This window comes from Rhodococcus kronopolitis (assembly GCF_042654025.1).
GTDB classification, from domain to species: domain Bacteria; phylum Actinomycetota; class Actinomycetes; order Mycobacteriales; family Mycobacteriaceae; genus Rhodococcus_G; species Rhodococcus_G kronopolitis.
Window position 1 is genome coordinate 111,676 of sequence record NZ_JBHSFO010000003.1, and the last position, 55,939, is coordinate 167,614.

General features: G+C 70.0%; 56 protein-coding genes, 2 pseudogenes and 1 riboswitch (2 of these 59 running past the window's edge). Of the genes and pseudogenes, 29 read left to right on the forward strand and 29 right to left on the reverse strand.

Annotated elements, in window-relative coordinates; translation table 11 throughout:
• A protein-coding gene (locus ACFO6S_RS07090; RefSeq protein ID WP_378415443.1) for an SDR family oxidoreductase crosses the window boundary here: on the reverse strand, positions 1 to 585 show its start. 897 nt of this gene lie to the left of the window's left edge; only the first 585 of its 1,482 coding nucleotides appear in the window; the start codon lies at positions 583 to 585; its stop codon lies off the left edge, out of view.
• Between the two features lie 20 nt (positions 586 to 605).
• Positions 606 to 1,943, reverse strand: a complete 1,338-nt coding sequence (locus ACFO6S_RS07095) for a cryptochrome/photolyase family protein (protein WP_378415445.1) — start codon at positions 1,941 to 1,943, stop codon at positions 606 to 608.
• Between the two features lie 46 nt (positions 1,944 to 1,989).
• Between ACFO6S_RS07095 and ACFO6S_RS07100 the strand changes: the two genes are divergently transcribed.
• A complete protein-coding gene (locus tag ACFO6S_RS07100; RefSeq protein WP_378415447.1) occupies positions 1,990 to 2,697 on the forward strand; it encodes a response regulator transcription factor in 708 nt (235 codons plus the stop codon).
• On the forward strand, positions 2,694 to 4,019 hold the full coding sequence (locus tag ACFO6S_RS07105; RefSeq protein WP_378415449.1) for a sensor histidine kinase: 1,326 nt from the start codon (positions 2,694 to 2,696) through the stop codon (positions 4,017 to 4,019). Before ACFO6S_RS07100 ends, ACFO6S_RS07105 begins: the two co-directional genes overlap by 4 nt.
• 70 nt (positions 4,020 to 4,089) lie before the next feature.
• Here ACFO6S_RS07105 and ACFO6S_RS07110 read toward each other — a convergent pair whose 3' ends face one another.
• From ACFO6S_RS07110 to pdxH, 6 genes and pseudogenes are all read right to left on the reverse strand, one after another.
• Positions 4,090 to 4,458, reverse strand: a complete 369-nt coding sequence (locus tag ACFO6S_RS07110; RefSeq protein ID WP_378416102.1) for an FKBP-type peptidyl-prolyl cis-trans isomerase — start codon at positions 4,456 to 4,458, stop codon at positions 4,090 to 4,092.
• Positions 4,459 to 4,464: 6 nt separating this feature from the next.
• Positions 4,465 to 4,815: pseudogene (locus ACFO6S_RS07115) on the reverse strand (FKBP-type peptidyl-prolyl cis-trans isomerase); the annotation flags it as partial.
• A gap of 5 nt (positions 4,816 to 4,820) precedes the next feature.
• Positions 4,821 to 6,119: a citrate synthase gene (locus ACFO6S_RS07120; protein ID WP_378415451.1), complete on the reverse strand. Its 1,299-nt coding sequence runs from the start codon at positions 6,117 to 6,119 to the stop codon at positions 4,821 to 4,823.
• 145 nt (positions 6,120 to 6,264) lie between these two features.
• Complete coding sequence (locus ACFO6S_RS07125; RefSeq protein ID WP_378415452.1) at positions 6,265 to 7,209, reverse strand: aldose 1-epimerase family protein; 945 nt, start codon at positions 7,207 to 7,209, stop codon at positions 6,265 to 6,267.
• Between the two features lie 23 nt (positions 7,210 to 7,232).
• A complete protein-coding gene (locus ACFO6S_RS07130; RefSeq protein ID WP_378415454.1) occupies positions 7,233 to 8,534 on the reverse strand; it encodes an MFS transporter in 1,302 nt (433 codons plus the stop codon).
• Between the two features lie 13 nt (positions 8,535 to 8,547).
• Positions 8,548 to 9,249 (reverse strand): pyridoxamine 5'-phosphate oxidase, encoded by a 702-nt coding sequence (gene pdxH, locus ACFO6S_RS07135; RefSeq protein ID WP_378415455.1) that lies wholly within the window; start codon positions 9,247 to 9,249, stop codon positions 8,548 to 8,550.
• A gap of 236 nt (positions 9,250 to 9,485) precedes the next feature.
• Here pdxH and ACFO6S_RS07140 point away from each other — a divergent pair, with 236 nt between their 5' ends.
• A complete protein-coding gene (locus ACFO6S_RS07140) occupies positions 9,486 to 10,613 on the forward strand; it encodes a citrate synthase 2 (protein WP_378415457.1) in 1,128 nt (375 codons plus the stop codon).
• Positions 10,614 to 10,743: 130 nt separating this feature from the next.
• Positions 10,744 to 11,871, forward strand: coding sequence for a phosphoserine transaminase (gene serC / locus ACFO6S_RS07145; RefSeq protein ID WP_378415459.1), 1,128 nt, complete (start codon positions 10,744 to 10,746; stop codon positions 11,869 to 11,871).
• A gap of 75 nt (positions 11,872 to 11,946) precedes the next feature.
• Here serC and ACFO6S_RS07150 read toward each other — a convergent pair whose 3' ends face one another.
• From ACFO6S_RS07150 to ACFO6S_RS07160, 3 genes are all read right to left on the reverse strand, one after another.
• Positions 11,947 to 12,471: a hypothetical protein gene (locus ACFO6S_RS07150; protein ID WP_378415461.1), complete on the reverse strand. Its 525-nt coding sequence runs from the start codon at positions 12,469 to 12,471 to the stop codon at positions 11,947 to 11,949.
• Positions 12,472 to 12,596: 125 nt separating this feature from the next.
• Positions 12,597 to 12,986 (reverse strand): RidA family protein, encoded by a 390-nt coding sequence (locus ACFO6S_RS07155; RefSeq protein ID WP_378415463.1) that lies wholly within the window; start codon positions 12,984 to 12,986, stop codon positions 12,597 to 12,599.
• Between the two features lie 12 nt (positions 12,987 to 12,998).
• Entirely contained in the window at positions 12,999 to 13,517 is a 519-nt protein-coding gene (locus tag ACFO6S_RS07160; protein ID WP_378415465.1) for a nucleoside deaminase, read from the reverse strand.
• Positions 13,518 to 13,787: 270 nt separating this feature from the next.
• Here ACFO6S_RS07160 and sepH point away from each other — a divergent pair, with 270 nt between their 5' ends.
• Both sepH and ACFO6S_RS07170 read left to right on the forward strand, forming a co-directional pair.
• Positions 13,788 to 14,684 carry a septation protein SepH gene (gene sepH, locus ACFO6S_RS07165; RefSeq protein ID WP_378415467.1) on the forward strand — a complete coding sequence of 299 codons (897 nt, stop codon included), beginning with the start codon at positions 13,788 to 13,790 and terminating at the stop codon, positions 14,682 to 14,684.
• A gap of 135 nt (positions 14,685 to 14,819) precedes the next feature.
• On the forward strand, positions 14,820 to 15,563 hold the full coding sequence (locus ACFO6S_RS07170; protein WP_378415469.1) for a DUF6928 family protein: 744 nt from the start codon (positions 14,820 to 14,822) through the stop codon (positions 15,561 to 15,563).
• Here the strand turns inward: ACFO6S_RS07170 and ACFO6S_RS07175 are convergent.
• The 4 genes from ACFO6S_RS07175 to ACFO6S_RS07190 are packed head-to-tail and all read right to left on the reverse strand — an operon-like array spanning position 15,543 to position 18,586.
• Positions 15,543 to 15,818 (reverse strand): DUF2537 domain-containing protein, encoded by a 276-nt coding sequence (locus ACFO6S_RS07175; protein WP_378415470.1) that lies wholly within the window; start codon positions 15,816 to 15,818, stop codon positions 15,543 to 15,545. The genes ACFO6S_RS07170 and ACFO6S_RS07175 overlap by 21 nt on opposite strands.
• Positions 15,815 to 16,621: a TrmH family RNA methyltransferase gene (locus ACFO6S_RS07180; protein WP_378415472.1), complete on the reverse strand. Its 807-nt coding sequence runs from the start codon at positions 16,619 to 16,621 to the stop codon at positions 15,815 to 15,817. The genes ACFO6S_RS07175 and ACFO6S_RS07180 overlap by 4 nt, the downstream gene beginning before the upstream one ends.
• A 46-nt stretch (positions 16,622 to 16,667) precedes the next feature.
• A complete protein-coding gene (locus tag ACFO6S_RS07185; RefSeq protein ID WP_378415474.1) occupies positions 16,668 to 17,099 on the reverse strand; it encodes a MarR family winged helix-turn-helix transcriptional regulator in 432 nt (143 codons plus the stop codon).
• Between the two features lie 32 nt (positions 17,100 to 17,131).
• Positions 17,132 to 18,586: an NCS2 family permease gene (locus ACFO6S_RS07190; RefSeq protein ID WP_378415476.1), complete on the reverse strand. Its 1,455-nt coding sequence runs from the start codon at positions 18,584 to 18,586 to the stop codon at positions 17,132 to 17,134.
• A gap of 85 nt (positions 18,587 to 18,671) precedes the next feature.
• Here ACFO6S_RS07190 and ACFO6S_RS07195 point away from each other — a divergent pair, with 85 nt between their 5' ends.
• Positions 18,672 to 18,920, forward strand: coding sequence for a DUF2530 domain-containing protein (locus tag ACFO6S_RS07195; RefSeq protein ID WP_378415477.1), 249 nt, complete (start codon positions 18,672 to 18,674; stop codon positions 18,918 to 18,920).
• A 31-nt stretch (positions 18,921 to 18,951) separates the two neighbouring features.
• Here ACFO6S_RS07195 and ACFO6S_RS07200 read toward each other — a convergent pair whose 3' ends face one another.
• The 4 genes from ACFO6S_RS07200 to ACFO6S_RS07215 form a co-directional block, all read right to left on the reverse strand.
• Positions 18,952 to 20,973 carry a YhgE/Pip domain-containing protein gene (locus ACFO6S_RS07200; RefSeq protein ID WP_378415479.1) on the reverse strand — a complete coding sequence of 674 codons (2,022 nt, stop codon included), beginning with the start codon at positions 20,971 to 20,973 and terminating at the stop codon, positions 18,952 to 18,954.
• Between the two features lie 46 nt (positions 20,974 to 21,019).
• Positions 21,020 to 21,583, reverse strand: a complete 564-nt coding sequence (locus ACFO6S_RS07205; protein WP_378415481.1) for a phosphatase PAP2 family protein — start codon at positions 21,581 to 21,583, stop codon at positions 21,020 to 21,022.
• A 99-nt stretch (positions 21,584 to 21,682) separates the two neighbouring features.
• The gene (locus tag ACFO6S_RS07210; RefSeq protein WP_378416104.1) at positions 21,683 to 24,433 is read right to left on the reverse strand and encodes a sacsin N-terminal ATP-binding-like domain-containing protein; all 2,751 of its coding nucleotides are present in this window, start codon (positions 24,431 to 24,433) and stop codon (positions 21,683 to 21,685) included.
• Positions 24,430 to 25,233 carry a DUF3027 domain-containing protein gene (locus ACFO6S_RS07215; protein WP_378415483.1) on the reverse strand — a complete coding sequence of 268 codons (804 nt, stop codon included), beginning with the start codon at positions 25,231 to 25,233 and terminating at the stop codon, positions 24,430 to 24,432. The genes ACFO6S_RS07210 and ACFO6S_RS07215 overlap by 4 nt, the downstream gene beginning before the upstream one ends.
• A 51-nt stretch (positions 25,234 to 25,284) precedes the next feature.
• On the opposite strand from ACFO6S_RS07215, the gene ACFO6S_RS07220 reads away from it, so the two are divergent.
• From ACFO6S_RS07220 to ACFO6S_RS07230, 3 genes are read left to right on the forward strand one after another with little or no spacing between them, the layout of a single operon-like run.
• Positions 25,285 to 26,073: a glutaminyl-peptide cyclotransferase gene (locus ACFO6S_RS07220; RefSeq protein ID WP_378415485.1), complete on the forward strand. Its 789-nt coding sequence runs from the start codon at positions 25,285 to 25,287 to the stop codon at positions 26,071 to 26,073.
• A gap of 57 nt (positions 26,074 to 26,130) precedes the next feature.
• Positions 26,131 to 27,786: an MFS transporter gene (locus tag ACFO6S_RS07225; protein ID WP_378415487.1), complete on the forward strand. Its 1,656-nt coding sequence runs from the start codon at positions 26,131 to 26,133 to the stop codon at positions 27,784 to 27,786.
• A gap of 23 nt (positions 27,787 to 27,809) precedes the next feature.
• Entirely contained in the window at positions 27,810 to 28,277 is a 468-nt protein-coding gene (locus tag ACFO6S_RS07230) for a DUF2771 family protein (protein WP_378415489.1), read from the forward strand.
• Here the strand turns inward: ACFO6S_RS07230 and ACFO6S_RS07235 are convergent.
• A complete protein-coding gene (locus ACFO6S_RS07235) occupies positions 28,274 to 28,687 on the reverse strand; it encodes a cold-shock protein (protein WP_378416106.1) in 414 nt (137 codons plus the stop codon). The two genes, ACFO6S_RS07230 and ACFO6S_RS07235, sit on opposite strands and share 4 nt — an antisense overlap.
• A 121-nt stretch (positions 28,688 to 28,808) precedes the next feature.
• Here ACFO6S_RS07235 and ACFO6S_RS07240 point away from each other — a divergent pair, with 121 nt between their 5' ends.
• From ACFO6S_RS07240 to ACFO6S_RS07255, 4 genes are all read left to right on the forward strand, one after another.
• Positions 28,809 to 29,030, forward strand: coding sequence for a hypothetical protein (locus tag ACFO6S_RS07240; RefSeq protein WP_378415491.1), 222 nt, complete (start codon positions 28,809 to 28,811; stop codon positions 29,028 to 29,030).
• A 2-nt stretch (positions 29,031 to 29,032) separates the two neighbouring features.
• Positions 29,033 to 29,440, forward strand: a complete 408-nt coding sequence (locus ACFO6S_RS07245; protein ID WP_378415493.1) for a YccF domain-containing protein — start codon at positions 29,033 to 29,035, stop codon at positions 29,438 to 29,440.
• On the forward strand, positions 29,437 to 30,711 hold the full coding sequence (locus ACFO6S_RS07250; protein WP_378415496.1) for a glycosyltransferase 87 family protein: 1,275 nt from the start codon (positions 29,437 to 29,439) through the stop codon (positions 30,709 to 30,711). Before ACFO6S_RS07245 ends, ACFO6S_RS07250 begins: the two co-directional genes overlap by 4 nt.
• A gap of 213 nt (positions 30,712 to 30,924) precedes the next feature.
• A riboswitch (cyclic di-AMP (ydaO/yuaA leader) is annotated at positions 30,925 to 31,104 on the forward strand.
• A 4-nt stretch (positions 31,105 to 31,108) separates the two neighbouring features.
• Entirely contained in the window at positions 31,109 to 31,762 is a 654-nt protein-coding gene (locus ACFO6S_RS07255; RefSeq protein ID WP_378415498.1) for a transglycosylase family protein, read from the forward strand.
• 72 nt (positions 31,763 to 31,834) lie between these two features.
• Here ACFO6S_RS07255 and ACFO6S_RS07260 read toward each other — a convergent pair whose 3' ends face one another.
• Positions 31,835 to 32,029, reverse strand: a complete 195-nt coding sequence (locus ACFO6S_RS07260) for a hypothetical protein (RefSeq protein ID WP_378415500.1) — start codon at positions 32,027 to 32,029, stop codon at positions 31,835 to 31,837.
• Between the two features lie 60 nt (positions 32,030 to 32,089).
• On the opposite strand from ACFO6S_RS07260, the gene ACFO6S_RS07265 reads away from it, so the two are divergent.
• From ACFO6S_RS07265 to ACFO6S_RS07285, 5 genes are all read left to right on the forward strand, one after another.
• Positions 32,090 to 34,348 (forward strand): helicase-associated domain-containing protein, encoded by a 2,259-nt coding sequence (locus ACFO6S_RS07265; RefSeq protein WP_378415501.1) that lies wholly within the window; start codon positions 32,090 to 32,092, stop codon positions 34,346 to 34,348.
• 83 nt (positions 34,349 to 34,431) lie between these two features.
• Entirely contained in the window at positions 34,432 to 34,563 is a 132-nt protein-coding gene (locus ACFO6S_RS07270; protein ID WP_378415503.1) for a hypothetical protein, read from the forward strand.
• A gap of 2 nt (positions 34,564 to 34,565) precedes the next feature.
• Complete coding sequence (locus ACFO6S_RS07275; RefSeq protein WP_378415505.1) at positions 34,566 to 34,871, forward strand: hypothetical protein; 306 nt, start codon at positions 34,566 to 34,568, stop codon at positions 34,869 to 34,871.
• Positions 34,872 to 35,097: 226 nt separating this feature from the next.
• A complete protein-coding gene (locus ACFO6S_RS07280) occupies positions 35,098 to 36,756 on the forward strand; it encodes a DNA repair helicase XPB (RefSeq protein ID WP_378415507.1) in 1,659 nt (552 codons plus the stop codon).
• A gap of 27 nt (positions 36,757 to 36,783) precedes the next feature.
• Complete coding sequence (locus ACFO6S_RS07285) at positions 36,784 to 37,458, forward strand: DUF3239 domain-containing protein (RefSeq protein ID WP_378415509.1); 675 nt, start codon at positions 36,784 to 36,786, stop codon at positions 37,456 to 37,458.
• 30 nt (positions 37,459 to 37,488) lie between these two features.
• Here the strand turns inward: ACFO6S_RS07285 and ACFO6S_RS07290 are convergent, their stop codons facing one another.
• Positions 37,489 to 38,475, reverse strand: a complete 987-nt coding sequence (locus ACFO6S_RS07290; RefSeq protein ID WP_378415511.1) for an LLM class F420-dependent oxidoreductase — start codon at positions 38,473 to 38,475, stop codon at positions 37,489 to 37,491.
• Positions 38,476 to 38,595: 120 nt separating this feature from the next.
• Here ACFO6S_RS07290 and ACFO6S_RS07295 point away from each other — a divergent pair, with 120 nt between their 5' ends.
• Positions 38,596 to 39,705 carry an alpha/beta hydrolase gene (locus ACFO6S_RS07295; RefSeq protein WP_378415513.1) on the forward strand — a complete coding sequence of 370 codons (1,110 nt, stop codon included), beginning with the start codon at positions 38,596 to 38,598 and terminating at the stop codon, positions 39,703 to 39,705.
• Positions 39,706 to 39,715: 10 nt separating this feature from the next.
• A complete protein-coding gene (locus tag ACFO6S_RS07300) occupies positions 39,716 to 40,693 on the forward strand; it encodes a sigma-70 family RNA polymerase sigma factor (RefSeq protein WP_378415515.1) in 978 nt (325 codons plus the stop codon).
• Here the strand turns inward: ACFO6S_RS07300 and ACFO6S_RS07305 are convergent.
• Positions 40,614 to 41,222 carry a carboxymuconolactone decarboxylase family protein gene (locus tag ACFO6S_RS07305; protein ID WP_378415517.1) on the reverse strand — a complete coding sequence of 203 codons (609 nt, stop codon included), beginning with the start codon at positions 41,220 to 41,222 and terminating at the stop codon, positions 40,614 to 40,616. The two genes, ACFO6S_RS07300 and ACFO6S_RS07305, sit on opposite strands and share 80 nt — an antisense overlap.
• 125 nt (positions 41,223 to 41,347) lie before the next feature.
• Between ACFO6S_RS07305 and ACFO6S_RS07310 the strand changes: the two genes are divergently transcribed.
• Together ACFO6S_RS07310 and ACFO6S_RS07315 are read left to right on the forward strand one after the other, a co-directional pair.
• Positions 41,348 to 42,532, forward strand: coding sequence for a pyridoxal phosphate-dependent aminotransferase (locus ACFO6S_RS07310; RefSeq protein WP_378415518.1), 1,185 nt, complete (start codon positions 41,348 to 41,350; stop codon positions 42,530 to 42,532).
• Between the two features lie 7 nt (positions 42,533 to 42,539).
• Positions 42,540 to 43,562, forward strand: coding sequence for an AraC family transcriptional regulator (locus ACFO6S_RS07315; protein ID WP_378415520.1), 1,023 nt, complete (start codon positions 42,540 to 42,542; stop codon positions 43,560 to 43,562).
• A gap of 6 nt (positions 43,563 to 43,568) precedes the next feature.
• Here the strand turns inward: ACFO6S_RS07315 and ACFO6S_RS07320 are convergent, their stop codons facing one another.
• Positions 43,569 to 43,994, reverse strand: coding sequence for a VOC family protein (locus tag ACFO6S_RS07320; protein ID WP_378415522.1), 426 nt, complete (start codon positions 43,992 to 43,994; stop codon positions 43,569 to 43,571).
• A 153-nt stretch (positions 43,995 to 44,147) separates the two neighbouring features.
• Between ACFO6S_RS07320 and ACFO6S_RS07325 the strand changes: the two genes are divergently transcribed.
• Together ACFO6S_RS07325 and ACFO6S_RS07330 are read left to right on the forward strand one after the other, a co-directional pair.
• Positions 44,148 to 45,602, forward strand: coding sequence for a glycoside hydrolase family 5 protein (locus tag ACFO6S_RS07325; RefSeq protein WP_378416108.1), 1,455 nt, complete (start codon positions 44,148 to 44,150; stop codon positions 45,600 to 45,602).
• A 46-nt stretch (positions 45,603 to 45,648) separates the two neighbouring features.
• Entirely contained in the window at positions 45,649 to 46,284 is a 636-nt protein-coding gene (locus ACFO6S_RS07330) for an alpha-ketoglutarate-dependent dioxygenase AlkB (protein ID WP_378415524.1), read from the forward strand.
• Here the strand turns inward: ACFO6S_RS07330 and ACFO6S_RS07335 are convergent.
• A complete protein-coding gene (locus tag ACFO6S_RS07335) occupies positions 46,250 to 47,347 on the reverse strand; it encodes a 3-deoxy-7-phosphoheptulonate synthase (RefSeq protein ID WP_378415526.1) in 1,098 nt (365 codons plus the stop codon). The two genes, ACFO6S_RS07330 and ACFO6S_RS07335, sit on opposite strands and share 35 nt — an antisense overlap.
• Before the next feature lie 422 nt (positions 47,348 to 47,769).
• Between ACFO6S_RS07335 and ACFO6S_RS07340 the strand changes: the two genes are divergently transcribed.
• Positions 47,770 to 47,949, forward strand: a complete 180-nt coding sequence (locus tag ACFO6S_RS07340) for a hypothetical protein (RefSeq protein ID WP_378415528.1) — start codon at positions 47,770 to 47,772, stop codon at positions 47,947 to 47,949.
• A gap of 190 nt (positions 47,950 to 48,139) precedes the next feature.
• Positions 48,140 to 48,352: a hypothetical protein gene (locus ACFO6S_RS07345; RefSeq protein WP_378415530.1), complete on the forward strand. Its 213-nt coding sequence runs from the start codon at positions 48,140 to 48,142 to the stop codon at positions 48,350 to 48,352.
• Between the two features lie 602 nt (positions 48,353 to 48,954).
• Here ACFO6S_RS07345 and ACFO6S_RS07350 read toward each other — a convergent pair.
• From ACFO6S_RS07350 to ACFO6S_RS07360, 3 genes and pseudogenes are all read right to left on the reverse strand, one after another.
• Positions 48,955 to 49,734: pseudogene (locus ACFO6S_RS07350) on the reverse strand (HNH endonuclease family protein).
• Positions 49,735 to 50,074: 340 nt separating this feature from the next.
• Entirely contained in the window at positions 50,075 to 51,136 is a 1,062-nt protein-coding gene (locus ACFO6S_RS07355) for a hypothetical protein (RefSeq protein ID WP_378415532.1), read from the reverse strand.
• The gene (locus ACFO6S_RS07360) at positions 51,133 to 51,675 is read right to left on the reverse strand and encodes an RNA polymerase sigma factor (protein ID WP_378415534.1); all 543 of its coding nucleotides are present in this window, start codon (positions 51,673 to 51,675) and stop codon (positions 51,133 to 51,135) included. The genes ACFO6S_RS07355 and ACFO6S_RS07360 overlap by 4 nt, the downstream gene beginning before the upstream one ends.
• 310 nt (positions 51,676 to 51,985) lie before the next feature.
• Here ACFO6S_RS07360 and ACFO6S_RS07365 point away from each other — a divergent pair, with 310 nt between their 5' ends.
• Entirely contained in the window at positions 51,986 to 53,653 is a 1,668-nt protein-coding gene (locus ACFO6S_RS07365) for an NACHT domain-containing protein (protein ID WP_378415536.1), read from the forward strand.
• Between the two features lie 215 nt (positions 53,654 to 53,868).
• Positions 53,869 to 54,990 (forward strand): hypothetical protein, encoded by a 1,122-nt coding sequence (locus ACFO6S_RS07370; protein WP_378415537.1) that lies wholly within the window; start codon positions 53,869 to 53,871, stop codon positions 54,988 to 54,990.
• A 909-nt stretch (positions 54,991 to 55,899) separates the two neighbouring features.
• On the opposite strand, the gene ACFO6S_RS07375 is transcribed toward ACFO6S_RS07370, so the two are convergent.
• Positions 55,900 to 55,939, reverse strand: partial view of a DUF6226 family protein gene (locus ACFO6S_RS07375; protein ID WP_378415539.1) — the end only. It continues 701 nt past the right edge of the window; the window shows 40 of its 741 coding nt (coding positions 702–741); the start codon falls outside the window, past its right edge; it ends in the stop codon at positions 55,900 to 55,902.

The following is a 55,939-nucleotide window of genomic DNA, read 5'->3' on the forward strand; positions in this document are numbered from 1 at the left end:
GGCGACCAGGTAGTGCAGGACGTCCCGCACCGCGATCGGTTGGATCCGGTTGTCCACCCAACGCGGCGTCGTCATCACCGGCAGCCGGTTGGTCAGGTGCCGGATCATCTCGAACGAGGCCGAACCGGATCCGATGACCACACCGGCCTGCAACGCCATCGTCGGGATTCCCGAGTCGATCAGGATCCGCCCGACCTGGGTGCGGGAACGCAGGTGCGCCGACAGTTCCACCCCCGCCGGGTGCAGCCCGCCGAGGTAGACGATGCGGGACACGCCCGCGGACCGCGCCGCGGCGACCACGTGCTGTGCGCCGCGTCGCTCGGCGTCGACGAACGCCTCGCCCCCGCCCATGGAGTGGACGAGGTAGTAGACGACGTCGATGTCCGTGAACGCCGCGGTCAGCGAGTCCGTGTCGTCCAGGTCGCCGCGGCAGATCTCGACGTCAGGCGCCCACGGCACGTCCCGGAGCTTGTCCGGGGACCGCACCAGCACCCGAACCGAGTGCCCGGCCGCGAGCAGTCGGGGTGTCACCCGGCCGCCGATGTAGCCGGTCGCACCCGTGACCAGCACGCGCAGGTCACCCATCACTCGACGATAGCCCTGCCTCAGCGCCCGAGTTCGCCGAGTCGCGCCAACGACTCGCGACGCTCGACGGCATGGTCGACGATGGGGTCCGGGTATCCGGACGGCCGGCCGGACTTCAGCGCGTGCACCGCGCCGCCCGGGACCCCGCGCAACTCCGGCACCCAGCGGCGCACGTACTCGCCGTCCGGGTCGAACTTCTCGCCCTGAGTCGTCGGGTTGAACACCCGGAAGTACGGCGCCGCATCGGTTCCGCAACCCGCGGTCCACTGCCAGCCGTGCTGGTTCGAGGCCAGGTCACCGTCGAGCAGGTGGGCCATGAAGTATCCGGCCCCACGCCACCAGGGCAGGTGCAGGTCCTTCACCAGGAAGGACGCGACGATCATCCGGACCCGGTTGTGCATCCAGCCCTCGGCGAGCAGCTGACGCATCCCGGCGTCGACGATCGGGTAACCGGTTCGTCCTTCACACCATGCGGCCCAGGATAATTCGGCATCCGGACCCGTGTCGTACCGGATTGCGTCGAAGCGGCTGTCGTAGTTGCGCCGGGCACTGTCCGGGCGGTGGTAGAGCACGTCGGCGTAGAAGTCGCGCCACGCCAGCTGGCGCCGGAAGGCCTCCGGGCCCGCGCCGCGCATGCGGGCGAGATCCGCGAGGACGGTGCGCGGGTGGACAGACCCGTACTTGAGGTCCACCGACAGTCGGCTGGTCGCATCGAGGTCGGGCCGGTCCCGAATCCGGTGGTAGTCGGCGAGGTCGCCGTCACGGAACCGCGCCCACCGTTCGAGCGCGGCCCGCTCGCCCGCCGGCGGCCCGCCCGACGCTGCGGGCCGCGGAACCGACACCCGCGCAGGCAGTTCCGGATCGAGCCAGGCCGCGGCGTCGGCCGAGCCCGCCGCGGGTCCGCGCCAACCGTGGTCGAGCCAGCGACCGAAGTACGGCGTGAACACACGGTAGGGGCCGCCGTCGGCCTTCGTCACCCGGCCCGGCGCGACGGCATAGGGCGAGCCCGTCCGCACCAGCTGCACCCGCTCGGCCACCGCGGCATCACGCCTGCGCCCATACGGCCCGTAGTCCGCGCTGACATGGACCTCGCTCGCGCCGACCGCCGCCGCGACCGAGGGCACCATCGACACGGGATCGCCGCGCACGACGCACAGGCGGCCGTCCAACTGCTCGTCGAGAGCCGACAGGCTGCGGAACAGGTGGTCACGCCGGACTTCACCGGACGGCCCGAGAATCGACTCGTCCAGGACGAAGAGCCCGAGCACCCCGTCGACTCCGGTCTCGGCCGCCGCGGACAGCGCCGGTAGGTCCCCGGTGCGCAGGTCACGTCGAAACCACATGACGGAGGCAGGCATGGATGTCTTTCTACACCTGCCCGGCGGGTGCGGGCAGAATGCAGGGGTGACCGAACCCGCCATCGCCACGGTCCTGGTCGTCGACGACGACCGGGACGTCCTGCTCTCGCTGCGGCGCGGCCTGAGCCTGTCCGGATTCGAGATCCTCACCGCGGCCAACGGCGCCGAGGCGCTGAGCGCGGTCGCCGACCGCTCCCCCGACGCCATCGTCCTCGACATGAACATGCCGGTGCTCGACGGCGCCAGCGTGGTGACCGCGTTGCGCGCGATGGGCAACGACATCCCGATCTGCGTGCTCAGCGCCCGATCCTCGGTGGACGACCGGATCGCCGGGCTCGAGGCCGGCGCCGACGACTACCTCGTCAAGCCCTTCGTGCTGGCCGAACTCGTGGCCCGCATCCGGGCGATGCTCCGCCGCCGCGCGACGCCGCCGCCGGCACCGGCACCGCAGGGCGCCCTGACGCTGGGCGCGCTGACCGTCGACCTGCTCGGCCGCCGCGCCATCGTCGACGGCCGCGAGATCGAGCTGACCAAGCGGGAGTTCGAACTGCTGGCCGCGCTCACCCGCAACAAGGGCGTGGTGCTCAGCCGCGAGCGACTGCTCGACCTGGTCTGGGGATACGACTTCGTGGCGGACACCAACGTCGTCGACGTCTTCGTCGGCTACCTGCGCCGCAAGCTCGAGGCCGACGGCCACCCGCGCATCCTGCAGACGGTGCGCGGGGTCGGGTTCGTGCTGCGGGACGCCCCGTGAGCTCCCGCCGGTCCTACTCGCTGCGCGCCCGCGTCGCCGCCGCCACCGCACTCGGCGCCACCGTCATCGTCGCCGCACTGGGAATTTTTGTCGCCCTTGCAATCTCGAGAAACAATATGAGCCAGCTCGATCGTCGCCTGGAGACCGCATCGAGCGTGCTGATCGCCAACGTCACCGCCGCCGCGTCGTTCCTCCCGAATCTCGGCGACGCCGGCGCCTTCGCCGTGACCATCCGCGCGGGGTCCGACGTCATCATCAGCACCCCCACCCGACTCCCCCCGCTCGAACCCGGCGCCGCGACCGTTGTCGTCGACGGCACCGCGTACCGCGCCAACACCAGCCCGGTCCCCGGCACCGACAGCCTGGTCTCGCTGGCCGTCCCCGCGTCCGAGGCCCGGGACATCACCGTCGACCAGCAGCAGTGGGTGGCGGTCTCCGGCGTCCTGGCCGTGGCCGCCGCGGCCGGCCTCGGCTGGATCTTCGGCGGCCTCGCGATCCGGCCGATTGCCGCACTCACCCAGTACATCGGCAACAGCACCCCGGAACCCGGGCCGCTGCCGAAGGTCTCCGGGGTCCGCGAGGCCGAGGAGCTGGCGGAGGCGCTCGAGCTGATGCTTGCGCGGATCGCCGAGGCCCAGGCCCAGTCCGCCGCGTCCCTCGAGACCGCACGGGACTTCGCGGCCGCCTCCGCACACGAACTGCGCACGCCGCTGACCGCGATGCGCACCGACATCGAGGTACTGACCACCCTGCGGCCTGACGGCGCCCAGCGCGCGGAGATCCTCGCCGACCTGGAGCGCACCCAGGGCCGCGTCGAGGCCACCCTGTCCGCGCTCGAACGGCTCGCGTCGGGCGAGCTGTCCAGCGAACGCGACCACGTGCCCACCGACCTGGTCGAGCTGTGTGACCTCGCCGCCCAGGACGCCGTGCGCCAACTGCCCGGCGTCGCGGTGCTGGTGGAGTCCGACCCGTCGCTGGTCATCAAGGGCCTGCCTGCCGGCCTGCGGCTCGCCCTGGACAACGCGATCGTCAACGCGGTCCGGCACGGCGGGGCGTCGACGGTGGTGCTGGCGGCCCGGCGCACCGGGCCGGGCACCGTGACCGTCACCGTCGACGACGACGGCACCGGCGTCCCGGTGCCCGAGCGCGAGGCGGTGTTCGAGCGCTTCGCCCGGGGCTCCGGGGCCGCGCGCGGCGGGTCGGGTCTGGGCCTGGCCCTGGTTGCGCAGCAGGCCCAATTGCACGGCGGCCGGGCCCGTTTCGAGGACAGCGGCCTCGGCGGTGCGCGGTTGGTGCTCGAGTTCGCGGCGCCGCAGGACTGACACCCACCCGCCGACGCGGCGAGGGCCCCGCATCGGTGTCGATGCGGGGCCCTCGTCCGTGCGGAGACTGCTAGTTCGTGCCGAGCAGGTCGATCACGAAGACCAGCGTCTTGCCGGAGAGCTGGTGCCCGCCACCGGCCGGGCCGTAGGCCAGCTCCGGCGGCACGGTGAGCTTGCGGCGTCCGCCGACCTTCATGCCGGGGATGCCCTTCTGCCAGCCCGGAATCAGCTGGGCGAGCGGGAACTTGACGGAGTCGCCACGCAGGAACGACGAGTCGAACACCTGGTTCGAGTCGTACTCGACACCGTGGTAGTGCACGTCCACGACCGCGCCGGGCTGGGCCTCCGCGCCGTCACCGACCTCGATGTCCTCGATCACGAGCTCGGCCGGGGCCGGACCGGTGGCCGGTTCGATCACCGGCGCCGCAGGCGGAACCACGACGTCGAGCAGGTCGATCACGAAGACGAGCGTCTTGCCGGAGAGCTGGTGGCCGCCCCCGGCCGGGCCGTAGGCCAGCTCCGGCGGGATGGTCAGCTGACGACGTCCGCCGACCTTCATGCCGGGGATGCCCTCCTGCCAACCGGCGATCAGGCCGGCGAGCGGGAACTTGATGGACTCGCCGCGGCTCCAGGAGGAGTCGAACTCCTCGCCGGACTCGAACTCGACGCCGAGGTAGTGCACCTCGACCTTCGCGCCGGGGGTCGCCTCGGCGCCGTCGCCGACGGTGATGTCCTTGATCACGAGCTCGGTGGGCGGGGGGCCCTCCTGAAACTCGATAACCGGTCCGTTGGTCATCAGGGTTACCTGCTTTCCAGGTCGGTGTAGTTGCGTTCGGTGTAGCCGGTGTAGATCTGACGCGGACGGCCGATCTTGGTGGCCGGGTCCTCGTGCATCTCACGCCAGTGCGCGATCCAGCCGGGCAGCCGGCCCATGGCGAACAGCACGGTGAACATCCGCGTCGGGAAGCCCATCGCGCGATAGATCAGGCCGGTGTAGAAGTCCACGTTCGGGTACAGCTTGCGCGAGATGAAGTACTCGTCGGTCAGGGCCGCTTCCTCGAGCGCCTTGGCGATCTGGAGCAGTTCGTCGTCGCCGCCGAGCTTGGCCAGGATGGTGTCCGCGGCCTTCTTGGCGATCGCCGCGCGCGGGTCGTAGTTGCGGTAGACGCGGTGCCCGAAGCCCATGAGCTTCACGCCGTCTTCCTTGTTCTTGACCTTGCGGACGAACTCCGTGACGTCGCCGCCGTTGGCCTTGATCTCGTCGAGCATCTCGAGGACGGCCTGGTTGGCGCCGCCGTGCAGCGGACCCCACAGCGCGTTGATGCCTGCCGAGACCGAGGTGAACAGGTTGGCGTCCGAGGACCCGACCATCCGCACCGTCGACGTGGAGCAGTTCTGCTCGTGGTCGGCGTGCAGGATCAGCAGCATGTCGAGCGCCTTGGCGACCTCGGGATCGACCGCGTACGGCTCGGCCGGGAACCCGAAGGTCATCCGGAGGAAGTTCTCCACCAGCGACAGCGAGTTGTCCGGGTACAGGAACGGCTGCCCGACGGACTTCTTGTACGCGTAGGCCGCGATGGTCGGCATCTTCGCGAGCAGGCGGGTGGTCGACAGCTCGACCTGCTCCGGGTCGTCGGGGTCCAGCGAGTCCTGGTAGTACGCGGACAGCGCGTTGACCGCCGACGAGAGCACCGGCATCGGGTGCGCGTTGCGCGGGAAGCCGTCGAAGAACCGCTTGAGATCCTCGTGCAGCAGCGTGTGCCGCTGGATGCGGGTGGTGAAGGCGGCCAGCTCGTCGACGGACGGCAGCTCGCCGTAGATCAGCAGGTAGCTGACCTCGAGGAAGGTGGAGCGCTCCGCCAACTCCTCGATCGGGTATCCGCGGTAACGCAGGATGCCCTCGTCGCCGTCGATGTAGGTGATCGCGGACTTGGTGGACGCGGTGTTGACGAATCCGGGATCGAGGGTGGTGTACCCCGTCGCGGACAGGAGCTTGCCAAGCTCGATTCCGTCATTGCCCTCGGTCGCCTCGGCGATGGTCATCGCGTGTGCGCCACCGGGGTAGCTGAGCGTGGGCTTGGTTTCATCGGCAGCGGGCACGGAGGATCCCTCTCAAACTCGAACCTTGCGAATAGCAGATATCAGTCGAGTAGAACCTAGTCTCTGTCCCGTTCGATTGCCCAGCGAGGGTCGCCGCGACGCGACGTGCGCCACAGCCGTCGCGGCTCGGCGGCACCCGGGTCGGTCAGAGCGCGCCGAGGCCCCAGCTTCCGCTCCAGGTCTGGTTCGGCTCGAGAACCAGCTGGTCGATGCCCGAGTTGAAGGCGTCCGGCGGGCAGGTCATCGGCTCGATCGCCAGCGCCCGACCGCGGCCCGGGTAGCCCTCGACCGCGGGGTCCGCGGTGTACACCTGGATCCAGCCGAACCGACGGTCCGTCCACAGCACCGTGCCGGTGCCGTCCGGTGCCCGCAGCACGTGCCGGGCGCGGCCGTCGGGGTCCGGCACGATCGAGCTGAACGGGTCGTCCAGCTGCACCCCGGCGAGGCTGCGCGGCGTGGTGAAGTCGAACTCCGTCCCGTACACCGACTGCGAGTTGCCTGCGGGCAGCAACCGGGCCGGGTCGAGCGGCAGCCGGGTGCCCGCGGTCAGCGTCAGCGTGCAGTCGTCGAGCGGAACGTCCCCGACCCGCAGGTACGCGTGCATGCCCAGGCCGAAGGGCGCGGGCATGGCACCGATGTTGGTCGCGGTGTGGGTGACCACCAGCCCGTCCGGCCCCAGCTCGTGGCGCACGCTCACCTGCAGCGGGTACGGCCAGCCCTTGTGCAGGCCCACCCGGATCGTCTGCTCGACCGCGCTGGCGGTGTGCTCGACGAGCTGCCACTCGTCCCGCCGGACCAGTCCGTGCAGGGCGTTGTGCCGCTCCGGTTCGGTGATGGCCAGGTGGTGCTCGACGCCGTCGAAGACGAAGTGCCCGTCCCGGATCCGGTTCGGCCACGGCGCCAGCACCAGTCCGGCCGAGAGCGGCGGCTGGTCCTGCGCGGGCCAGGTCTCGGTCAGCGCCACACCGTCACGTTCGAGCATCCGCAGCGCGGCACCGCGGGAGACCACCTCGGCCCGGTAGCCGCCGAACCGGATCGGGTAGGTGCGCACGTCGGTGGACGTGACGGTGGTGGACGAGAACTCAGGCATGCGCCCAGTGTCCACGATTCGTGTCAGGCGGACACTGAATCACCGGTACGGGCAGGCCCGACGCGGTAGCGGAGCAGCGCCGGGAACGCCAGGCACACCGCGACCACCCCGACCACCACCAGGATGCCCCCGCCCGCCGCCGCGGCCGCGGTGCCGACGGCGGCGGCCGTCGCGCCGTGCAGCACGTCGCCCATCCGCGGGCCGCCCGCGACCACCACGATGAACACGCCCTGCAGGCGGCCGCGCATCTCGTCCGTCGCCACCTGCTGGAGCATCGTGCTCCGGAACGCCGCGGAGATCATGTCGACCGCGCCGCCGAACGCCAGGAACGCCAGCGCCACCCACAGCAGCACCGGCCCGCTGTCCGGGCTCGCGAACCCGACCGCGACGCCGAAGCCCACCATCGCCAGGCCCCACAGCACGATGCACACCACCACGGCGCGGCCCTGGTACCGCACCCCCGGCAGCCAGCCGGAGAAGACGCCGCCGAGCACCGCCCCCGCCGACATCGCCGCGAACAACAGACCGAGCGCGATGCCGCCGGTGACCGGGTCGCCGAAGGTCTCGTTGGCGATCTGCGGGAACAGCGCCCGCGGCATCCCGAACACCATCGCGACGATGTCCACCACGAACGAGGCCAGCAGCACCTTCTGCGTCGACAGGTAGCGGAACCCGTCGAGCACCGCACCCAGCCCGGCCTTCTTCGTGTGTCCGGTCGGCGGCAGCGCGGGCAGCGCCAGCACCGCCCACAGCGTCGCCATCAGCAGCACCGTGTCGATCAGGTACAGGCTGGCCAGCCCGATCGTCGGGATCAGCACCCCGGCCAGCAGCGGACCGGCGATCGCACCGAACTGCACCACCGTCATGTTCAACGAGTTGGCCGCGGGCAGCTGCTCGCCCGGGATCAGCCGCGGGATGATCGCGGCGCGGGTCGGCTGGTTGACCGCGAAGAACGCCTGCTGCACCGCGAACAGCCCGAGCACCAGCCACACGTTGTCCATCCCGGCGGCGGCCTGGGCCCAGAACAGCAGCGAGGTGACCGAGAGGCCGATCGTGGTGATCGCCATCAGCCGACGCCGGTCCATCACGTCCGCCAGCGCCCCACCCCACAGCCCGAACACCACCAGCGGGACCAGGCCGAACACCCCGGTCAGTCCGACATAGCCGGAGCTGCGCGTGATCTCGTACACCTGTTGCGGCACCGCGACGACGCTGAGCTGGGCACCGACGACGGTGACGATCCCGGCCACCCACAGCCGGCGGAAGTGCGGTTCGCGGAGCGGGGTGGTGTCGGCGAGCAGCCGTCGCTTCCGGCCCCCGGTCACGGGTGCCGTCGGATCACGGCTGCAGCCGCTCGGCGGACCAGCCGTCGGCGACCCGGGTGACGAGCACCCGGTTGTGCATCCGGTTGGCCCGGCCCTGCCAGAACTCGACGGTCTCCGGGCGGATCAGGAACCCGCCCCACTCGGGTGGCGTCGGCACCTCGTCGACGCCGGCGAACCGCGCGGCCGTCTCCGCGAGGCGGTCGTCGAGCGCGGCCCGGCTGTCGATCGGCCGGGACTGCGCCGACGCCCAGGCCCCGAGCTGTGAGCCCCGCGGGCGGGTACGCCAGTACGCGTCGGTGACCTCCGGCGCGACGCGCTCGACCGGGCCGCGCACCGTGACCTGGTGCGCGAACGCGGTCCAGGCGAAGGTCGCCGAGGCGTAGGGCGCGGCCGCGAGCTGCCGGGCCTTGTTCGATCCGTAGTTGGTGTAGAACACCAGGCCGTCCTCGGACAGCCCCTTGCACAGCACCGTGCGCGACGCCGGCCGTCCGGCCTCGTCGACCGTCGCCAGCACCATCGCGTTCGGCTCCGCGACACCCGCGTTCCGGGCCTGGTCGAGCCACCGGCGCAGCAACGGCAGCCAGCCCCCGACCAGCGCCTCCGCGCTCAGATTCGATTCCGGTACAGGGGGATTCGACCCCTGCACCGCGTACCCCACCCGCATCGCGGCGAGGTCCGCTTCAACGCTGGGCTGGTTCTCTGAATCGGGCGACACAGGCCGACACGTTACTCCCGGGTATGCCCTACCCAGATGTGCCATGCAAGGGGATAGAGTTCGTCGCAGACCGGACCCCGCAATACGTGGATTGCTCCCGCGATTCGCACCTCCGGGGTTACCAGTTGCGCAGCGTTCTGTGCCTGCAAACCAAGCACGCGCTCGCACGGCGGTGAAACTTAGTCAGTGGTGCGGCCCCGACCGGCGGCACTGAAGATGAGGAGAGTCCACTAACAATGGCAGCGAGCGCGGTAGTACCCGAGGATTTTGTGAGTGGACTCGAGGGCGTCGTCGCCTTCACCACCGACATCGCCGAGCCGGACAAGGACGGCGGCGCGCTGCGCTACCGCGGCGTCGACATCGAGGACCTGGTCGGCAACGGCGTCACCTTCGGTGACGTGTGGGCCCTGCTGGTGGACGGCAAGTTCGGCCAGGGCCTGCCGCCCGCCGAGCCGTTCCCGCTGCCGATCCACACCGGCGACGTGCGCGTCGACGTGCAGGCAGGCCTGGCCATGCTCGCCCCGATCTGGGGCTACGAGCCGCTGCTCGACATCGACGACGACACCGCCCGCGACCAGCTCGCTCGCGCCTCGGTGATGGCCCTGTCCTACGTGGCGCAGTCGGCCCGCGGCATCTACCAGCCCGCGGTCCCGCAGAAGGTCATCGACGAGTGCTCCACCGTCACCGGCCGCTTCATGACCCGGTGGAAGGGCGACCCGGACCCGAAGCACACCGAGGCCATCGACGCCTACTGGGTCTCCGCCGCCGAGCACGGCATGAACGCCTCGACGTTCACCGCCCGCGTCATCGCCTCCACCGGCGCCGACGTCGCGGCCTCCCTGTCCGGAGCCATCGGCGCGATGTCCGGCCCGCTGCACGGCGGCGCCCCCGCCCGCGTGCTGCCGATGATCGAGGCGACCGAGAAGTCGGGCGACGCCCGCGCGCTGGTCAAGGGCATCCTCGACCGCAAGGAAAAGCTGATGGGCTTCGGGCACCGCGTCTACCGCGCCGAGGATCCCCGCGCCCGCGTGCTCCGCGCCACCGCCAAGCGTCTGGGCGCCGAGCGCTACGAGGCCGCGGCCGCGCTGGAGCAGGCCGCGCTCGCCGAGCTGCGCGAGCGTCGCCCGGACCGTGCCATCGAGACCAACGTCGAGTTCTGGGCCGCGGTGATCCTGGACTTCGCCGAGGTGCCCGCGCACATGATGCCCGCGATGTTCACCTGCGGCCGCACGGCCGGCTGGTGTGCGCACATCATGGAGCAGAAGCGCCTGGGCAAGCTGGTCCGCCCGGCCGCGATCTACACCGGCCCCGAGCCCCGCACCGCCGCCTCCGTCGAGGGCTGGGACCTGGTCGGCAAGGCCTGACCACAGCGTTTCGCAGCACTCGATCCAGCCCGACGGCCGGGCCGCTCACACCGAGCGGCCCGGCCGTCTCGCACGGCCGTCTAAACTACCCCTACATCAGGGCCCCTCAACGCTTAGGACACATTGACCAATGGCTGACGCAACTGCACCGATCATCCCCGCGGACCTCAAGCCCGCCGACGGCCGTTTCGGCTGCGGGCCCTCGAAGGTGCGCCCCGAGCAGCTGCAGTCCCTGGTCGACGTCGGGGCCTCGGTGTTCGGCACGAGCCACCGCCAGAAGCCGGTCAAGAACGTCGTCGGCCGCGTCCGGTCCGGCCTGGCCGACCTGTTCTCGCTGCCCGAGGGCTACGAGGTGGTCCTCGGCAACGGCGGCACCACCGCGTTCTGGGACGCCGCCGCGTTCGGCCTGATCCGCGAGAAGTCGCTGCACCTGACCAACGGCGAGTTCAGCTCCAAGTTCGCCTCGGTCGCCAAGGGCAACCCGTTCATCGGTGACCCGATCGTCGTCTCGTCCGAGCCGGGCAGCGCCCCCGTGCCGGTCTCCGACCCGTCCGTCGACCTCATCGGGTGGGCGCACAACGAGACCTCCACCGGTGTCGCGATCCCCGTCTCCCGCCCGGCGGGCTCGGAGAACGCCCTCATCGCCATCGACGCCACCTCCGGCGCCGGCGGCCTGCCCGTCGACATGGCCGACGCGGACGTCTACTACTTCGCCCCGCAGAAGTGCTTCGCGGCCGACGGCGGCCTGTGGGTGGCGCTGATGAGCCCGGCCGCGCTCGAGCGCGTCGCCGAGATCAAGGCGTCGAACCGCTGGACCCCCGAGTTCCTCTCGCTGCCCATCGCGGTGGACAACAGCTCCAAGGACCAGACCTACAACACCCCGGCCCTGGCCACCCTGCTGATGTTCGCCGACCAGATCGAGTGGATGAACGGCAACGGCGGCCTGGACTGGACCACCAAGCGCACCGCCGACTCCTCCTCGCGCCTGTACAACTGGGCCGAGGCCAGCGAGTACGCGACCCCGTTCGTCGCCGATCCGGCGCACCGCTCGCAGGTCGTCGGCACCATCGACTTCGACGACAAGGTGGACGCCGCCGAGGTCGCGAAGATCCTGCGCGCCAACGGGATCGTCGACACCGAGCCGTACCGCAAGCTGGGCCGCAACCAGCTGCGCGTGGGCATGTTCCCGGCCATCGACCCCGAGGACATCACCCAGCTGACCAAGAGCATCGACTGGGTCGTCTCGCAGCTGGGCTGAGCTCACCCGCCCGAGCACTGACGACTGCAGCCCCCGACCTCGAAAGGTCGGGGGCTGCAGTCGTATCCGTGGGTACTAGCTGCCGAAGCTTCCCAGCACGCCTGCGAGCAGGCCCTGGACGAAGCCCAGCGGGTTGTCTGCGGAACCGCCGGCGGACGCGTCCTTGCCGCCGGTCACGGTGACCTTGACCGCCGCGATCGGGTCCTGGTAGTCGGTGTCGCCCTCTTCCTTGCACTTGGTGCGGACCTGGTACTCGCCGTCCGCGAAGGTCTTCGAGGTGCCGGTTCCCGACGCGTCGACCAGGATCTGGCCGGCAACCATCTTCGCGCCCTCGACGAGGAAGCTCTCGCCGACCTTCGTGGTCTTGTCGAGGACGGTGGCGTCGCCCGCGTAGACGGTGCCCTCGCACTTGACGAATGCCTTGGTGGTGTTCAGGCCGGTCATCGCGATGGAGATGGTGCCCTCGCCCGCGTTCGCGGTGACGGTCGCGGCGCTGGTGACGGCGGCGGAACCGACCGCCGGGGTGGCGATCATGCCGAGAACGGAGAGTCCGCCGACGGCGCCGACGGCGGCCAGGTGCCGCTTCATTGAGGTAGCCACGAGGCAGTTGTCCCTTTCGATCGGTGCGGCATCCAAAGAGTGCCCACACACATGTTTAGCCCGCCCTAAATTAGGACAGGCTAAACATATGCATGCGTACCGCCGGAGTCAACGGCTACGTCGGGCTACCCGGCGATGATCGCGTCGGCCTCGATCTCGATGAGCAGGTCGGGGGCGATGAGTGCACTGACCTCGAGGATCGTGGTCGCGGGGCGGATCTCCCCGAAGACCTCACCGTGCGCGAGGCCGGCCTCCTCCCAGCGGCTCATGTCGGTCAGGTACATGCGGGTACGGATGACGTCCGACGCGCCTGCGCCGGCCTCCTCGAGCGCGGCCACGATGCGGCGCAGGGCCTCCCGGGTCTGCTCCGCGAGGCTGTCGCCGCCGACTGCGCCGTCAGGGCCGGAGGCGGTGGTACCGGACACGGACACCTGCTGGCCGATCCGCACGGCGCGTGAGTAACCGATCTTCGACTCCCAGTCGGAGCCGGACGAGATGTTGTTTCGATTCGACATCCCGTGATTGTGTCAGGGCAGTCCGGACGCAGCGAAGCGCAGGAAGGGAACCAGCGCCTCGTCGCTCAGGTGCGGTCCGCTGACACCGGTGCCGTCGTGCGCCGATCCGACCACGTCCGCACAGCTCAACGCGAAATGCGGTCCGCCGCCGAGCAGCCCGGCGTACTGCGCCGCCGCCGCGCCGAAGACCACCCGACTGACCCCGGCCCACACCATCGCCGCGCTGCACATCGGGCAGGGCTCGCCGCTCGCGTAGACGGTCGCCCCGTCCAGTCGACTGCCGTTGCCCTCGGCGCACGCGGTGGTGATGGCGTCGAGTTCGGCGTGCTCGGTGACGTCGCCGGAGGTGGCGACCGAGTTGGCGCCCTCGCTGATCACGGTGCCGTCCGCCCCGACCGCCACCGCACCGAACGGCCGGTTGCCTGCTTCACCGGTCTCGGCCGCCAGCGCGATCGCGCGACGCAGATGCGCCCGGTCGACGTCGTCTATCTCGTCAACGACTTCGGGCTCGACACCTTCTGTTCTCGGCATGCCAGACCTCCCTGGAGGACGCTTCGGCCGTCGGGACGGTCCGGCTGAGCACGAGGGTGTTGTCGTCGTGCCGAGATCGCACGGTGCGCCCGAAAGCCCTTCTCCGAGCATATTCCCGACGGCGGCGGACCGAGAGGGAACCGGTGAGAATAGCGCGCCGGTAACCAGGTCCCGACACCGGCTTATGGGCGTGTCCTGCGCGTCGCGAATCACGAGTCGATTACAGTCCCATCCGCGGAGTATCGCGAGCGGCGCGATGAGGAGGTCATGGTGCGAGAGCTTCGAGTGATCGGACTCGAGCCCGGAGGTACACATGTCGTGTGTGCCGACACCGAGAGCGGTGAACGCTTCCGACTCCCGGCCGACGACAAGCTGAGGGCGGCCGCGCGCGGCGACATCGCGCGGTTCGGCCAGATCGAGATCGAGACCGAAAGTCAGCTGCGCCCCCGGGACATCCAGGCCCGGATCCGCGCGGGCGCGACCATCGAACAGGTCGCCGCCGACGCCGGGGTCTCCCTCAAGAAGGTCGAACGCTTCGCCCATCCCGTGCTGCTCGAGCGCGCCCTGGCCGCACAGCGCGCGCAGCGCGGCCACCCGATCCGCGAGAACGGGCCGACCGTGCAGACGCTCGCCGAGATCGTCGCCCTGGCCTTCCGGGCCCGCGGGCACAACCTCGACGACGCGGACTGGGACGCCTGGCGCGGCGAGGACGGCCACTGGGTGGCACAGCTGCAGTGGCAGGCCGGGCGCACCCGCAACGCGGCGCACTGGCAGTTCCAGCTCGACGCGCACGGCGGCACCATCGTTGCCCTGGACGTGGCGGCGACCGACCTGCTCGACCCCGACTTCGGGCGCCCGCTGCGCAGCCTGGCACCGGTGTACGAGGTCTCGTTCGAGGACACCGTCCCCGACGAGGAGCCGGAGACGGTCCCGGAGCCCGAGGTCGTGACCGAGTCGGGTTCGGACGCGGTCGAGTTCACCGCCGACGAGTACGACGAGGAGCCGGAGCCGGAGCCGGACGAGGCACCGACGTCGCCGTCGACCGCCGACGAGGCCCTGCCCAAGGTCGCCCCGCAACACCAGAGCGGACGGGACAAGAAGGGCAGGCCCTCGCTGCCGTCCTGGGACGACGTGCTGCTCGGCATCAGGAGCAGCGGCCGCGGCTGACGGCCCCACCGCGAGCCCGGGGAGGCCCGAGCGCCCGTGGGCCGACCCCGCCCGACGCCCCGGGTGCGGCACCCCGTTTTTCGGCACCGTCCGTCGTACGCTGCTAGCAACGGGACCGAAAGGCAGGTACGGGGCGTGCGGGGAAAAATATCAACGATCTGGTACGTCGACGCCCCAGACCCGGCGGCGGTGCTGCGCGCTCGACCCGAATCCGACGCCGACGCCGCCCAGGCACTGGTCGGCGCCCTCTACCCCCGGACGAACGTCGCCCCGCTGCGGTCCGGCACGCTGGCCGCCTCCACCGGCGTGGAGCCGGGCGAGGTGTTCGTCGGCAGCTTTCCCGACCTGACCGTGGTGTGCGGGTCGAACCTCGCGGTCCACAAGCCGTCGACCCTGGCCGAGTCCTGGACGCGGCCACTGGCTTCCGAGAAGACCTACCTCGTGTGCGCGGACCCCGAGCAGTCCTGGGCCTCGTTCGCGTACTGGGAGCGCGGCGAGCTGCGGCGCTCGTTCAGCGCCACGCCCGTCAACATCTACGAGAACCTCGGCCTGCCGCTGCTGTGGGAACGGTCGTACTGGGCGGGCGAGCACCCGCTGGCCTTCCCCGCCGGTGCGCTGCCCGATCCGCAGTCCCTGCCGTTCGACCCCTGCGAGTTCGCGGAGGCGGCGAACGCCGAGTGGCTGGGCTACCGCTACACCCCGCCGGTCCGTGACCGCGAGCTCGACCCGAGTGCGATCGGGCTGTGCGGGTTCGCCGTCTACCCCGAGGGCGAGGAACCGCCGTCCGGGCCGGCCCGTCCCCCGCTCGGCGCGGCCCGCCCCGGCGAGCGCGGGCTGCGCGGCTGGCTCCGGCGGCACTCAGCGAGCGCCGGCCACTAACCCCAGCCAGCCGACCGCGACGCCTGCCACCGCACCGACCACCAGCCAGCGCCAGACCGGCGCAGCGCGCCACTCCCACAGGGTCGGCGCCACCCCGGCCGCTACCACCAGGTTCACCACGACCGCCAGCAGCGGGTGCACCGCGATCATCGCGCCGCCGCAGGCGATCACCGCGACCGCGACGACGGCGGCCGCAAACCCCGCCACCACCAGCCCGGTGGCCCAGGGCGTGGTGTCCGCGGCGGGACCGCTCACCCGCCGGTCCTCACCCGTTCGTAGAACGCCATCGCGGCCGCCGTCGCCACGTTCAGAGAATCGGTCCCCGGCGCCATCGGGATCCGGGCCCGGACGTCGGTGTTCCGCATCGTGTACTCGGACAGCCCCGGCCCCTCGGCGCCGAGCAGCAGCGCCACCCGGTCCCCGGTCATCGCCTCCGCCAGGGTCACCGCGGACGGGTTCGGCGTCAACGAGATGATCTGAAAACCCTTGTCCCGCAGCACGTGCAGCCCACGGGGCCATTCCGGGACCCTGGCGAACGGCACCCGCAGCACGTGCCCCATCGACACCCGCACCGCGCGCCGGTACAGCGGGTCAGCACACCGGTCCCCGAACAGCACGGCATCCACCCCGAGGCCGGCCGCATTGCGGAACATCGACCCGATGTTCTCGTGGTCGTTGACGCCCTCGAGCACCGCGACGGTGCGGGCCCCCTCGAGCACCTCGTGCAGGTCCAGTTCCGGCGCCCGGTGCGCGGCGGCGAGCACCCCGCGGTTGAGGTGGAACCCGACCACCTCGGCCATCACCTCGGCCGTGGTCCGGTAGAACGGCACGTCCACGCCGTCGAGGTCCGCGGACAGCTCGGTGAGCCGCCGGTCCACGCCGAGCAGGCTGATCGGGGGGAAACGCGAGGAGAGCAGCCGCTGCGCGACCAGCACCCCCTCGGCGATCACCAGCCCCTTGCCCTCCGGCAGGTCCGGACGCCGGTCCGAGGAGTTGAGGTCGCGGAAGTCGTCCAGCCTGGGATCGGCCGGGTCGTCGATGTCGATAACGTGTACCACTCGCACCATCTTGCCGCACCACCGAACGCCGGCCGAGCGGCCTCCGCTACTCGATGGTGTTGACGATGGTGCCGATGATCGCCACCGACTGCCGCAGCAGGTCCCGCTGCTGCGGGTCCAGCTCCGTCAGCCGCGCCGTCATCCACTTCTCCCTGGCGCTGCTCTCGTCGGAGAGCAACGCGCATCCGGAGTCGGTGAGCGAGACGATGATCTGCCGACCGTCGGTCGGGTGCGGCGCCCGACTCACCAGGCCGGCGTCCGCGAGGGAGGCGATCACCCGGGTCATCGACGGCGGCTGGACCCGTTCCCGGGACGCCAGCCCGCCCGGCGTCATCGGCCCGTGCTCGGAGAGGCTGGACAGCGCAGAGAGCTGAGTCAACGAGACCTGGGAGTCGGCCCGTCGGCCCCGCAGATGGCGGGCAAGTCGCACAACTGCCAGGGACAAATCGCCGGCAAGGTCCCGTGTATCCATGGTCACCTCCGGAGAATACGGCACTCGTGACAGCTGTTTCAGGTAATTGCGTCGGTGATCGGGCCGACCGCAAAATAGGCCAGGAACAGGGCCGCGACCACCCACATCAACGGGTGCACCTGCTTGGCCTTGCCGCTCGCGGCGTGGATGACAACCCACGCGACGAAGCCGACGCCGATGCCGTTGGCGATCGAGTAGGTGAAGGGCATGACGACGATGGTGAGGAAGGCCGGCAACGCCACCGCGAACTTGCCGAAGTCGATGTCGCGGATCTGACCGATCATCATCGCGCCGACCACCACGAGCGCCGGTGCGGCCGCCTCGATGGGCACAACGGCGTACAGCGGCGTCAGGAACATCGCGCCAAGGAACAGCAGTCCGGTCACCACGTTCGCCAGTCCGGTCCGGGCGCCCTCGGCGATGCCCGACGCCGACTCGACGAACACCGTGTTCGACGACGCCGACGCACCACCGCCGACGATCGCGCCGGCACCTTCCACGACGAAGGCCTTGCTGATACCCGGCAGGTTGCCGTGCTCGTCGGCGAGGCTGGCCTCCTTGCCCAGGCCCGTCATGGTGCCCATGGCGTCGAAGAAGTTGGCCAGCACCAGGGTGAACACCAACAGGCTGGCGGCCAGGAATCCGATCCGAGTGAACGCGCCGACCAGGTTGACGTCGCCGACCAGGCTCAGGTCCGGCAGCTGCGCGAGGACGTCGGGCATGGCAGGCACGCTGAGGTTCCAGCCGCTGGGGTTCACGCCCTTGGACGGTCCGACGTTCGCGACCGCCTCGACGATCGCGGCCAGCACGGTGGTGACCACGATGCCGATGAGCAGGCCGCCGCGGACCTTGCGCGCCACCAGGACACCCATCAGCAGCACCCCGAACGCGAAGATCACCGTCGGCCAGGACGAGATCGAGCCGCCGATGCCCAGCCCGACCGGGACGGAGGTGCCCGCCTCGTCCGGGATCCGGCGCACGAAGCCGGCGTCGACGAATCCGATGAAGGCGATGAACATGCCGATGCCCGCGACGATGGCGGACTTGAGTTCGTCGGGCACGGCGTTGAACACCGCGGTCCGGAAGCCCGAGAGGGTGAGGACCACGATGATGATGCCGTCAATCACCACCAGGCCCATGGCCTCCGGCCAGGTGACCTGCGGCGCGATCGTAACGGCGAGCAGGGCGTTGATGCCCAGGCCCGCGGCGATGCCGAACGGGTAGTTGGCGATGATGCCGAACGCGATGCTCATCACGCCCGCCACCAGCGCCGTCACCGCGGCCACCTGGGTGATCGGGAGGATGTTGCCGAGCACGTCGGTCTTGGCGGCCGCGTCGTCGGCGGAGAAGCTGCCGAGGATCAGCGGGTTCAGGACCACGATGTACGCCATGGCCACGAAGGTGACGAGACCACCGCGAACCTCGGTGCCGATCGTGGAGCCGCGTTCCGTGATCTTGAAGTAGTTGTCGAGGAGCCTCGAGTTGCCTGCCATGGCCGTTCCTGTTCCAGTCGCCGAAGGTGCGCGTGCGCGTCGCACCAGGGAGGTTATTGCAACGTCGGCAGGTAGCGTGATTTCGGTGACCGAGACTCGCAACGATCCGCTCGTCCCGAAACGGCTCACCGACCCCCGTCCGGTGGTGGCGATCGGGGCGCTGGCGTGGCTCGTCGCTACGGCCACAGTGCTACTCGCCGGCGACCGGTGGAGCGAGGCCCTGCCGATCTGTTACGCGGGCCTCGCCGTCGGTGTGCTCGGTTTCACGCTCTTCCTGGCCCAGCGCCAGGCCGCGCGGCGCGGCAGCAAGGTCGCGCAGCGCGGCCTGGGCTAGTCGTAGGCCTCCCGGCCGGGACGGCCGGCGGTCAGCGCACCGGGACCGGGTAGATGACCTCGGTCTCGCCGTCCCGACCGCCCGACTCGCCGGGGTACACCTCGTCCTGGTTCGCGTACTCGTCGCTCGCCCCGCCGGGGGTGAAATCGCTCGGGGCGCCGTCGCCGGGTGCGACATCCTCCGAGCGCAGCCGCCGCCGCCACCAGATGGTGAACGCGACGGACGCCACGACGACACCCAGGAGCACCGCGACCGCCAGCCAGAACCGCGGTCCGTAGTACCCGGCCAGCACCATCCGCAGCGCGTTGCGGGCGTAGGTCAGCGGCATCAGGTCGTGCAGCAACCGAATCGGTGCCGGCATCTGCTCGATCGGGTACACACCGCCGAACGCGAAGATCTGGATCATCAGGGCACCCAGCGCGACGAACGTGCCGTTGACCGCCCCCAGGACCACCGTGAACACCCGGCCCAGCGCCACCGCGGCGGCACCGATCACGATCATCACCGCGACCAGCGCGAGCACGCTCGGCGGATCGGCCTTGGCGACCGTCAGCGAGACCACCGACAGCACCAGCGCGGCGACGAGGGTGACCGCGGCGGGCATCCGGTAGCGGCGCAGTCCCCCGCGCACGACGCTCTCGTCCTCGTCCTCCGCAGGCCGTCGACCGCCGCGCGGCCGGGCCACGAACCAGGTCAGGATGCCGACGAGGAACATCAGCACCGACATCACGACCGGCACCGCACCGGGCCCGAAGCCCGCCGCCACGAACAGGTTGTCCTCGGCGACCGCGACCGGCGCCGACATCAGTCCGGCCGTTTTCGCCCGCTCGTCCGGCGTGAAGTGCGGAACCTGCTTGGCGCCGTCGGCGAGACCGGCCGCCAGTTGGGCGCTGCCCGCGTCCAGCTGGCCGACGCCGTCCTTGAGCTGGCCGAGACCGGCGCTGAGCTCGGTGCCGCCCGCGTCGAGCTGGCCGAGACCGGAGTTCAGTTCCTGGGCACCGGCGTTGAGTTCGTTGGCGCCGGCGGCGAGTTCGCCGAGCCCGGTGTTCAGTTCCTTCGAGCCCGCCGCGGCGGACTCGAGGCCCCCGCGGTACTCGGCGTTGGGATCGGAGAGCTCGTGGGCGAGCTGCTTGGCCCCGTCGCGCAGCTGCTGCAGCTGACCGGCGATGTCCTCCTCGCCGGTCGGCAGGCCCGCCGCGAGCGCGGCGTCGAGCAACGGCGTGACGACGGTGTCGATCACCTCGCTGATCTGGGTCGCACCGGCGCCGAGCTGGTCCGTGCCTGCGACCAGCTGCGACATTCCGTCGGCGAGCTCGGCGGACCCCGCCGACGCCTCCCCGGCGCCTGCTGCCAGCTGACCGGTGCCGTCGGCCAGCTCACCGCTGCCCGCGTACGCCTCGTGCAGGCCGTTCGACAGCTCGACGCTGCCGTCGGAGAGCTGGGTGACGCCGTCCAGGGCCTCGCCCGTGCCGTCCGAGAGCTGACGGGCGCCGGCGGCGGCCTCGTCGAGGCCCTTGCCGACGTCGCCGAGCCCGACCAGCACCTGGTCGACGGACTGCTCACCGATGGACTCCGAGATGGCCGAGCGCACCTGCGCCATGACCGACTCGCCGACCGGGCCCGCCACCAGGCTGTTGTGGTCGTTGTAGACCACGTCGAGCGTCGCCTTGCTGCCGTTGCCGCTGGCCGCGCTGGCGATGTCCGCGCTGAAGTCCTCGGGGATCACCACCGAGAAGTAGTAGCGGCCGTCCTCGACGCCCGCCTTGGCCTCCTCGAGGCTGACGGCCTGCCAGTTGACGTCGCCGCCGTCGAGCAGCGCCGACTCGACCTCGGCGCCCGCGTCGAGGCGGGTACCGTCCAGGTCCGCGCCTGCGTCGGAGTTGACGATGGCGACCGGCAGACGGTTGACCGTGTCGCCCGGATCCCAGAGCGCCCACATGTAGAACCCCAGCAACGCCAGCGGCGCGATCACCAACGCGGCGAGAGCCAGTCGGGTCAGATGCATCCGTCGCGGCGCGGCGCCCGTCTCGACGGCGGCGGCTCCTGGCTCCATGTGGGGGCCCTTCCTGAGAAAAGTGCTGGACACACGTCCAAGACGGTCATGGTAGAGAACTCGGGGTGGCCCCGGACGGCTTTCGGTCGAATCGGACGAGCCCCCACGCCCACAGCGCCGCCCAGAGCGCACCGAGCGCCCACCCGGCGAGGACGTCGGTGAGCCAGTGCGCGGCCAGGTACACGCGGGAGAGTCCGATCGTCAGTGTCCACGCTGCCAGCAGCACGAACACCCAGGGGGTACGCCACCTGCGGTCGGCGACCCGCACGATCACCACCGCGACCACGCAGACCAGGATCGCCGACATCATGGCGTGCCCGGAGGGGAAGGAGTGCGTCGTCTCGTCCACCAATCGCTCGGGGAACGGCGGCCGCGCCCGGCCGACGACCAGTTTGAGTCCGGACATCGCCAGCAGGCCGGTGAGCATCGCGCCGGACACCATGACCGCCAGCGCCGGACGCCTGCGTACCAGCAGCGCGACGGTGACAGCCGCCGCGATCGCCCACGACGCCACGGTCCCGCCGAGATTCGTGACGACCAGGAAGACGTCGGTCAGCCAGGGCGTCCGCACGTCCAGCATCCAGCCGAGCACTCTCTCGTCGAGGTCCATCCGATGATCATGGCATCGCGGCCGGACACCACCCGACTCCCGAACCGCGCCGATTCGCCGCACGGTTCGGCAGGGAGAGGTGGCAGCTCCGACGAACGGCTAGCGACCGCCCGGCGTCACGCCGCGGGTGTTCCAGTGCGCCACCGCATCCCGGTCGACCCAACGGGGCACCTCGACGTCGGCCTGGACCGCGCCGCTCAACCGGACGGTGAGTCGCTCGTGCACCACCACCGAGCCCTCCGGCAGCGGCAGGCCGGTCGCGACGTGGGCGAGCACCGCGTCGGGCTCCCGGTCCCAGGTGCTGACGCGCCCCGCGCCGAGCACCTCCGCCTGCACGGCCTCCGACGCGAGCGGCAGGTCCAGCAACTCGGCCAGCGCCTCGGCATCGGCCAGGTCGCCGACCACCAGGCGGTCGAGCGGGATCGCGGCCGCGAACCACTCCCGGTCCAGCACCACCGCGTCCGCAGGATCGGCCACCGCCCCCGACATCGCGCGCACCCCGGTCGGCGGCGAGAGGGCGTCCAGGTCGAGGGCTCCCGACGCCGTCGCCGACGCCAGCAACCGGTGCACGCGGATCACCACGGCCGGGCCGGGGGCCCGCTCCGGATCGGCCAGCCGGTCGAGCAGCAGGGCCGCCGTCGCCACCGAGTCCACCCGGTCCGCCGCCAACGCCCCGCTCAGCGCGGCGGCATCCGGGTGGTCGAGCACGTCCAGCAGTCCCTCGTAGGTGCGGTCGTCGGGCGAGCGCAGCGCGCCGAGCGGGACGCCATCGACCCGCGCGTGCCGCCGCAGCCACCAGGCCGTGTAGCCGTCCCGGTCCGCGAGCAGTGCCCGGGTGGCGGGCTCGGCGGCCAGCAGGCTCAGCGCCGCCGGCCACGCCGCCTCGGCGACCAGGTCCAGGTCGCGGACCGCGAGCAGCTCCTCCGGGTCGTCGGTGAGCGTCGCCCACCAGGCGGCCTCGTCGTCGAGGTCCTGGTCGGGACCGGTCGGCAGCTCCGCGCGCAGCACCGTGAATCCCCAACCCACGCCGATCGCCGTCAACGCGGGCGCGCCGTGCCGCTCGACCAGATCCGCCGCGACCGTGGCGAACGGAGCGTCGTCGGCCAGCACCGCGGCCAGCGGAGCGCCGGGCAGCAGCAGTTCGTCCGCGCCGTGCAGCGCGCCGTCCGAGTCGGGCAGCAGCAGTTCGCCAAGCCAGCCCGGCAGCGTCCCCTGACCGGCGGCGGTCGCCGCGAGTGAGAGCACCGCATCCGCGAGTTCCGTTGCGGCGAAGGCGTCCTCGTAGTCGGTGTCCTCGATGGCCGCGCGCAGCGCCGGGTCGGTGAGGACCTCCAGCGCGCCCGCGGCGCTCGCCCCGAGCCGGGCCAGCAGCGGATCGGCGGCGGCGGGGTGCACCAGCCGGACCCAGTCGACGCCGCGCACGTCCAGGCCGAGGTCGTGGCCGAGCACCACCGTGCGCGGACCGGTCACCGTCCGGCCGTCGGCCAGCGGCACCGGGATCGCGGCCAGTTCCTCCACCGCGACCGAGTCCACCACGAGCGGGTCCAGCGCGGCGTACAGCCGGCCCCACCAGTCCGGCTCCCGGTGGATCCCGGACAGCTGCTCGGCCAGGCGGGCCAGGCCGATCCGGTGCACGCCCGCCGCGGACAGCGCCTGCGCACCGCGCGGGCCGGACAGCTCGGCGACCAGCAATCCGGGCACCACCTCGCCCAGCAGCTCGGCCAGCTCCTCGGACAGCCCCGGCAGCACGGACGCGGACGTCGGTGCCAGCAGCTCGCCCGTGACGCCGGCCAGCCACCGATGGGTGGTGAGCTCGCGCAGCAGCGACTCGCGCAACACCGCGTCCACCTCGCCACGGGCGAACCCGGGCACCGGCACCATCGCCAACCGCTGCGAAACCGGCAGCGCGGCAACGAAGTCTGCATATCCCTCGACGAGGTGGGCGACGGTCACACCGGGCAGCAGGCGGCGCCGGTCCGGCTGCAGTGTGGTCTGCGCGATCAGGATCGCGGGCAGCGACAGCTCCTCGTCGGAGCGGGTGGGTGCGCGCAACACGTCGGCGCCGACGGGCCGGACCCGGCCGCCCTCGACCGGGACCAGCCAGCGCGCGGCCGCGGTGGCGAACTGCCACCAGGTGCGTTCGCCCACCGTCACCTCGACGAGCCCGTCGCCCAGGTCCCGTTCGGACCGGGAGAACTCCCGGACGTCAACCCAGATCGTCTCCAGCGCAGGAAGTTCCAACAACAGGTCGGCGGCCTCGTCGGCCAGCCGGGCAACCAGGCCCGGACCGTCGACCTCCGGCCGCAGCGTCAGCACCACCTCGGTGTCGTACCCGGCGACGGGCTGCTCATCCGTGGGCCACGGCAACCGGAGTACCGGAACCCCGACGGCGGGCGCCGCGAGGCCGGCGGCGTCGAGCTCCGCCCGGGTGCGGGACGCGGAGAACAGCACCGATCCCGCGGTCGAACGCAGCTCGATCTCCTCGGCCACCGCCAGTACCGCGGTGAAGCCGACACCGAAGCGGCCGACACCGACGGCCGGATCGGTCTTGCCCGAGACTCGCAATGCCGAAAGTGCCTGCAGCCCGGTCGCGTCGAGCGCCGAACCGACGTTCGCCACCCGCAGCCGCGCACCGTCGAGCCAGACCCGCAGCCGACCGGGAACCCCGGCCCGCGCCGCGGCGTCCGCGGCATTCTGCGCGAGTTCGGTGAGCAGGCGGTCGCGATAGCCGGCGCTGACCAGGTCGGACTCGGTGGCCGCGTCCTCCCTGAGCCTGGTCGGCGAGGAGGTCCACGCCAGCAGTGCGGCCGCCCGCAGCGCGTCCGCGCCGAGGGGGTCGCCCGCCGTCAGTCCGTCGATGCCGGGTCTTCCTCGACGACGACCACGGGCGCCGGCAGGGCCACGACCTCCACCGCGCCGTCGTCGTAGGCCTCGAACTGCGCGCTACCGGCACCGGTCGGAAGTTCGGTGTCCGAGTGGGCGCCGCAGCCGTACTCGGCGTACACCACGTGTCCGTCCGCGGCCAGCTCGTTGCCGCACACCCCGAACGCCACCCGCAGCGAACCGGCCAGCGGCAGGTAGAACCCGCACATCTCACAGGTGGACGGCGCGGCCTTGGCCATCTCGGAGTCCGGGCCGTACTCACCGGTGCGCCACCGTTCGGCGGCCTCCAGACGGCCCTCCAGGCTCAGCACCTGCTTGCGGCCGAGCCCCACCTCGAGGGCCAGGTCGTCGACCACCGGATCACCGGTCGCCACGTAGCCCGGCACCAGCCGGACGTCGTCGACGCGCGGCGGCAGCAGGCCGCCGGGCGTGAGGTCACCGGCGCGGATCCGCTCGTCCCACGGCAGCCAGTCCGGCGCGATCAACGCGTCCGGCCCTGGGAGCAGGGCCAACTCGCTCACGGTGACGTGGTCGGAGTCCGGCACGGCGGCCAGCACCACCGCCCACTGCCAGCCGCGGTACCCCGGCAGCCGGGCGTCGAATCGGTGGGTCGCGGCGCTCTCGTCCTCGAACGTGACGCCGAGATGTGCCCCGACCTCACCCTCGCCGAGTTCGACCAGGGCCGCACGGGCCAGCTCGACGGCTTCGGCCAGAACGGGGCGCACGGGGGCAAGCTCGGGGGCAGGCTGGGGACTCACGGCGTCCATTTTGCCGTATCGCAGCAAATCAGGAGCAGGTCGGGCTGACATGCTGTCCCCATGACCCGGCACCGTCCCCTCTCCGCCGCCCTTGCGGCGGCCGTCCTGGCCCTGTCCGGCTGCGCCGCGGACCCCTCGCCGACGGCGACCGACGGCGTCGAACGGCTCCGGGTGGAGGTGCTGCGGACCCTGCCGCACGACCCCACCGCGTTCACCCAGGGGCTCGAGATCGCAGGCGACGAACTGCTCGAGGGCACCGGGCTGAGCGGCCGGTCGTACCTCAGCGCACGCGACCTCGACACCGGCGTCGAACGTGTCCGGGTGCCGCTGCCCGCGCCGCTGTTCGGCGAGGGCGTCACGGTCGCGGGCGACACCGTCTGGCAGCTCACCTGGCGGGACGGCATCGCCGTCGCGCACGAGAAGGACACCCTCGCCGAACGCCTGCGCGTGCGCTACGACGGCGAGGGCTGGGGACTGTGCGCGCAGCCCGACCGACTGGTGATGAGCGACGGCACCGACACCCTGACCTTCCGCGACCCGGTCAGCTTCGACGCCCGCGGGTCGGTGCCGGTCACCCGGGACGGCGCGCCGCAGTCGATGCTCAACGAGCTCGAATGTGCCAGCGACGGAAGCGTGTACGCCAACGTGTGGCAGACCGACGAGATCGTGCGGATCGACCCGGAGACCGGGCGTGTCACCGCCGTGATCGACGCCGCCGGCCTGCTCACCGAGGACGAACGCCGGTCCGCGGACGTGCTCAACGGCATCGCGCAGCTGCCCGGCACCGACCGGTTCCTGGTCACCGGCAAGTTCTTCCCGCACATGTTCGAGGTGCGGTTCGTGCCGTGACGCGCACACCCGCGGGGCGCGTGGCCCACCGGCGGTGTTCTAGGACAGAATTGAAACGTGACCGGACCTCGCCCGCCCCACAACCCCGACGGGGACCTGCCGACCGGCGAGCACGGCCGGCCGGAGGAGCACCCCGGGTTCGCCAACTACCCACCGACGGCACGGGTGTCCGGGCGCCGTAGGCCGCTGCCGCCGCTGCACCCGGTCGACCGGGACCGTGTCGAGCGGGGCCGAGCCGACGACAAGCCCACCGAGGCGGTCCGGAAGCCGGCGGCAGGCGCACCGAAGCCGCCGCCGATCCCGCGAAAGCTCACCATCACCCGGGTGGCCGCGATGCGCAGCCGGGAGCTGACGAACCGTGGCATCGCCACCTTCCATCGCGCCGCCAAGGCCGACGGCGCCGACAAGTCCGGGCTCACCGCCCTGACGTACGCGGTGATGGCGAACTTCGCCACCGATGCCACGGTCGCGGTCGCCCTGGCGAACACGCTGTTCTTCTCGGCGGCGACCGGCGAGGACAAGACCAAGGTCGCGTTGTACCTGCTGATCACGATCGCGCCGTTCGCGGTGGTCGCCCCACTGATCGGTCCGATGCTCGACCGCCTCCAGCACGGCCGGCGGGTGGCGTTGGCGGCCTCCTTCGCGCTGCGCACGGTGCTCGCGGTGCTGCTGGTCTTCAACTTCGACAGTTGGGCGCTGTACCCGGCCGCGCTGGGGATGCTGGTGCTCAGCAAGTCGTTCTCGGTGCTCAAGAGCGCGGTGACACCGCGGGTCCTGCCGCCGGAGATCGACCTGGTGCGGGTGAACTCCCGGCTGACAGTGTTCGGCCTGATCGGCGGCACCATCGGGGCCGGCGCGCTGGCCGGACTGATCGCCATCGCCACCGGCTCGACCGGGGTGCTGTGGTTCACCGCGATCATCACCGCGCTCGGCGCCTACCTGAGCATGCGCATCCCGGCCTGGGTGGAGGTCACCGAGGGCGAGGTGCCGGCCACCCTGACCTACCACGGGGACAACGCGGACACCGAGGTGATCGGGCCGGACCGCAAGACGACGGTCAAGGCCAGCAAGCGCCGACAACCGCTGGGCCGCACCGTCATCACCGGGCTCTGGGGCAACAGCACCATCCGCGTGATGACCGGCTTCCTCACCCTCTACATCGCGTTCGTCGCCAAGTCCCGGACCGGGCACGAACCGCTCGAGCAGGCCGCGATGCTCGGACTGGTCGGCGCCGCCGCCGGCATCGGCAACTTCGCCGGCAACGCGGCCGGTGCCCGGATCAAGCTCGGCCGACCCACCGTGGTGGTGCTGCGGTGCACCGCCGCGGTCACCGCCGTCGCGATCCTCGTCGCGCTCACCGACAGCCTGCTCACCGCCGCACTGGCCGCGCTGGTCGCGTCGGGCGCCAGTGCGCTGGCGAAGGTCTCGCTGGACGCGTCCCTGCAGGACGACCTGCCGGAGGAGTCGATCGCATCGGGCTTCGGCCGCTCGGAGACGGTGCTGCAGCTGAGCTGGGTGGTCGGCGGCGCGCTCGGGATCCTGCTGCCCACGCAGTTCTGGATCGGGTTCAGCGTGGTCTCGGTCGTGCTGGCCCTCGGCCTGGCCCAGACCGTCCTCAGCTACCGTGGTTCGTCGCTGTTCCCCGGGCTCGGCGGTAAACGCCCCGACGTGGCCAACCAGGAGATCGCCAAGCCGATCTCGACCACCGACTGACGACCAACCAGAAACGGAACCCAATGACTCTGCAAGCCCGGACGAAGAAGACCATTGCGGCACTCTCGGTGGCCGCACTGGTGGTCGCCGGCGGCCTCGCCGCCGTGGTCACCGTGCTGGTCAAGAACGCCCCGGAGACCCTGCCGACGGTCACCGCGTACGCGCACTACGAGACCGTCGAAGCCCAGGCAGGCGTGTGCGACGCCGACCTCGCGTGCGCGGGGCTCGAGGTCGCGACGCTGAGCGTGCCTGAGGGCCAGCCGCTGCAGCTGTCGCTGCCCAAGGACGTCTCGGGCTCCGACTGGCGACTGAACGTGCAGATCGGCAACCCCGAGACCGGCGAGGTGTTCAGCGGGTTCCGCGACTACACACCGGGCGAGGCGTCGGCCGTGACGGTGCCGTCCGGCGAGAACGAGCAGATCCTCGGCGTGATCATCCAGCTCCCGACCAACGGCGGCCTCGCCCCGGTGTGGGCGATCCAGACCTACTAGGCGTCGAGCTCTCGCGCGACGGCGCGCACGACCTCGGAGATCCGCTGCGCGGTCTTGCGGTCGGGGTACTTGCCCCGGCGCAGGTCCGGCTGCACCTTGGCCTCGAGCAGGGTGATCATGTCCTCGACCATCCCGTGCAGCTCGTCGGGGCTGTGCTTGCGGGCGGAATCGTCCCGGCGGGTACCGCCGCCCTGTCGCACGGTGGGCGCCGGGGCGAGCACGGTCACGCTCAGCGCCTGCGGCCCCCGGCGGCCGGAGGCCATCCCGAACTCCACCCGCTGACCCGGCTTCAGGGCCTCCACGCCCTCGGGCAGCGCGTCGGACCGGACGTAGACGTCCTCGCCCGAGTCCTGGGCGAGGAACCCGAAGCCCTTCTCCGCGTCGTACCACTTCACCTTGCCGGTAGGCACTGCGTTCACCTGCTCATCCACATATAAAGGAACGCGCCCCACGGATGCGGGACGCGACGCGCGCAGTCTACCCCGCGCGCCCGCGGGCAACTTTGCGGTTGACAGGCGATACCGTTGGACTGTGGCCAGTCAATCGTCCTCCCGCGACACCGCACTCCTGCGTGTCGCGCTCGTCCTCTTCTTCGTCGGAGTGATCGCGGTGATCGCGGCGTACGTCGTCTTCGCGCTCGGTCACGAGCCGCCGCTGTCGCTGTACCTCACCGCGATCGCCTGCCCGGTCGGGCTGGTGCTCGCCATCGTCTTCGCACTGCGGTCCGGGCGTCGCGTCCGAGAGGGAGAATGACCATGCGGATCCTTCTGAACATCATCTGGCTGCTCTTCGGCGGACTGTGGCTGGCCCTGGGGTACTTCGTGGCCGGGGTGATCTGCTGCATCCTCATCATCACCATCCCGTTCGGCATCGCGTCGTTCCGGATCGGGGTGTACGCGCTCTGGCCGTTCGGCAAGACGGTGGTCGCCAAGCCGACCTCCGGGCTGGGCTCGCTGATCGGCAACGTGATCTGGCTGCTGGTGGCCGGCATCTGGCTTGCCATCGGGCACATCGTCAGCGCGATCGCGATGGCCATCACGATCATCGGCATCCCGCTGGCCGTCGCCAACCTGAAGATGGTGCCGATCTCGCTGATGCCACTGGGCAAGGAGATCGTCGACGTGGGCGCGGTCGGCGTCCAGCAGGGCGGCGCCCCGGCATGACCGCTCCCGCACCCGCACCCAGTTTCACACCGGAGGCGGGGCGGACGCTCCCCCGCTCGCCGCTGTTCACCGGTGTCCTGGCCGCGCTCGCCTTGGCGGTCGTCGTTGCGCACGACCGCCTGGTCCCGCTCGGCTACCCCCTCTGGGGCCTGTTCAGCAACGGGCTGGACCTGCTGGTGTACCGCAGCGGCGGCGCCACCGTGCTCGGGCCGCAGGGCCTCTACGACCATGCGCTGCACGGCGGCATGTGGTTCACCTACCCGCCGTTCTCCGCGGTGCTGTTCGCGCCGCTCAGCGCCGCCAGTGCCAACCTGGCGAGCCTGCTCGGCTACCTCGCCAACTTCGTCGCCCTCTACCTGGTGGTGCTGCTGTGCTGGCGGCAACTCGGCTACCGGACGGGTCGGCACCTGTACGTGGTGAGCGCCCTGCTCACGGTGATCTTCAGCTGGCTCGAGCCGGTCCGCACCACCATCTGGCTCGGCCAGATCAATCTGCTGCTGATGCTGCTGGTCGTCTGGGACCTGGGCCGCCCGGAGGGCAGCCGGCTGCGGGGCTTCGGCGTCGGCATCGCCACCGGGATCAAGCTGACGCCGGGACTGTTCCTGGTACAGCTTGCGATCACCCGACAGTGGCGCGCGGCGACCGTCGCGGTCGGGACCCTGCTGGCGACGATCGCCGTCGGGTTCGTGGTGATCTTCTCCGACTCCTGGGACTACTGGACCGGCGTGATCGTGCACTCCACCCGGATCGGCGAGACGGCCTGGCCTGCCAACCAGTCCGCCGCCGGGGTGCTGGCACGCTGGCTGCACGTCGACGAGCCACCGCGCCTGCTGTGGCTGGCCCTGGCGGCGGCACTGACGGTGCTCGGCCTCGGGGCGTCCTACCTCGCCCACCGGCACGGGCAAGCCCTGCTCTCGATCACCCTGTGCGGCTTGACGAGCAGCGCGGTGTCCCCGTTCTCGTGGGGCCACCACTGGGTGTGGTTCGTGCCCCTGCTGGTCCTCGCCGTGGACCGGGCGGTGCGCCGTGGCCGGGCGGTCGACTGGCTGCTGCCGGTGCTGCTCGCGCTGCCGCTGCTGAGCTGGAATCACCGGTTCGACGACGGCGTGTACGCGGTGGGACTGTTCATGATTCCGACCTCCCCGGCGCTGGCACCGCTCTTCGCGGCGGTCTACCCGCTCACGTTCGTCGCGGTCGCCATCGCCGTGGTTGTCACGTTCCGGCGCGTCCCCGCCACAGAACCCGCAGGTCAGACCCGGGAAATTCTGTGATCTATCTCACATAACGACCAAATCACGGGAGGGTCTCGGAACCGCAGCGAGCCGATGACCTGCACGAACGGGCGAATTAATGGCCAAAACACCGAAGTCCCGCCGCGTTTCGTAACAGATGACGCACTGGCGTGATCCACGTACGGTCAGCAGCGGCCGGAAGTTCGGCCAGATCAGGTCCGCCGCGCCAAACCTCGTCCAGCGGACCAGATTCCAACGGAATTACCCAGGGACGAGGACGGGGGACCCAATGTCCCCAGCGGACACCGGAGGATGCGCAAGCGTCCTTCTTGGGGTGAAGCCAGACCCGCACCAATCCAGGAGCGGCGAGGCCGGGCGACCTCTCAGCCCGAACCCGACAGCTGACCTCGCAGGCGCGTGAGGAGAGGATGCTTTCATGACCGCTGGACGTCACCGCAAACAGACCAACACCCGTCGTACCGCCGCCAAGGTTGTCGTCACCGGCGCGGTCCTCGGAGCGGCCGGTGTGGCTTTCGCAGCCCCGGCCACCGCGGCACCCGACTCCGACTGGGACCGGCTCGCGCAGTGTGAGGCCGGCGGCAACTGGGGCATCAACACCGGCAACGGCTACCACGGCGGACTCCAGTTCTCCCCGAGCACCTGGAACGCCCACGGTGGCGGCCAGTACGCCGCGACCGCCAACCAGGCCAGCCGCGAACAGCAGATCGCGGTCGCCGAGAAGGTGCTCGCCAACCAGGGCTGGGGCGCATGGCCGTCCTGCTCCTCGAGCCTCGGCCTGAACAGCGGCGCCACCGTCCGCACCGCTCCGGCCGCCAAGACCGTCACCGTCAAGGCTGCCCCGGCGCCCGTCGCCGCCCCGGCCGCCGTCGTCACCCCGGCGCAGACCGACCCGGCCACCACCGCCGTGTTCGAGAGCCTCGACAGCATCCTGGCCACGGCCAAGGCGCACGGCATCGTGCTCGACCCGCAGGTCGAGGCCATCTTCAAGGATGCCAAGACCAAGGGCCTGACCGTCGACCCGCAGATCGCCCAGCTCGTCGCCGCCGGCGCGGACCTGCTGCCGAAGTAGCCACACCCCCTCACGCGAAGAAGGGCCCCGCACCTCACGGTGCGGGGCCCTTCTCGGTCTTCGGTGTCGCCGTCAGCGGTTCACGACGGTGTGCGGGTGGGTGTAGGGCAGTTCCGAGACCGGGAGCGGGAACTCGGTGTCCTCTCCGAACGGGGAGAGCCCCCCGGAACGGGTCGACGAGAGCTCCGTGACGGCATGGTCGCCGTCCTGGATCTCCGCCGCCGGCCAGCCTGGATCAACGTATCGCTTGCTCGAATTGTTAGCCACGAGGTCATTTTGACAGGAGGCCGCGTCCCCGTACAGCCCAGGTATCTAATCTGGTAGGCGATGACCGACACCCTGGCCTCCTGGCTGACCGCCCGCACCGACTCCGAGCTGGCCGATCTGCTGCGCCTGCGGCCCGACCTCGCGGTCCCGCCGCCGGCCAACCTGACGGTGCTCGCCGCCCGCACCGAGCAGCGGGCGTCGGTGCTGCGCGCGGCCGACGACCTGACCGTGCTCGAACTGACCGTCATCGGGTTCCTCTCGGACCTGGGCGGGCGCGAGCGCGGGGTGACCCGCGCGGCGCTCACCGAGGCCGTCGCGGGCCGTGCCCCGGTGCGCGCCGTCGACAAGGCCCTGAAGGTGCTGCGCGAGCGCGCCCTGGTGTGGGGCACGAAGACGCTGCGGGTCACCCCCGCCGCCCAGGACGCCGTCACCTGGCGGATCGACGCGCCGCGGGACGGGCTCACCGCCGCGCAGATCGAGACCGCACTGGCCGAGGTCACCGACGTCGAACGCCGGCTGTTGACCACGCTCGCCACCAGTTCGCCGATCGGCCGCACCCGCGACGCCGCGCCGGGCACCGACCCCGAACGGCCGGTCCAGCGGTTGCTCGCGCGGCGGCTGCTGAACTGGCTGGACGAGCAGACCGTGGAACTGCCGCACCAGGTGGGCCAGGCGCTGCGCGGGGAGACGGTCATCGACCCGACCGCACTGATCCCGCCGCCGATCCACACCACCGCGTTGAAGGTCGCCGACGTCAACGCCGCCGCAGGCGGCGAGGTGCTCGAACTGGTGCGGCACTGCGAGGACCTGATCGCCGCCCTCGGCGAACAGCCCGCCACGACGCTCAAGGCCGGCGGGCTCGGCGTCCGGGAGACGAAGCGGCTGGCGAAGGCCGTCGGCGTCGACGAGCCGCGGGTGACCCTGCTCCTCGAGATCCTGGCCGGGGCGGGGCTGATCGGCAGCGGGACACCGGAACCGCTCCCCGCCGCCGACACCGGGGACGACTACTGGGCCCCGACCGGCGCGGCGGACTCCTGGACCGGCACCGCCACCGCCCAGCGCTGGCACCTGCTCGCACAGACCTGGCTGGACCTGCCGCGACGGCCCTGGCTGATCGGCATGCGCGACGAGCACGACAAGCCCATCGCGGCGCTCTCGGAGGAGGTCCGCGCCACCAGCGCCCCGCGCGACCGCCGGTTCGTGCTCGGGCTGCTCGCCGAGCTGGGCTCCGGGCACGGTGCGAGCGCGACCGAGGTGGTGGCGACGGTGGCGTGGCGTCGGCCACGGTGGTCGGCACGGCTGCGCGCCGACGCGGTGCGCCACGTCCTCGCCGAGGCCGCGGCCGTGGGGCTGGTCGGCCGCGACGCGCTGAGCTCCGCCGGGCGCAGCCTGTTGCACGACGCCCCGGCCGAGTCCGCGATCGCGGAGATCACCGCGAGCCTGCCCGCGCCCATCGACTACGTGCTGGTCCAGGCGGACCTCACGGTGGTAGCGCCTGGACCGCTGACCCCGGAGCTGCGCGAGCAGGTCTCCCTCGTGGCGGACCTCGAGTCGGCGGGCACCGCCACCACGTACCGGATCAGCGAGGCCAGCGTCCGGCGTGCCCTCGACGCCGGGCTGGGCGCCTCGCAACTGCACACCCTCTTCGCGACCCGCTCCCGGACCGCGGTCCCGCAGTCGCTGACCTACCTGATCGACGACGTCGCCCGGCGGCACGGGCAGCTCCGCGCCGGGATGGCCTCGTCCTTCCTGCGGTGCGAGGACCCGGCGCTGCTCGCGGAGGTACTGGCCTCCCCCGTCGCCGAGTCGCTGGCGCTGCGCGCGTTGGCGCCGACCGTCGCCGTCTCCCAGGCGCCGCTGGCCGAGGTGCTCGACCAGCTGCGCGCCGCCGGCTTCGCCCCCGCCGGGGAGGACGCCGCGGGCGCGGTGGTGGACCTGCGGTCACGGGGGGCCCGGGTGCTGCGGCGACGGCCCCGTCCGGCACCGCGGATGCCCGCCGTGCCCACCCCCGAGCAGCTGGACACCCTGGTGCGCCAGCTCCGGGCCGGCGAACGGGCCGCGACGGCGCCCCGCGGCGACGCCGTCCTCGCGGACGGCAGCAGGGCGAGCAGCGCGGCCACGATGGCGCTGCTGCAGCTGGCCGTCCGGACCTCGCGGAGCGTGTCCATCGGGTACGTGGACGCGCAGGGCACCGCGTCCGAACGGATCGTGGAGCCGGTCAGCGTCGGCGGCGGCCAACTCGACGCCTTCGACTCGGCGGAGGGCGCGGTCCGACGGTTCACGCTGCACCGGATCACCTCGGTGAGCCTGTCCGGCTGACCATTTTCGGGCGACTGGCCTTTCCTGCGAAATGAAGTATGGTCTCGGGCAAGTGATTGCCACTTCGTATTTCAGGAGAGACAATGGCCGAACGCAACCCCGGCGGAAGAACGGCGAAGAAGAAACCCGCGCAGACCCTCAAGGAAAAGCGGGCGGAAAAACGCGAGAAGTCGATCGAGTCCACGGAATTCATCCGGAAACGGAAAAGCCGCTGACGATGACCTCGCACACCGGCGCCCTCGAGGCGCTGTACGACCGGTTCGCCGACGCCGGAAACCTCACCGCCAAGATCTACGTCCTGGACGAGCAGGCCAAGCAGTCGGGCTTCCCCGCACTCCACCCCCGAAGGACCGACACCGTGAAACGGACACTGCTCGCCCTGGACCAGATTCAGGGACGACTGGAGAACGAACTCGACACGATCACCGGGCACGATGAACGGCAATCCGGATATCGTGCCGGAATTTCCGAGGCACTGGTCCAGGTGATGGACACGAGGAAATCCCTCACCGCGCAGCGGTAGATTCGCAGAAAAGGGAGGATTTACCGCATCGGCGGCAAATCCTCCCTTTTCTGTGGCGAAATTCGCGGTCGGCGGCACCGGACGGACGACGCCACCGTGGCACCGATCCCGCAGGGCGTTGACCGTGCGTCGGGAGCCGACCTCCGCGGACGGATCCGGTTCGCGAAAGTGCGCCCTCGACCGAACGTGGACAATGGGGTGGTTACGACCGCACCAAGGAGGACGCGTGACCGACGGACCCCTGATCGTCCAGTCCGACAAGACCCTGCTCCTCGAGGTCGACCACGAGTTGGCCGGCCAGGCCAGGCAGGCCATCGCCCCGTTCGCCGAGCTCGAACGCGCGCCCGAGCACGTCCACACCTACCGGGTCACCCCGCTGGCGTTGTGGAACGCCAGGGCGGCCGGACACGACGCCGAGCAGGTGGTCGACGCGCTCGTCACGTACTCCCGGTTCGCGGTACCGCAGCCGCTGCTCGTCGACGTCGTCGACACCATGGCCCGGTACGGCCGGCTGCAGCTGGTCAAGAGCCCCGCCCACGGCCTGACGCTGGTCAGCCTGGACCGCGCCGTGCTCACCGAGGTGATGCGCCACAAGAAGATCGCGCCGATGCTCGGCGCGATGGTGGACCCGGACACCGTCGTCGTGCACCCGTCCGAGCGCGGGCACCTCAAGCAGATGCTGCTCAAGATCGGCTGGCCGGCCGAGGACCTGGCCGGGTACGTGGACGGCGAGGCGCACCCGATCGAGCTGGATTTCGAGGCGGGCCACTGGGAACTGCGCGACTACCAGCAGATGGCGACCGACTCGTTCTGGGCGGGCGGCTCGGGCGTGGTGGTGCTGCCCTGCGGCGCAGGCAAGACGATGGTCGGCGCGGCCGCGATGGCCAAGGCCAAGGCGACGACGCTGATCCTGGTCACCAACACCGTCGCCGGCCGGCAGTGGAAGCGGGAGCTGATCGCGCGCACCTCCCTCACCGAGGACGAGATCGGCGAGTACTCCGGCGAGCGCAAGGAGATCCGTCCGGTCACCATCGCCACCTACCAGGTGATCACCCGCCGCACCAAGGGTGAGTACAAGCACCTCGAGCTGTTCGACTCCCGGGACTGGGGCCTGGTGATCTACGACGAGGTGCACCTGCTGCCTGCACCGGTGTTCCGGATGACCGCGGACCTGCAGTCGCGACGCCGTCTCGGACTGACCGCGACGCTGGTGCGCGAGGACGGCCGCGAGGGCGACGTGTTCTCGCTGATCGGTCCCAAGCGGTACGACGCCCCGTGGAAGGACATCGAGGCCCAGGGCTGGATCGCGCCGGCCGAGTGCATCGAGGTCCGGGTGACGATGACCGACGCGGAGCGGATGGCCTACGCCGTGGCCGAACCGGAGGAGCGCTACAAGCTCTGCTCGACGGCACACACCAAGATCGCGGTGGTGAAGTCGATCCTGGCCAAGCACCCCGATTCCCCGACGCTGGTGATCGGCGCCTACCTGGACCAGCTCGACGAACTCGGCGAGGCCCTGAACGCGCCGGTCATCAAGGGCTCGACCAAGAACAAGGAACGCGAGATCCTCTTCGACCAGTTCCGCAACGGCGAGATCCCGACGCTGGTGGTGAGCAAGGTGGCGAACTTCTCGATCGACCTGCCCGAGGCCTCGGTCGCGGTGCAGGTGTCCGGGACGTTCGGCTCCCGGCAGGAGGAGGCCCAGCGCCTCGGCCGGCTGCTGCGTCCCAAGCACGACGGCGGCCAGGCGCACTTCTACTCGGTGGTCTCGCGGGACACCCTCGACGCCGAGTACGCCGCGCACCGGCAGCGTTTCCTCGCCGAGCAGGGCTACGCGTACCGGATCACCGACGCGGACGACCTGCTCGGACCGGCGATCGGGTAGGCCTTGTCATCGGGTAGAAATAGGACCGTGCGCAGCTTCGAGTTCCCTGTCGACAGGTCCCACGCCCACTCGGTGAACGAGACGTTCGCGGACGTCCGCCGCCTGCGCGCCGCATCGATCGTCACCGCGCTGCTGTTCGCGGGGCTGGCGGCATGGCTGTTCCTGCTGGCCCATCCGTGGTCGTACATCCTCGGCACGGTGATCGCGCTGGTCGCGGCGACCTCGCTCTGGATGGCGTTCTGGGCGCCGCGGAAGGTCGGGACCGTCGAGGACATGTACGCCAAGGGCGCGCTGGTGCCTGCGGTGGTGGCCGAGGTCCGGCCGCGCGGGGCCACCCTGCTCGCGCTCGTCGACGTCGCCAAGCCGTCCGCCGACCGCCCGCACTACGTGCTGGTCACCCGCAGCGTTCGCTCGCTGCCCGGCCACTCGATCGACCGCGTCGGCGAGCGGGTGCCATCGGTCGCGGTGCTCGCGGACCGCAACACCAGGTCGACGGCCGATACCTGGCAGATGGTCAGCCCGATGCCGATCGCGTGGGGCACCGCGGACGCGCGGGTGCTGCGGCGCGCGACCGACTCGATCGGCGGCGAGGAGTGGAACCTGCTCGCCAAGTCCATCCCGCTGGCCCCCAAGGTGCTGGCCGCGGAGAACCAGCAGCTGCCGGTGGCACCCGGCGACCTGCCCGGCTACCTGCTCGACTGAGCGGACTCACCACGGCCTCGACCGGCGCGTTCACCGCAGCGCGGGGATGACCTCGCGTTCGAACAGCTCGATGCCGGAGGTGTCGTATGCCGCCTCCGGGAAGTAGCAGATCGCGTAGTCGAGACCCTGCTCGCGCAGCGCGCCGAGGTTCTCGACGATCTGCTCGGGCGTGCCGACCGCGGGCATGCCGGTGAATGCGGCCATCGACGCCTCCGCCAGGTCCTCGCCCACGTAGCGGGCCATCCGGTCCTTCGTCTGCGCGAGCCGGGCGTCGACGTCGGCCTGCGTCGCCCCGATCGCGACGTTGTAGTTCGCCGAGCGCACGATGGCGTCGAAGTCGGTGCCGACGGCCGCGCAGTGCTCACGCAGCACCGCAGACTTGTGCGTGAAGCCCTCCGGGGTGCCGTCGAAGTTGGTGTACTGCGCGTACTTCGCCGCGATCTTCAGCGTGACCTTCTCCCCGCCGCCGGCGATCCACAGCGGCGGTCCGCCGTCCTGCAGCGGCAGCGGCCGGCAGATCGCGCCGTCCACCTGGTAGTGCCTGCCGTCGAGGGTCGCCGACCCGGTGCGCCACGCCTGCTGCAGGATCTGCACGCCCTCGTCCAGGCGGGCCAGCCGCTCGCCTGCCCGCGGGAAGCCGTAGCCGTAGGCGCGCCACTCGTGCTCGTACCAGCCGGCGCCGATGCCCATCTCGATGCGGCCACCGGAGATGAGGTCCGCGGTCGCGGCGATCTTCGCGAGGTAGGCCGGGTTGCGGTAGCTCATCGCCGTGCACATCTGCCCGAGCCGGATCTGCGAGGTCACCGCGGCCAGCGCCGACATCAGCGACCAGGCCTCGTGGGTGGCCTCCTGTGTGGGCGCGGGCACCGTGTGGAAGTGGTCGTACACCCACGCCGACTCCCACGGCCCCGCCTCCGCCCGCAGGGTCAGCCCCTTCATCACCTGCCAGTGGTCGGCGGGCTCGATGCCCACCAGGTCCAGCCGCCAGCCCTGAGGTACGAACATCCCGAATCGCATCGGTCGAGCCTACGACCGTCTGCCCCCGGCCGGGCGGACGAACTCGCCCCACCGACCCCGACCGTGATGCAGGATGCTCGGCAGGACGACGACTCGACCGAGCGGAAGAGGGCCCACACCATGCGGAGCACGCTGATCGACACCGCACTCGAGCGCGCCACTCGCGCCGCCGCCCGGACGGCCGGGGCACTGCCGCACCGGGTGCAACGACTGCTCGCCGGCCGGCCGATCCGGGTCGACGGCCACGAACTCGACGTCGAGATCCAGCTGATGCTGCGCATGCTGACGCTGCTCCCGCACTCCGACTACGCGTCGCAACCGGTCGCGACCTCCCGGGCCCAGATCGACGCGGAGGCCCGGTTGGTCGCCGCGCCGCCGATCCCGATGGAGTCGGTCCGGGACCTGACCGTGCCGGGACCGGCTGGCCCGATCCCGGCCCGGCTCTACCGGCCGAAGGGCCTGACTCCGCGGGCCCCGGCGGTTGTCTACTTCCACGGCGGCGGGTTCGCCCTGGGCGGCCTCGACAGCCACGACACCGTCTGCCGGTTCCTCGCCGCGCACGCCGAGGTGGCGGTGCTGGCCGTCGACTACCGGCTGGCACCGGAGCACCCGTACCCGGCTGCCGTCGAGGACGGTCTGGCCGCCTTCCGTCATGTCGCCATGAACGCGGCCGAACTGGGCATCGACCCCGACCGGATCGCCGTCGCCGGGGACAGCGCCGGCGGCAATCTCGCCGCGGTGCTCGCCCAGGTGACCGCGGCCGACGGCGGACCACGACCGGCGTTCCAGCTGCTGTTCTTCCCGTGGGTCGACATGTCCACCAAGCGCCGGTCCCACGAGTTGTTCTCGACCGGGTACTTCCTCACCGACGCGCAGATGGACTGGTACGTCGAGCAGTACCTGCCCGACCACGACGGACGCACCGACCCGATGGCCTCCCCGCTGCTGGCCGACGACCTGACCGGGCTGCCGCCGGCGTACATCGCGGTCGCGGGATTCGACGTGCTCCGCGACGAGGGACAGGCGTACGCGCAGCGGTTGCGGGAGGCCGGCGTCGCCGCGACGCTGCGCACCCATCACGGACTGGTGCACGCCTTCGTCAACATGACCGGCTACGGCAGCGCCGGCACGCACGCGCTGCGCGAGGCCGTCGGCGCGTTGCGGGTGGGGCTCTCCCGCGACACGGCACCGTCCGTGCGGGCCGGGGTCCCGCAGGCACCGGTCTCGTAGACTCGACCGCATGGCAGTTGCCGCGCTGGCCGAGACATTCGAGTCGCACCGCAGGCACCTGCTCGCCGTGGGCTACCGGATGACCGGCAGCGTCGCCGACGCCGAGGACGCCGTCCAGGAGGCCTGGCTGCGACTGAGCGAACGCGATGCCGACGACATCCGCGACCTGCGGGCATGGCTCACGACGGTGGTCGGGCGGATCTGCCTCGACCACCTGCGCAGCGCGGCCGTCCGACGGGAAAGCTATGTGGGGCAATGGCTCCCGGAGCCGATCGTGAGTCCGCTCGGGGGACACAGCCCGCCGGACCCCCTGGACGCTGTGGTCCTGGACGAGGACACCCGGCTCGCGGCGATGATCGTGCTCGACACCCTCGGCCCGGACCAGCGGACCGCCTTCGTCCTGCACGACGGGTTCGGGGTGCCGTTCGACGAGATCGCCGCCCTGCTGGACACCTCCGCCCCGGCGGCGCGTCAGCTCGCGTCCCGGGCACGGCGCGCGGTCGCCGACTCCGACGCGGGCGCGCAGTCGCCGACGCCGGACCCCCAGCACGCCGAGGCCGTGGGCACGCTGCTCGCCGCGATGGCCAGCGGCGACCTGCAGCGGGTGCTCGACGCCCTGCACCCGGACGCGCTGGTGATCGGGGACGCGGGCGGCACCACCCGCACCGCCGTCAACGTGTTGCACGGCGCCGACCACTTCGCCCGGTTCTTCCTCGGCCTGGCCACGCGCTACGGCCCGCAGGCCCTGCTGGCGATCGAACCGGCCCTGGTCAACGGCCAGCTCGGCTTCCTCTCGCACGGTTCGCCCGGCGACGAGACGCACCCGGCCTTCCCTGGTCGCGTCGGTGGGTTCACCGTGCGCGACGGGAAGGTCAGCGCGGCCTACGACATCGCGAACCCGGCCAAGCTCACCCGCGTCCGGATTCCCGGCTGGCACCGGCCTGATCCGCCGCCGCCCACGGAATCCGGCACGCGTCACCGGAGCTGAACCCCTGGTCCACGATCCCGAGCGCCGAGTACATCCGGGAGCGCTGGTTCTCCAGCGCGATCTGGTAGGTCAGTTCCACCGCACCGTCGCGGCCGAACCGGCGCTCGAGGTCCGCGACCTGCTCGTCGGTGACGGCGGTGGGGGTGGCGGTCATGGCGTCCGCGTACGCGATCGCGGCCCGCTCGTCGTCGCTGTAGCGCGTCGAGTTCTCGTAGTCGCCGATCTGCTGGAGGCGCTCGACGTCCAGGCCCTCCAGGCGCGTGAGCATGGTCCCGAAGTCCACGCACCAGGAGCAGCCGACGGTCCAGGCCACCCGGTAGACCGCGATCTCGCGGACGTTCGCGGGCAGCACGGTCGACGCCTTCTCCACGGCCATCTCGTGCCCGGCCGAGGCCAGGAACAGCTTGCTGTGGTTGGCGAGCACGGCGAAGGGCTCGGGCACCGCGCCGAACCGGCGTCCGGCGATCCGGTACGCGAGCTTGACCAGCGGGCCGGCTTCCTGGGGCGGAACCGGGGGAATTCGAGTCATGACTCTCTCCTGTTCGCGGTATCGACGGCCAGTGCGCGGCCGTCTACACACCTGGACGAGACGGCCCTGCCAAATGTGACACTAGGCGTTTCCCGGCGGGATGCACCCCCGCCTAAGCTGTGACAATGCCCGCAGCACGCCACTCGCAGACGGTCGCTCGCCTGCGGCCCTTCGCCTCGACGATCTTCGCGGAGATGACGGCGCTCGCCACCGCGACCGGCGCGATCAACCTCGGTCAGGGCTACCCCGACACCGACGGTCCGCGGGCCATGCTGGACGTCGCGCGCGAGGCCATCGCCGACGGGCTCAACCAGTATCCGCCCGGCCCGGGCATGCCGGTGCTGCGCGAGGCCATCGCCGCGGACCGGGCCGCCCGGTACGGGATGTCCTGCGACCCGGACACCGAGGTGCTGGTGACCGTCGGCGCCACCGAGGCCATCAGCGCCACCCTGCTCGGGCTGGTCGAGCCGGGCCAGGAGGTGGTGCTGATCGAGCCGTACTACGACTCCTATGCCGCCGCCGTCGCGATGGCAGGCGGGGTGCGCCGGACGGTGCCGCTGGTTCCGGACGGCGCGGGCTTCGCGCTGGACCTCGACGCGCTGCGGGCGGCGGTCGGGCCGAACACCGCGATGCTGGTGGTCAACACCCCGCACAACCCGACGGGAACCGTGCTCGGCGGCGCGGACCTGGCCGCGATCGCCGCGCTCGCCGTTGAGCAGGACCTGCTGGTGCTCAGCGACGAGGTCTACGAACACCTGGTGTTCGACGGCGCAGTCCACACCCCGCTGGCCTCGCTGCCGGGGATGGCCGAACGCACCGTCACCGTCTCCAGCGCCGCGAAGACCTTCGCGGTGACGGGCTGGAAGACGGGCTGGGTGTGCGGGCCCGCCGAGCTGGTGGACGCGGTCCGCACCGCCAAGCAGTTCCTCACCTTCGTCGCAGGCGGCCCTTTCCAGCCGGCCGTCGCGTATGCCCTGCGGCACGAGCAGGGGTGGGTCGCAGAGCAGCGAGATGCCTTGCAGCGCAAGCGGGACATCCTCAGCGACGCGTTGCGCACGGCGGGCTTCGGGGTGCACGCCAGCGGCGGCACCTACTTCGTGTGCGCGGACATCACGCCCTTCGGCACCACCGACGGCGGCGCCTTCTGCCGGGCGCTGCCGGAGCGGATCGGGGTGGCCGCGGTCCCGGTGAGCGCGTTCGCCGACGACAAGTCGGCGTGGGATCACGTGGTGCGCTTCGCGTTCTGCAAACGCGACGAGGTGCTGACAGACGCCGCCGAGCGGCTCGCCTCGCTGGCGGGGCGGTGGTGACCGCACGATGAGTGCCCCCCGCACGGTGCCCGCCGACTTCGTCCGCCGGGCCGCCGAGATCGCGGCCGGCGGCGGCTTCGACCTGGGCTTCCCGCTGGACGCGGCGGGGGTGTCCGCGGCGGTGCTGCGCGACGCCACTGCCCGCATCACCCCGGACCAGTTGTCGCGGTTCACCCAGGCGGCCTGGCAACTGACCGACGACGAGCTGTTCGGCCTGGGCGCGGCGCCGGTGCCGCGGGGCACCTTCAAGCTGGTCAGCCTGGCCCTGATCCACACCCCCGACCTCGGCAGCGCGCTCGAGCGGATCACCGACGTGACCCGCGCCCTGCCCGGCATGCCGGCGATGCGGCTGGAGGCAGGCGACGCCACCACCCGACTGCTGGTGCGGGTGCCCGACCGCGCGCAGGCACTGCCGCCGGCCTCCGCGCTGGCCGCCGACCGGCTGCTCATCGACTTCGTGATGATGGTGCTGCACCGGTTCGCGGCCTGGCTGGTGGGCAGGCGGATGAGGCTTGTCGCCTTGGAACTCCCCTATCCCACACCCGATCCGGCGCTCGCGAAGAACTACGACGCCATCTTCGGGGTGCCCGTCGGGTTCGGCGCCGAGGTCGCGGCGCTGGAGTTCGACAGCGCGCTGCTGCGGGCCCCCATCGTCCAGACCGAGGAGACGCTGCTCGCCTACCTCCGCGAGTCCCCGAACCTGATCTTCTCCGAACGTGACTACGACAGCTCGGCGGCGACGCAGGTGCGCAAGGTGCTCGAGGCCGGGGTGCGGGGCCGCACCTCGACCGCCGACGACATCGCGGAGATGCTCTCGATCAGCGCCCCGCACCTGCGCCGGCTACTCCGACAGGAGGGGACCTCGCTCAACCAGCTGCGCGAGGAGGTGCTGCGCGACGCGGCCGTCTCCGGACTCGGTCGCGGTGAGTCCGTCGACGAGCTGTCCGCCCGGCTCGGGTTCTCCGAGCCCAGCGCGTTCCGCCGGGCCTTCAAGCGCTGGACCGGCGAGACCCCCGGCGCCTACCGGTAAATCCGCTCAGCACACGCAGAACTCGTTGCCCTCCGGATCCGTCATCGTGATCCACCAGTACGGGCCCTGCTCCCCCCGGTGCAGCTCGGTCGCACCGGCCGCGGCAAGCCGGTCCGCGACAGCCTGCTTGTCGTCACCGACCCGAAGGTCCAGGTGCATCCGGTTCTTCACCGTCTTCGGCTCGGGAACCGACTGGAACAGCACCCGGGGCCGCTCCGGATGCTCGGGGTCCGAGATCGCGGCCCCGGCCCTCCACACCAGCACCCCCTCGAACTCGGTGGTGTCCTCCTCGCGGGCGTGCCCGGCGGCGACGAGCCCGCGGATGAAGTCCTCGTCGCTCGGTTCGACCTCCCAGCCGAGCGCCGCGGCCCACCACTTGGCCAGCGTGTGCGGATCGTTCGAATCAACAGTCACCTGAAATTCGTATCCCATGTCCGGACGGTACAACCGGCCACCGACAGGCGCGGGCCGCTCGGCCGTGAGCAGATCCGTCGAACGCCACACGGATCCCGCCGCACACGGCATCCTGGACAAACGTTCAAATGAGAGGTCGATGTCTTGCGCAAGCTCCTTCTACTGATCCCGATGGTCGCCCTGGCCCTGCAGGTCGCACCGACCGCGACCGCCGCGCCGACCACCGAACCGGCGGCGACCGCGGGCGACTGGACGCTGCCGCGGCTCACGGTCGACGATCGCGCGATCACGGACGTGACCGGCCGGACGGTCCTGCTGCGCGGCGCAAACATCAACCAGCTCAACGACTATGCACAGAACGACCCGGCGATCCCGGCGACGGCGCCGCTCTACCGCTCCGACTTCACCCGGATGGCGACCCTCGGGTTCAACGTCGTCCGGCTCACCGTCGCGTGGTCGGCGCTCGAGCCCACCCCGGGCGCCTTCGACCAGGCCTACGTGGCCCGGATCCGCGAGGCCGTCCAGGACGCGAAGGACCACGGCATCTACACGGTGCTGGACATGCATCAGGACGCCTGGGGCAAGGCCGTCGGCACCCCCGCCGGCGAGAGCTGCCCGGAACCGATGCGCGCGGGCGTCGGCTGGGACGGCGCCCCCGCCTGGGCCACCCTGACCAACGGCTGGACCACCTGCAACATCGCCGGCGTCCGGGAGACCGCGCCGGCGGTCGCCGCCGCCTTCCAGAACTTCTACGACGACGTCCAGGGCATCCAGGGACACCTCGTCGACACCTGGGCGCGGCTGGCCGCCGAGTTCAAGGACGAGCCCGCCGTCGCCGGCTACGACCTGCTCAACGAGCCCAACCCCGGCCTGCGCGACCCGATCACCGCCGCCGACCAGATCGGCCGCTTCTACCAGCGGACCATCAACGCGATCCGCGGCGCCGAGCAGGGTGGCTTCCCGCACCTGGTGTTCTTCGAGCCGAGCGCGGTGTGGTCGGCGTTTGGCGTCGACGCCCTGCCGCCGCGGCACTACCTGGCCGACCCACTGGTGGTGTTCTCGCCGCACCTCTACGCCGGGTCGATCACCGTCAGCAGCGACCTCCCGTCCCTCGAGGAGGGCTTCGACCTGGCAGAACGCGCGGCCGCGGTCTACGACGCGCCGCTGTGGACCGGAGAGTGGGCCTGGTTCGGCGAACCCGAGGACGACGCCGCCCAGGTCGAGCGGTTCATGGACGCGATGGACGCCCACAAGATGGGCGGCGCCTGGTGGTCGTGGTCGCAGGCCTGCGGCGATCCGCACGCCGTCCGGGACGGCCACACCGACGAGCCGATGGGCAACCTCAACCGCATCGACTGCCCGTCCGGCGAGCAGCTGGGCCTGGTCGAGGGCTTCGCCGGGCCGCTCTCCCGGGCCTACCCGCGCGCCGCCCCCGGAACGCTGACGCAGGTCACCACGGGACGCTTCACCGGGACGGGATCCGGACGACTCGAGGCGTGGTACCCCGGCACCGACCGACCCACGCTGGAGACCGCCAACGTCTCGGACCCGGTCCTGACGCAGGCGGACGGCGGCTGGCGCCTGACCGCGCGCACCGACGGCGCCTACTCGGTGGCCGCCCGCTGAACCAAGCCATGGGAACACCTGTTCGCACAGGAGTAGGCTCACCCCCGTGGACATCGCGGTGCAGGCGTCGCTCTTCGACGACCCGACCGGGGGCGCCCGGCTCGGATCGCTCGACGGTTCGGTGCGCCGACGCACCCTGACCGCGGGCGCCTGGGTGGACGTCCGCCCCAGCTGGATGTCCGGGTCGGACCGGCTGTTCGCCGACCTGGCCGAACGCACGGTGCCGTGGCGGGCCGAGAGCCGGCGGATGTACGACCGTGTCGTCGCGGTCCCCCGCCTCGTCGCCTTCTACGACGCCGGCGCCGCGCTGCCGGACCCGCTGCTCGCCGACGCGATGGCGGCACTGAGCAGCTACTACCTGGCCGAGCTGGGTGAACCGTTCGTGTCCGCCGGGCTCTGCTACTACCGGGACGGCGCCGACAGCGTCGCCTGGCACGGCGACACCATCGGCCGCAGCGCCACCGAGGACACCATGGTGGCGATCCTCTCGCTCGGCGCCGCCCGGACCCTCGCGCTGCGCCCGCGCGGGGGCGGCGACTCCGTGCGGTTCTCGCTCGGCCACGGCGACCTGCTGGTGATGGGCGGGTCCTGCCAGCGCTCCTGGGAACACGCCGTCCCCAAGAGCTCCCGCCCCACCGGCCCCCGGGTCAGCGTGCAGTTCCGGACCCGCGGCGTGCGGTGACCGCGGCGGCGAGCCGGTCGAGCTGCTCTGCGGTGGTGTCCCAGTCCAGGCACGCGTCGGTGATGGACTGCCCGTAGGTGAGCTCGTCCGCCTTGCCGAGGGTCAGGTCCTGACGGCCGGCCTCGATGAAGCTCTCCAGCATGATGCCGACGACACCCTGCTCGCCGTCCGCGATCCGGGCCGCGATGTCGGTGACCACGTCGACCTGACGCTCGTGGTTCTTCTGGCTGTTGCCGTGGCTGGCGTCGATGACAACCCGCTCCGGCAGGCCCGACTTCGCCAGGCGCGCAAGGGTGTCCGTGACCGACTCGCGGTCGTAGTTCGGACCCACGGCGCTGCCGCGCAGGATGACGTGGCAGTCCGGGTTGCCCGCGGTCCGGATCAGCGCCGAGCGGCCGCTGAGGTCGGTGCCGGGGAAGACGTGGCTGGCGCCGGCCGCCCGGGTGCCGTCGACCGCGACCTGCACGTCGCCCTCGGTGGAGTTCTTGATGCCGACCGGCATGGACAGCGCGCTGCACAGCTGCCGGTGCACCTGGCTGGCGGCGGTGCGGGCGCCGATCGAGCCGTAGCTGACCAGGTCCGCGATGTACTGCGGGGTGATCGGGTCCAGGAACTCGCAGCCCACCGGCAGGCCCAGCGCCGAGATGTCGAGAAGCAGTTTGCGTCCCACCCGCAGACCGGTGTTGACGTCGAAGCTGCCGTCCAGGTGCGGGTCGTTGATCAGGCCCTTCCAGCCCAGCGTGGTGCGCGGCTTCTCGAAGTAGACGCGCATGACCACGTGCAGCGCGTCGCCGTGCTCCTGCGCCTTCTTCGCGAGCCTGCGGGCGTAGTCCATCGCGGCGTCGGTGTCGTGCACCGAGCACGGGCCGACGACGACGAGCAGGCGGTCGTCGCCGCCGTCGAGGATGCCGACGGTCGAGGCGCGGCCGTCACGCACGGTGTCCGAGACCGCGGCGTCGACCGGGTGCTCGGCGCGCACCTCGGACGGCGGCGCCAGGGGGCTGATGGAGATCGTCCGCTGGTCGTCGAGATCGCGGGCGTCGGATTCGATGGTGATCGTCATGTGGGTGTCCTGTTCGGTGAGGACCGACCCACTGAGAATGCGTGCACACTCGCGAGCCGGTGTGGTCCGGCTCGAGGTGGAAGAGGTCAGCGCAGGTCTACGCTGACCGGCCCACCCGGGGCCGGCCTGCTAAACCAGAAATACGTGCGCTGCATGGGCGCCACTGTAGCAGCGCCTCCGGACCGCCTGTGAATGGTCACCGTAGTTGGCCATTCGTCACCCTAGTTGGCCACTTCGTCAACATTGTTGGCCATTGGTCAGGATGGTTGGCCAGAGCACAGTCAGGGCGGCCCGAAATGCCAACATCGCGGCACCCGCGGAAGGATGTGGAACGATCTCCCAGAGGTCGCACAGCGCTCCGATGGCGAACAGGTTGGACATCAGGGCCGCGAGTGACCCGCTCGTGATGCCGAGAAGCATCGTTGTGCAATTTCCCGCCGGGACTTCCCCCTGCCCAGGTTTCCCTTGGCCGATACGACACGCTCGGGGCACTCGACCACCTCGCCGCGCTCGACGCCGACACCATCCTCCCCGGCCACGGCCCCGTGCTGTCCATGGCCATCGCGGCGGCCGTCGACGAGGTGCGCGATCGCACCCGTTGAGCACGTCCGCATCTCGCCCGCTGGTCGGCGAGTTCGCAAAAGGTGCTGCGGCACAACCGCTCGGACTGCCCCGGTCGGGCCGGGCCACATATCCGGGGGACTTCACTCTTCAGCAGGCGCTCGCGGGACGGCTTCTACCTGGCATCTCGCACACGGCCTAAACGTGCCGGATCTGGACTAACGTTGAAAGATGAGCGATGACCCAGTTCAGGAATCGATCGAACACCTTATTGAGAAGCGCGAGGAAGTGGCGCTTCACATAAGGGAGCTTCAGGGCCAGCTTGACGTATCAAGTCGCGCCCTGGGCGAGATCTCGAGAGAGATCGAATCGCTACAACGCGTTCGCCATGAGCTTCTGAAACGACATCCGGAGCTCCGAGGTGGCGGTGTCATAGCGTCGTAGCAATAACGGCCACGGACGAAAGGACCGGTCGCTGGTTTGGCGGGAACGAAAAACGCAACAGCACGATGATCCGCGGGTACCGACCAGTGTTCACGGACTGTCAGGACGAGAGGCGACGCAGCCGCCCTCCAAGCCCGCAAGATCGACACCGACCCGGTCCTGCAGGAACGATTACGAGCAGACCTTTCCGCTCACGCACGCCACGCCAGATCGCGGGCCACTTGCACCTCGAGGCGACAGATGGTCCTGCCACCATTCAACGATCGGCGTGGAAGCCAGAGGCGAGATGCCCTTCGATGTGAGCGCGCCAGAGGCCTGCGGCGAGGATAGCTGCGCCTTGGCGTCCTCCATCGACTTGTCGGAGCACGCCCTGAACAACTCCTTTGAGCCTCCCGATTCCTTCGTGCCCTTGTCTACGACCAGTACGCAGTTCTGGGCGGGCTCCTTGCTCGGATTCGCCGCCGTCGTCGGTTGAGCGCTGACAGTTGGCGATACAAGCGAGACGATCGCCAGTGCCGCGCCAGTCGCCAGTGCCATTCGAATCGGACTTCTCATGTACATCCTCCCCGAGCATTTAGATCCGCAGTTCGATAGCTGTCGGATCAACGCTTGAACATGACGGGATCACACTCACATCCTGTGTTCCCGGAGTCAACTACCAACGGCACATGTCGTGTCACATATGCCGAGTCGGGAATTGTTAAACGCCAACAACTTTCGTTCATTGCGTCAACAGCAATCCTCGCCGTTGTGCCGTCGAACGTATGCCAGCCCAAACAGGCAGACAGAACGTGTAGCCAGCGCGTCCTTTCCGGACTGGGTAGCCCACAGCCGGTAGGCGGCCTTGACCTCGACCTGTCTCGCGACTCACGTGCATCGGTACGGCTCCGCTGAGGGGAGCCAGGACGCGGCGTCACTGTCGGACTTCTGGTGGTTGGCCGGGCCGTCCACCACCAGCAGGTTGCGGGGGTCGTTGGCGAGATCGCGGCGGATCTCGGCATCGAGCTGCTGGACGCCGGTCTGCCAACTGTTGCTGAGCGCGACCACGTGGTCGATCTGGGCGGCGGAGGAGGTGTCCTGGCGGCGCTGGAACTCGATTCGCGTGCCGGTGTAGAGGTCGTTGAGGTTGCCGGCGATCACGATGGCTGCTGGCCTTGAACGACGTGCAGGTGAGATCTCGGGAGGATGTCGCATCCGTTGTGCTGCCCGGCGACATTGACGTCGTCGGACTAGGCCTGCCCGAACTGGTCTCGGCTGTATCCGGTCTTGGGTGCGCGGCCCTTCACCGGGATGGTGTTGGACTGTGTGAGTGCGGCGCGCGGATCGGCGGGGTGGGTGGGGTGCTGATGCTGTCGCCAGGAGACATGGCCTAGCTGCAATATTGAACCGCGGACGGACTTCGGAGGCCAATCCCCCTCTCGACTGGACCTCAGTGGTCGAATTGCGACGATTCCTCGACGTCCTTCGACCTCATTGCGACGCACACAGACCGACCCGAGTTTCGCGCCCGCGATGGTTCGCGAGGACAGTTGCGATGTGATTGAGGTATGCCGCGGAATCCGCGGATTTACTACTGGGGGCGAGGTGCTGCCTGCCGGGGTGCTGCGGTCGCCGATCTTTCGCTAAGAGATTGGGGACGTATCCGCCGGCGCCGTGTGCCGATCTCATACGGCCGCCCAGGTCCCGCGGACCCTCGACCCGCGAGCGCGCGGTCGAGGACAACTACGGTCGGTCTGTGGTTGACCGCACATGAGCGGCGTCGAGCCAGACGGTATAGCTCACGGTTGACGGCAACGGAATGGGTACGGACGCCGCCGCGGCGGTCAACGCAATCTGCTCGTAGTCCAGCAGTGCGCCGGTCGCTTCATCGAGAACGAGCACGAGCCTTTCGTCGGATGTGGTGGCGCTGACCGCTACACCGGGACGTCCGACTCGGTCCTCGACCGCACCGAGGACCTCAATTCCGTTCTGGTCAGCGAGGATACGAAGAAGTGATGACTGCAGCCCTGGGGAGACGATTTGTGAGTTCCACGTATCGGTGAAGGCTGCGAACCACTGCGGTGTCGTCCTCCCAGCGCCCATGTCGAGCAGTCGGTTGCGAAGCTGGCTGGACGGAGGGCTGCCGACGTCGAGACGAATCCACGGGTGATCTTGCGGCCCGACATCCCGGGAGTTGGTCTGCCCGTTCTCGGTTTCGATGAAGCGTCCTGATCCGTCGTCGGCGCGCCACTGTTCGCGGTCGATCTCCGCGATCTCGGAGCGGATTACCACCCCGTCGGCGGTCTGATCCGTCGACAGGTACCACCCCCGGGTCTTGACGTACTCGTACGGCCCGACTCCTCGCGCGGGGGGTTGTCGTTCAGCTTGGTCGGCAAGATGCATCAGCAGCTCGCGTGAGGACACGGGGTGGATGTAGGCCACGAAATGCAACATCGGGACGGTGGCGACATCCCCTGGGCCCGCGTCGGCCGGCGGGAGGACTGCGATGTCGGGGTTGGTAGGTGGCAGCGAGAACGACTGCACGGGGGTGGAGCCGGGCGCGGCGACAGTGTGGTCCGGCGTGTCATCGTGCAACACCACTACTGTGCCGATCGCCAATCCGGCAGTAGCAACGACGCTCGCCGCGACGAGCAGCGGCCGGCGCCACCACGAGAGTACTTCCACACGGTCACGGTCGTGCGCAAGGATCGACCGCAGCCCTCCTGCCGGAGGCGCTCGATGGAAACTGCGCGGTACCGGATTCTGCTGTTCCATCCTGGCGAGAGCCGTTCGGTCGTCATTCATCTCGCATCCCTTTCGATCCGAATAGTGGGCCTGGCATTGCCCCTGTCCTGCGCGGACAACGCGGCCTCCAATCGCCGGCGGGCGCGGTGATGACGCACCCCAAATGCCGAGATGCTGCACCCCATCACTTCCGCCGCCTGCGCATGACTGAGTCCATCCCAGGCGGTCAGCATCAAGGTCTCCCGGTCGCGGGCCGACAGGGACTCCATCGCACCGAGCACTGCAAGTCGTTCCACAACCGCGTGTTCAGCTCCCGGTTCCGCCGACGCGAGATTCGGCGAGCTCGCCACAATCCGTTCGACCAGCGCATCCTGTCTGTCATCGCGGCGCCGATTCTCGGAGAGAACATTCCGGGCAGCCACCAACAGCCATGGCAATGGATCCTCCGGGAGTTGATGCAATTTCTGCCATGCGATGAGGAAGGCTTCATCAGTAGCGTCATGGGCACCGGAATCCGATGCCCGCCGACGAGCAAACGACCACACGCGGGAATACAACCGCATGTATATCTCAGTGAATCTCGTCTCGTCGACACCCATCTAGTCCCTCCCCTCACCCTTTACCCAGTAACGGCCGCGTAGCGGCCGAAACTTACACAGCACTGCCAAACGACTTGAAATTGGCCCGCGCAGCACCTCTGACAGGTGACGTCCACCAGATGCTGCTGCGCGGCTCATCGAGCTGCCGCGGCCGGTCCGGTCGCGATGCGATGCCTCCCACTCGCCTGTCACGTCCCCTTGCACGCCACGACCCTGCGTCGGCCGTCGGCCACGCCGCGATATCCCGCAGCACGCGCCGAGGGCAGCGTCCCCCGATCGACGGACTCATCGTGGCAGTAGCGTCAACGACGTGACCTACGACCTCACCCGGCTCGGCAGCAATCGCTTCGAGCACCTAGTACAGGCACTCACCCTCGGCCATCTTGGTCACGGGGTCGACGTCTTCGGGGCCGGCCCAGACGGAGGCCGTGAGGCGACCTTCCGCGGTGAGGTCAACATGGACGGCAAAGGCAAGTGGAACGGCTACGGCGTCATCCAAGCGAAGTACAAGGAACGTCTGACCGCCACGAAATCAGATCAATCGTGGTTCTTCGAACAGGTCACCGCTGAGCTCGATGCATGGATCGACCCACAGAAGAAGCGCTACCGGAACAAGCCCGACTATCTGATCATTGTCACTAACGTGACCCTCACGTCGGTCGCAGAATCGGGCGGACTGGACCGCCTCGACCAACTGTTCGCACGCTACCGCGATCGGACTGAAAAGCGCCCAGACGGGACCATCCGCAAGATCGGGATGCCCAACTTCAAGGGTTACGCCGTGTGGCACGCCGAGTATCTGGACCGCTTGCTGGAGAACAACGGTGAGGTGCGCCGCTGCTACGCGGATCTCGTGCTCCCTGGTGATGTGATCTCGCGGCTTTATGAGCAGGTCACCGAGTCTGACGAACGGCTGGTTCAGGCATGGATCGGTCACGTCACGCGCGCGTACAAAAGCGACACAACGGTCGAGCTCAGTGAGTCCGGTGACGATGCCAACTCCGCAATGTCACTGGCAGAGGTTGCTGTTGACCTCCCGTCTTCTTTTGAGCCTCGACAGGGGGCGCCCTCCCCCGCGTTAAGGCGCCTCGTCGAGCGGGGCGATCAAATTCTGTCGCCCGGACTCGCACCCGCTGTGCGAGATCGCGTAGTGGTCTTGGGGGGCCCTGGTTCTGGCAAGTCCACGTTGTCACGACTGCTCTGCCAGGTGTATCGGGTGGCACTGTTGCGGAAGGAAGCTTCCGGCAGAGTCACCCCGCAAGTAGCGGAGCGGGCGGGGCAGATCCGTGAAGCGCTGGACGCCGCTGGCCTGCCCGCCCCTACATTGCATCGACTTCCCGTTCGGGTCGTGCTGAGCACCTTTGCTGATGAGGTGAGTCGGTCCAAAAATCTGACCCTGTTGCAGCACGTCGTTGGTCTGATCAACGACCGCGGGTCGGACCCGATCAGTGTTCCTGAAGCGAAGCGGCTCCTGACTGCCTGGCCGCTGCTTCTGGTGCTCGATGGAATGGACGAAGTCGCTTCGGCCGACAATCGTCTGGACGTGTCTACTCGGATCGCAGACTTCTTGAGCGAGATGGCCGCGCTGAGGGCGGACGTGTTCACAGTCTGCACGTCGCGACCGATCGGGTTTGAGCGCGACTCTGACATTGACTACCAAGAACTGCAACTCACTCCACTGGCTGTGAGCGATGCGATGCGTTACGCCTCACGGCTGTTAAGCAAACGATTCGCGGACAATCCTGACCGGCAAGTGCAGACGCTCGAGCGGTTGGAGGAAGCATCTCAACGCACTGAGACGGCCCGACTAATGACGTCGCCGCTGCAGGTAACGATATTGAGCCTTCTGCTCGAGCAGCGACGTCAAGCTCCGGCGAGCCGATACGGGCTGTTCAAGAGCTACTACGACGTCATCTACGCGCGCGAGCGCAATAAGCCCAAGGGAATTGGTGATGTTCTAGAGAACTACCGTGCATGATCAATGCCCGGCAGAACAGTCGAGGAGGAGGAATTGCCAGCTGGTTCTACGCCAAGAACCGCCTTCTCGACGGTGAGACCTTCTACGTCAACGCCACCTACTAGCGAGCACAGGTAGCGAGCGGGTCCGCCCCATTGACGAACCGTCAGTGGGGCGGCCCGCTTCGTGCGTGTCGACCGATCGATGCCGGTTCCGAGCTGCTCTAGGGTCGAACCATGACTGCCAACGGTGTTGTCCGAGTCGATCACCATCAGTTCATCCTCGGATCGGCGGAAACCGACACCCTCGCCACCACCACAGAGGGATCGCTGATCGACCTCGGTCCCGGCTTCGTCACCGTGCGAACGGGAATCGCATACGGCCCTGCCTTGCTGTCGGTCGAACTACACGGTCAATCACCCGCCCCATCCGCCAGCGACTGGGAGGTTGTCGAGGAGGGCAGCATCACCGTTGATGAACCCATCCATGTTCTGACCCTCGACGGCGAGGTGGTCTCACCGTTCGACGAGACCCTTCGGCACGTCGATGCAGACACGTATCGGGTCCGGGTCTCGGCACGAGGCCGAGACCTGAAGTGGGATATGGATGTATCCGAGCCCGTCGAGTCCTACTCGATGGACCTCTGGCGCGCACCGTTCGGAAAGTTCGAACAGATCAAGAAGCAGGACCAGGCATGGAGCGAGGGCGCGGAGTCTGACGACACCAGCCCCGCGGCCGAAGACACGCCCTCGCTGGGTGACTTGGTGGATTCGGGCGTGAGCGGCATCCGGGGTACCCCTCGACTGGATGTGTCGTTGGATCCGCAGTTATGGGACGGTCGCCCCCCTACCGGAGCCCTCCTCGACACCGTCTCCGAACTCGCCGAATCGAAAGCCAACCGTCAGACCATCAAGCAACTGATGTGGCTGTCCTTCCTGAACCGCGACGCACTCGAAGTTGTCGTGGGCTCAGATGCCCGGCAGAAGGATGAGATTGCCCGGTGGGCAGTGGAACGGGCATACCAGGAGGCGGGTCTGCTTGAGTTCGAATGGGCCCGGAAGGGGATCGAGGCGCTGTTGGCTCATCAGCCTCTCCCGGACCCGTTCGACGGGAAGAGTGGAGAGCGCGACGTAATCGCGGGCGACCCGGATTTCTCGCGTACCCGGGTCCACGCGATCTCGATCCTGTATCCCGCGAGTCAGCCGTACGAGCGGTGGAACATTGCTTCCTACACGATCTACCAGGCGACGTCGGGTTCACCGCACGCAGTGTTCAACACATTGTGGAACGCGGTCATGACCGCAGGCCAGGAGGGCTACCAAGAGCTGCTCGAGGATCTCGTGGGGCGATTCTCCTAGGGCGTCGAACGGCTCAACTGTCAGGTGCCGCTGTGCAGACACCGAAAAGGGGTCGAAGACCTCCAGCCACGGCACAACACAGCCATGCGGATTGGCCACTTCACCAACAACAGTCGAGTAGTGGCTAGAGACCACCGGCCCGGACTCGAAGGGGAAGGGAGTTCGCCCGCGCGCCGCCGGCCATCGAGAAGGCCGCGGGGAGAGTCCCCTGGAGTGGTGGAAATCGGTAAGGCCCTGACCAGCCGACTTGGCCGCGTGTTGAAGCAAGGTGGGATGTCCCGAGCAGTTCAGAGCCGGCTGAGCGGGTCGCGGCAATCTACGACAGGTCGATGCACCCGGAAGGCTGCATCGCCAACCAGATGATGTGCCCAACGAACCGCTGCGAACAATTGCCAACTTCGATGACAACGATCGCGACCGGTCGTGGTCAGGATAGTTGTCACACCCCAGGTCAGAGCGTCAGTAATTGCCGACTGTGTTGGCGATTCACACCGACCGTCTTCGCGCGGGCGCACGTGCCGCGCCGCGAACTTGCGCTTCACCTTCGGCTAGTAGTCCCCCTTGTTCCTCCCATGCCAGCCTGAATCGCCGCCCTCCGTGTGGCAGGTCCCAGTGAACAATTGCCAAGTATGTTGACCACGACCGGCTCTTCGTCGTCACCGTAGGTGCCATTCCGCAGGTCAGGTCATTGTGAAATGACAACTACCTTGGCCATTCGCACTGCCGCGCGACTGGTCGAGGCCACCCGCGGCGTGTTCGGTGTGGGCTACTCGAGCCGGATCGAGTCGGGTGAGGCCGTGTGCCGCAATCACCCTCTCTACACCGCCGACGTCGCCGAAACCGCCCGAAGCACCCTCGTCGTCGGCGCCACCTTGCCTGGGTGGTTACGTCGACAACTCGTATCGGAGGTCAACCTCGGAGACTCGGCAAAGGAGCCACTGGGCGCGCC

Excerpts from the sequence above, each read along its gene's own strand:
- ACFO6S_RS07295 (WP_378415513.1), top strand. The coding sequence starts at position 38,596 with ATGCGGAGCACGCTGATCGACACCGCACTCGAGCGCGCCACTCGCGCC.
- ACFO6S_RS07325 (WP_378416108.1), top strand. The coding sequence starts at position 44,148 with ATGGTCGCCCTGGCCCTGCAGGTCGCACCGACCGCGACCGCCGCGCCG.
- ACFO6S_RS07245 (WP_378415493.1), top strand. The coding sequence starts at position 29,033 with ATGCGGATCCTTCTGAACATCATCTGGCTGCTCTTCGGCGGACTGTGG.
- ACFO6S_RS07300 (WP_378415515.1), top strand. The coding sequence starts at position 39,716 with ATGGCAGTTGCCGCGCTGGCCGAGACATTCGAGTCGCACCGCAGGCAC.
- ACFO6S_RS07200 (WP_378415479.1), bottom strand. The coding sequence starts at position 20,973 with ATGGAGCCAGGAGCCGCCGCCGTCGAGACGGGCGCCGCGCCGCGACGG.
- ACFO6S_RS07290 (WP_378415511.1), bottom strand. The coding sequence starts at position 38,475 with ATGCGATTCGGGATGTTCGTACCTCAGGGCTGGCGGCTGGACCTGGTG.
- ACFO6S_RS07355 (WP_378415532.1), bottom strand. The coding sequence starts at position 51,136 with ATGAATGACGACCGAACGGCTCTCGCCAGGATGGAACAGCAGAATCCG.
- ACFO6S_RS07275 (WP_378415505.1), top strand. The coding sequence starts at position 34,566 with ATGACCTCGCACACCGGCGCCCTCGAGGCGCTGTACGACCGGTTCGCC.
- ACFO6S_RS07095 (WP_378415445.1), bottom strand. The coding sequence starts at position 1,943 with ATGCCTGCCTCCGTCATGTGGTTTCGACGTGACCTGCGCACCGGGGAC.
- ACFO6S_RS07155 (WP_378415463.1), bottom strand. The coding sequence starts at position 12,986 with ATGTCGAATCGAAACAACATCTCGTCCGGCTCCGACTGGGAGTCGAAG.
- ACFO6S_RS07315 (WP_378415520.1), top strand. The coding sequence starts at position 42,540 with ATGAGTGCCCCCCGCACGGTGCCCGCCGACTTCGTCCGCCGGGCCGCC.
- ACFO6S_RS07220 (WP_378415485.1), top strand. The coding sequence starts at position 25,285 with ATGACCCGGCACCGTCCCCTCTCCGCCGCCCTTGCGGCGGCCGTCCTG.
- ACFO6S_RS07320 (WP_378415522.1), bottom strand. The coding sequence starts at position 43,994 with ATGGGATACGAATTTCAGGTGACTGTTGATTCGAACGATCCGCACACG.
- ACFO6S_RS07270 (WP_378415503.1), top strand. The coding sequence starts at position 34,432 with ATGGCCGAACGCAACCCCGGCGGAAGAACGGCGAAGAAGAAACCCGCG.
- ACFO6S_RS07230 (WP_378415489.1), top strand. The coding sequence starts at position 27,810 with ATGACTCTGCAAGCCCGGACGAAGAAGACCATTGCGGCACTCTCGGTG.
- ACFO6S_RS07265 (WP_378415501.1), top strand. The coding sequence starts at position 32,090 with ATGACCGACACCCTGGCCTCCTGGCTGACCGCCCGCACCGACTCCGAG.
- ACFO6S_RS07140 (WP_378415457.1), top strand. The coding sequence starts at position 9,486 with ATGGCAGCGAGCGCGGTAGTACCCGAGGATTTTGTGAGTGGACTCGAG.
- ACFO6S_RS07205 (WP_378415481.1), bottom strand. The coding sequence starts at position 21,583 with ATGGACCTCGACGAGAGAGTGCTCGGCTGGATGCTGGACGTGCGGACG.
- ACFO6S_RS07345 (WP_378415530.1), top strand. The coding sequence starts at position 48,140 with ATGAGCGATGACCCAGTTCAGGAATCGATCGAACACCTTATTGAGAAG.
- serC (WP_378415459.1), top strand. The coding sequence starts at position 10,744 with ATGGCTGACGCAACTGCACCGATCATCCCCGCGGACCTCAAGCCCGCC.
- ACFO6S_RS07255 (WP_378415498.1), top strand. The coding sequence starts at position 31,109 with ATGACCGCTGGACGTCACCGCAAACAGACCAACACCCGTCGTACCGCC.
- ACFO6S_RS07125 (WP_378415452.1), bottom strand. The coding sequence starts at position 7,209 with ATGCCTGAGTTCTCGTCCACCACCGTCACGTCCACCGACGTGCGCACC.
- ACFO6S_RS07215 (WP_378415483.1), bottom strand. The coding sequence starts at position 25,233 with ATGGACGCCGTGAGTCCCCAGCCTGCCCCCGAGCTTGCCCCCGTGCGC.
- ACFO6S_RS07360 (WP_378415534.1), bottom strand. The coding sequence starts at position 51,675 with ATGGGTGTCGACGAGACGAGATTCACTGAGATATACATGCGGTTGTAT.
- ACFO6S_RS07310 (WP_378415518.1), top strand. The coding sequence starts at position 41,348 with ATGCCCGCAGCACGCCACTCGCAGACGGTCGCTCGCCTGCGGCCCTTC.
- ACFO6S_RS07305 (WP_378415517.1), bottom strand. The coding sequence starts at position 41,222 with ATGACTCGAATTCCCCCGGTTCCGCCCCAGGAAGCCGGCCCGCTGGTC.
- ACFO6S_RS07335 (WP_378415526.1), bottom strand. The coding sequence starts at position 47,347 with ATGACGATCACCATCGAATCCGACGCCCGCGATCTCGACGACCAGCGG.
- ACFO6S_RS07250 (WP_378415496.1), top strand. The coding sequence starts at position 29,437 with ATGACCGCTCCCGCACCCGCACCCAGTTTCACACCGGAGGCGGGGCGG.
- ACFO6S_RS07370 (WP_378415537.1), top strand. The coding sequence starts at position 53,869 with ATGACTGCCAACGGTGTTGTCCGAGTCGATCACCATCAGTTCATCCTC.
- ACFO6S_RS07190 (WP_378415476.1), bottom strand. The coding sequence starts at position 18,586 with ATGGCAGGCAACTCGAGGCTCCTCGACAACTACTTCAAGATCACGGAA.
- ACFO6S_RS07160 (WP_378415465.1), bottom strand. The coding sequence starts at position 13,517 with ATGCCGAGAACAGAAGGTGTCGAGCCCGAAGTCGTTGACGAGATAGAC.